Origin of the sequence: Paraburkholderia caballeronis, assembly GCF_900104845.1 — a bacterium.
Classification (GTDB): Bacteria; Pseudomonadota; Gammaproteobacteria; order Burkholderiales; family Burkholderiaceae; genus Paraburkholderia; species Paraburkholderia caballeronis.
Window position 1 is genome coordinate 1,031,627 of the sequence record NZ_FNSR01000003.1, and the last position, 57,152, is coordinate 1,088,778.

The 57,152-nt window shown below is 64.8% G+C and carries 43 protein-coding genes and 5 pseudogenes (1 of these 48 cut by a window edge); 27 read left to right on the forward strand and 21 right to left on the reverse strand.

Going from position 1 to position 57,152, the window contains the following annotated elements:
- The 9 genes from BLV92_RS31070 to tssB (BLV92_RS31100) form a co-directional block, all read right to left on the reverse strand.
- On the reverse strand, positions 1-2,089 hold the 5' portion of the coding sequence (locus BLV92_RS31070) for an ImcF-related family protein (RefSeq protein ID WP_110332666.1). 1,619 nt of this gene lie to the left of the window's left edge; 2,089 of the gene's 3,708 nt are visible here — the first part of the coding sequence; it begins with the start codon at positions 2,087-2,089; its stop codon lies beyond the left edge, outside the window.
- The gene (locus BLV92_RS31920) at positions 2,046-3,200 is read right to left on the reverse strand and encodes a hypothetical protein (protein ID WP_143040757.1); all 1,155 of its coding nucleotides are present in this window, start codon (positions 3,198-3,200) and stop codon (positions 2,046-2,048) included. The genes BLV92_RS31070 and BLV92_RS31920 overlap by 44 nt, the downstream gene beginning before the upstream one ends.
- Before the next feature lie 276 nt (positions 3,201-3,476).
- Entirely contained in the window at positions 3,477-3,746 is a 270-nt protein-coding gene (locus BLV92_RS31075; RefSeq protein ID WP_090553030.1) for a PAAR domain-containing protein, read from the reverse strand.
- A 200-nt stretch (positions 3,747-3,946) separates the two neighbouring features.
- On the reverse strand, positions 3,947-4,360 hold the full coding sequence (locus BLV92_RS31925) for a hypothetical protein (RefSeq protein WP_143040758.1): 414 nt from the start codon (positions 4,358-4,360) through the stop codon (positions 3,947-3,949).
- A 61-nt stretch (positions 4,361-4,421) separates the two neighbouring features.
- Entirely contained in the window at positions 4,422-5,303 is an 882-nt protein-coding gene (locus BLV92_RS31080) for a T6SS immunity protein Tli3 family protein (protein ID WP_143040759.1), read from the reverse strand.
- A 1-nt stretch (position 5,304) separates the two neighbouring features.
- Positions 5,305-7,392 (reverse strand): T6SS effector phospholipase Tle3 domain-containing protein, encoded by a 2,088-nt coding sequence (locus BLV92_RS31085; protein ID WP_090553033.1) that lies wholly within the window; start codon positions 7,390-7,392, stop codon positions 5,305-5,307.
- Positions 7,385-9,880 (reverse strand): type VI secretion system Vgr family protein, encoded by a 2,496-nt coding sequence (locus BLV92_RS31090; RefSeq protein WP_143040760.1) that lies wholly within the window; start codon positions 9,878-9,880, stop codon positions 7,385-7,387. The genes BLV92_RS31085 and BLV92_RS31090 overlap by 8 nt, the downstream gene beginning before the upstream one ends.
- 119 nt (positions 9,881-9,999) lie before the next feature.
- The gene (gene tssC, locus BLV92_RS31095; RefSeq protein ID WP_090553036.1) at positions 10,000-11,550 is read right to left on the reverse strand and encodes a type VI secretion system contractile sheath large subunit; all 1,551 of its coding nucleotides are present in this window, start codon (positions 11,548-11,550) and stop codon (positions 10,000-10,002) included.
- A 70-nt stretch (positions 11,551-11,620) separates the two neighbouring features.
- The gene (tssB, locus tag BLV92_RS31100) at positions 11,621-12,136 is read right to left on the reverse strand and encodes a type VI secretion system contractile sheath small subunit (RefSeq protein ID WP_090553038.1); all 516 of its coding nucleotides are present in this window, start codon (positions 12,134-12,136) and stop codon (positions 11,621-11,623) included.
- A 559-nt stretch (positions 12,137-12,695) separates the two neighbouring features.
- Here tssB (BLV92_RS31100) and tssK point away from each other — a divergent pair.
- The 4 genes from tssK to tssE are packed head-to-tail and all read left to right on the forward strand — an operon-like array spanning position 12,696 to position 17,349.
- Positions 12,696-14,057 (forward strand): type VI secretion system baseplate subunit TssK, encoded by a 1,362-nt coding sequence (gene tssK, locus BLV92_RS31105; protein WP_090553040.1) that lies wholly within the window; start codon positions 12,696-12,698, stop codon positions 14,055-14,057.
- Positions 14,054-14,719 carry a DotU family type IV/VI secretion system protein gene (locus tag BLV92_RS31110; protein WP_090553042.1) on the forward strand — a complete coding sequence of 222 codons (666 nt, stop codon included), beginning with the start codon at positions 14,054-14,056 and terminating at the stop codon, positions 14,717-14,719. The genes tssK and BLV92_RS31110 overlap by 4 nt, the downstream gene beginning before the upstream one ends.
- The gene (locus BLV92_RS31115) at positions 14,719-16,902 is read left to right on the forward strand and encodes an AAA family ATPase (RefSeq protein ID WP_244283989.1); all 2,184 of its coding nucleotides are present in this window, start codon (positions 14,719-14,721) and stop codon (positions 16,900-16,902) included. The genes BLV92_RS31110 and BLV92_RS31115 overlap by 1 nt, the downstream gene beginning before the upstream one ends.
- 15 nt (positions 16,903-16,917) lie before the next feature.
- Entirely contained in the window at positions 16,918-17,349 is a 432-nt protein-coding gene (tssE, locus tag BLV92_RS31120) for a type VI secretion system baseplate subunit TssE (protein ID WP_090553043.1), read from the forward strand.
- A gap of 97 nt (positions 17,350-17,446) precedes the next feature.
- Here tssE and BLV92_RS31125 read toward each other — a convergent pair.
- From BLV92_RS31125 to tssB (BLV92_RS31140), 4 genes and pseudogenes are all read right to left on the reverse strand, one after another.
- A pseudogene (locus BLV92_RS31125) lies at positions 17,447-18,022 on the reverse strand (IS3 family transposase); the annotation flags it as partial.
- A 58-nt stretch (positions 18,023-18,080) separates the two neighbouring features.
- The gene (tssA, locus tag BLV92_RS31130; RefSeq protein ID WP_090553046.1) at positions 18,081-19,661 is read right to left on the reverse strand and encodes a type VI secretion system protein TssA; all 1,581 of its coding nucleotides are present in this window, start codon (positions 19,659-19,661) and stop codon (positions 18,081-18,083) included.
- Between the two features lie 96 nt (positions 19,662-19,757).
- Positions 19,758-21,290 (reverse strand): type VI secretion system contractile sheath large subunit, encoded by a 1,533-nt coding sequence (tssC, locus tag BLV92_RS31135; protein WP_090553048.1) that lies wholly within the window; start codon positions 21,288-21,290, stop codon positions 19,758-19,760.
- Positions 21,291-21,362: 72 nt separating this feature from the next.
- Complete coding sequence (gene tssB / locus BLV92_RS31140) at positions 21,363-21,875, reverse strand: type VI secretion system contractile sheath small subunit (protein ID WP_090553049.1); 513 nt, start codon at positions 21,873-21,875, stop codon at positions 21,363-21,365.
- A gap of 708 nt (positions 21,876-22,583) precedes the next feature.
- On the opposite strand from tssB (BLV92_RS31140), the gene BLV92_RS31145 reads away from it, so the two are divergent.
- The 4 genes from BLV92_RS31145 (at position 22,584) to tssH (ending at position 28,495) form a co-directional block, all read left to right on the forward strand.
- Positions 22,584-23,234, forward strand: coding sequence for a DotU family type IV/VI secretion system protein (locus tag BLV92_RS31145; RefSeq protein WP_090553051.1), 651 nt, complete (start codon positions 22,584-22,586; stop codon positions 23,232-23,234).
- Positions 23,231-25,042 carry an OmpA family protein gene (locus tag BLV92_RS31150; protein WP_090553053.1) on the forward strand — a complete coding sequence of 604 codons (1,812 nt, stop codon included), beginning with the start codon at positions 23,231-23,233 and terminating at the stop codon, positions 25,040-25,042. The genes BLV92_RS31145 and BLV92_RS31150 overlap by 4 nt, the downstream gene beginning before the upstream one ends.
- Before the next feature lie 92 nt (positions 25,043-25,134).
- On the forward strand, positions 25,135-25,620 hold the full coding sequence (locus BLV92_RS31155; RefSeq protein WP_090553054.1) for an Hcp family type VI secretion system effector: 486 nt from the start codon (positions 25,135-25,137) through the stop codon (positions 25,618-25,620).
- A 142-nt stretch (positions 25,621-25,762) separates the two neighbouring features.
- Complete coding sequence (gene tssH / locus BLV92_RS31160; RefSeq protein WP_090553056.1) at positions 25,763-28,495, forward strand: type VI secretion system ATPase TssH; 2,733 nt, start codon at positions 25,763-25,765, stop codon at positions 28,493-28,495.
- A gap of 304 nt (positions 28,496-28,799) precedes the next feature.
- Here the strand turns inward: tssH and BLV92_RS31165 are convergent, their stop codons facing one another.
- On the reverse strand, positions 28,800-29,702 hold the full coding sequence (locus tag BLV92_RS31165; protein ID WP_090553057.1) for a LysR family transcriptional regulator: 903 nt from the start codon (positions 29,700-29,702) through the stop codon (positions 28,800-28,802).
- Positions 29,703-29,814: 112 nt separating this feature from the next.
- Here BLV92_RS31165 and BLV92_RS31170 point away from each other — a divergent pair, with 112 nt between their 5' ends.
- From BLV92_RS31170 to BLV92_RS31230, 13 genes are all read left to right on the forward strand, one after another.
- The gene (locus tag BLV92_RS31170; RefSeq protein WP_090553058.1) at positions 29,815-31,029 is read left to right on the forward strand and encodes an MFS transporter; all 1,215 of its coding nucleotides are present in this window, start codon (positions 29,815-29,817) and stop codon (positions 31,027-31,029) included.
- A gap of 65 nt (positions 31,030-31,094) precedes the next feature.
- On the forward strand, positions 31,095-31,901 hold the full coding sequence (gene dkgB / locus BLV92_RS31175) for a 2,5-didehydrogluconate reductase DkgB (protein WP_090553059.1): 807 nt from the start codon (positions 31,095-31,097) through the stop codon (positions 31,899-31,901).
- Positions 31,902-32,019: 118 nt separating this feature from the next.
- Entirely contained in the window at positions 32,020-32,424 is a 405-nt protein-coding gene (locus BLV92_RS31180) for an OsmC family protein (protein ID WP_090553061.1), read from the forward strand.
- A gap of 259 nt (positions 32,425-32,683) precedes the next feature.
- Positions 32,684-33,349: a FadR/GntR family transcriptional regulator gene (locus BLV92_RS31185; protein WP_090553062.1), complete on the forward strand. Its 666-nt coding sequence runs from the start codon at positions 32,684-32,686 to the stop codon at positions 33,347-33,349.
- Between the two features lie 114 nt (positions 33,350-33,463).
- The gene (locus BLV92_RS31190; RefSeq protein WP_090553064.1) at positions 33,464-35,116 is read left to right on the forward strand and encodes an ABC transporter substrate-binding protein; all 1,653 of its coding nucleotides are present in this window, start codon (positions 33,464-33,466) and stop codon (positions 35,114-35,116) included.
- 58 nt (positions 35,117-35,174) lie between these two features.
- Positions 35,175-36,128, forward strand: a complete 954-nt coding sequence (locus BLV92_RS31195; protein WP_090553065.1) for an ABC transporter permease — start codon at positions 35,175-35,177, stop codon at positions 36,126-36,128.
- A 20-nt stretch (positions 36,129-36,148) separates the two neighbouring features.
- Entirely contained in the window at positions 36,149-37,036 is an 888-nt protein-coding gene (locus tag BLV92_RS31200) for an ABC transporter permease (RefSeq protein WP_090553067.1), read from the forward strand.
- Positions 37,036-38,088, forward strand: a complete 1,053-nt coding sequence (locus BLV92_RS31205; RefSeq protein ID WP_090553068.1) for an ABC transporter ATP-binding protein — start codon at positions 37,036-37,038, stop codon at positions 38,086-38,088. The genes BLV92_RS31200 and BLV92_RS31205 overlap by 1 nt, the downstream gene beginning before the upstream one ends.
- The gene (locus BLV92_RS31210) at positions 38,085-39,104 is read left to right on the forward strand and encodes an ABC transporter ATP-binding protein (protein ID WP_090553070.1); all 1,020 of its coding nucleotides are present in this window, start codon (positions 38,085-38,087) and stop codon (positions 39,102-39,104) included. The genes BLV92_RS31205 and BLV92_RS31210 overlap by 4 nt, the downstream gene beginning before the upstream one ends.
- 6 nt (positions 39,105-39,110) lie before the next feature.
- The gene (locus tag BLV92_RS31215) at positions 39,111-40,310 is read left to right on the forward strand and encodes an amidase (RefSeq protein ID WP_090553071.1); all 1,200 of its coding nucleotides are present in this window, start codon (positions 39,111-39,113) and stop codon (positions 40,308-40,310) included.
- 19 nt (positions 40,311-40,329) lie between these two features.
- On the forward strand, positions 40,330-40,614 hold the full coding sequence (locus BLV92_RS31220) for a cupin domain-containing protein (RefSeq protein ID WP_090553073.1): 285 nt from the start codon (positions 40,330-40,332) through the stop codon (positions 40,612-40,614).
- A 37-nt stretch (positions 40,615-40,651) separates the two neighbouring features.
- Complete coding sequence (locus tag BLV92_RS31225; RefSeq protein WP_090553075.1) at positions 40,652-41,359, forward strand: Pr6Pr family membrane protein; 708 nt, start codon at positions 40,652-40,654, stop codon at positions 41,357-41,359.
- 37 nt (positions 41,360-41,396) lie between these two features.
- Positions 41,397-42,497 carry a purine-nucleoside phosphorylase gene (locus BLV92_RS31230; RefSeq protein WP_244283990.1) on the forward strand — a complete coding sequence of 367 codons (1,101 nt, stop codon included), beginning with the start codon at positions 41,397-41,399 and terminating at the stop codon, positions 42,495-42,497.
- Positions 42,498-42,552: 55 nt separating this feature from the next.
- Here the strand turns inward: BLV92_RS31230 and BLV92_RS31235 are convergent, their stop codons facing one another.
- Both BLV92_RS31235 and BLV92_RS31240 read right to left on the reverse strand, forming a co-directional pair.
- A complete protein-coding gene (locus BLV92_RS31235; RefSeq protein WP_090553078.1) occupies positions 42,553-43,032 on the reverse strand; it encodes a RidA family protein in 480 nt (159 codons plus the stop codon).
- 34 nt (positions 43,033-43,066) lie between these two features.
- The gene (locus BLV92_RS31240) at positions 43,067-43,918 is read right to left on the reverse strand and encodes an IclR family transcriptional regulator (protein ID WP_090553079.1); all 852 of its coding nucleotides are present in this window, start codon (positions 43,916-43,918) and stop codon (positions 43,067-43,069) included.
- Positions 43,919-44,043: 125 nt separating this feature from the next.
- Between BLV92_RS31240 and BLV92_RS31245 the strand changes: the two genes are divergently transcribed.
- Positions 44,044-45,252 carry an aminotransferase class V-fold PLP-dependent enzyme gene (locus tag BLV92_RS31245; protein WP_244283991.1) on the forward strand — a complete coding sequence of 403 codons (1,209 nt, stop codon included), beginning with the start codon at positions 44,044-44,046 and terminating at the stop codon, positions 45,250-45,252.
- 103 nt (positions 45,253-45,355) lie between these two features.
- On the opposite strand, the gene BLV92_RS31250 is transcribed toward BLV92_RS31245, so the two are convergent.
- From BLV92_RS31250 to BLV92_RS31930, 4 genes and pseudogenes are all read right to left on the reverse strand, one after another.
- Positions 45,356-46,471: a porin gene (locus BLV92_RS31250; RefSeq protein WP_090553081.1), complete on the reverse strand. Its 1,116-nt coding sequence runs from the start codon at positions 46,469-46,471 to the stop codon at positions 45,356-45,358.
- A gap of 86 nt (positions 46,472-46,557) precedes the next feature.
- A complete protein-coding gene (locus BLV92_RS31255; protein WP_090553082.1) occupies positions 46,558-48,021 on the reverse strand; it encodes a sodium:solute symporter family protein in 1,464 nt (487 codons plus the stop codon).
- A 921-nt stretch (positions 48,022-48,942) separates the two neighbouring features.
- A pseudogene (locus BLV92_RS31260) lies at positions 48,943-50,670 on the reverse strand (IlvD/Edd family dehydratase); the annotation flags it as partial.
- A 118-nt stretch (positions 50,671-50,788) separates the two neighbouring features.
- On the reverse strand, positions 50,789-51,247 hold the full coding sequence (locus BLV92_RS31930; RefSeq protein WP_143040736.1) for a hypothetical protein: 459 nt from the start codon (positions 51,245-51,247) through the stop codon (positions 50,789-50,791).
- A gap of 112 nt (positions 51,248-51,359) precedes the next feature.
- Here BLV92_RS31930 and BLV92_RS31265 point away from each other — a divergent pair, with 112 nt between their 5' ends.
- The 5 genes and pseudogenes from BLV92_RS31265 to BLV92_RS32430 all read left to right on the forward strand — a co-directional run bounded on the left by BLV92_RS31265 (position 51,360) and on the right by BLV92_RS32430 (position 56,144).
- Positions 51,360-52,961 carry a methyl-accepting chemotaxis protein gene (locus BLV92_RS31265; RefSeq protein WP_090551514.1) on the forward strand — a complete coding sequence of 534 codons (1,602 nt, stop codon included), beginning with the start codon at positions 51,360-51,362 and terminating at the stop codon, positions 52,959-52,961.
- Between the two features lie 64 nt (positions 52,962-53,025).
- Positions 53,026-53,538: a GAF domain-containing protein gene (locus BLV92_RS31270; protein WP_143040761.1), complete on the forward strand. Its 513-nt coding sequence runs from the start codon at positions 53,026-53,028 to the stop codon at positions 53,536-53,538.
- A pseudogene (locus tag BLV92_RS33155) lies at positions 53,535-53,651 on the forward strand (hypothetical protein); the annotation flags it as partial. The gene BLV92_RS31270 and the pseudogene BLV92_RS33155, both read left to right, overlap by 4 nt.
- Before the next feature lie 107 nt (positions 53,652-53,758).
- Positions 53,759-53,914, forward strand: a pseudogene (locus BLV92_RS33160) (hypothetical protein); the annotation flags it as partial.
- A gap of 256 nt (positions 53,915-54,170) precedes the next feature.
- The gene (locus BLV92_RS32430) at positions 54,171-56,144 is read left to right on the forward strand and encodes an EAL domain-containing protein (RefSeq protein ID WP_244283992.1); all 1,974 of its coding nucleotides are present in this window, start codon (positions 54,171-54,173) and stop codon (positions 56,142-56,144) included.
- 93 nt (positions 56,145-56,237) lie between these two features.
- Here the strand turns inward: BLV92_RS32430 and BLV92_RS31280 are convergent.
- Positions 56,238-57,112: pseudogene (locus tag BLV92_RS31280) on the reverse strand (methyl-accepting chemotaxis protein).
- Positions 57,113-57,152 lie beyond the last annotated feature (40 nt).

The window sequence follows — 57,152 nt, forward strand, 5'->3', positions numbered from 1 at the left end:
GCGCTGGCTGTGTACTTGCGGATGCGTTCAACACCCAGTCGGTCGTCACGTTCTGGCGTTGCGCAGCATCGTCGATGGCTTGCGAGATCTGGCCGTCCCACGCCTGCCTTGTATAGACACCCGGCACCGTGGCGCCCGTGCGGAACAGTCCGCGCGCATCGGTTCCGGCCAGCAGCGTGGCCAGCGTCTGATCGCCGTACTTGCCGGTCGCCGCGTCAATAATCGAGTGATAGATCGTGTCCGTCGAGTTGCTCGTGCCAATCAGCGCGAGCAGTACCTGTCGCGTGTTGTTCACGAGATCGGTTCGGGGCTGGATCGCCCATTCAGGGTGAGCCGGGAGATGCTGTGCAAAGAACGGGAAAAACTGGTGAGCCAGGTCCTGTCGTTCACCAACGCTCAGACCGGCGTTCGTGATCCAGTTCCACGTGAGCTCGGGCACCATTACCTTCGCATCGGCGCGCTTCGGTTCTGCCAGCATCAGGTAGGCGCGAAGTGTCTTGTGCCCGGCGAGCGCCTGCTTGCTGGTTGCATCGTCCGAAACATCCGTACGCATCGTGGCGACATTTCCTAACGACGATTCGAGTCCCTGCTGCGTCGGTGAGACGAGCAGACGCCGACTCGCTGGGGTATAGGCCTGCCAAAGGCCAGCAAGAATCGCCTTGTCGCGGTTCAGGCCGAAGCGTGAATACCACGGCGCGCCGGCCGAAGCACGATATTCGAAGCGCTCGATATCGTGCTGGACATCAAGTAGCGCGTGCAGACCTGAGCGACCATCAGAGGCCGACACTTGCTGTCGGGCTAACTGGTTTGCATAGACCAGTTCACGCGTGTTAGATCCGCCGGAGACGAACATGCCGGCAATCCAGATGCACGCGCATGCGCTGACTATCGACGCGCCGACGGTACTGGGGTGAAAGCCGACCCGGCGTCCTGTAGCTCGCCGACTGGATGCACCGACGTGTTGCCACAGTGCAGATGGGACATCATCGTAGGACGGTGCTGCTTTACGCACTGGATCCGCGGGTACAAACCACGTGCCTCTAACTTCGAGTGGCAGTCGATGTGTTGACGCGAGACCAGAGACGAACCGCGCGAGCGGCGCTGACCATGTCTCAAGGTTCCTGGAAAGGTCTGCGAAATACCTGTTCCGCTTGTTCTCGCTAAGGGCTTTCGTACCCGACACAGCGAGACGATCGCCAAGGACAGAGAGCGCATCAGCCGTCGTAGCATCATCCTCCCGCCGAGATAGAGAGCAACCGACAACAGCATCGGCATCGCGTCCCGTAGCGGCCAGGCCGGTGTCAGTCACGATATGCACGGGCGCGGACCAGTGAAGTCCCAGTGCGATTTGCGAAAGCACCGGTCTCCCAGCGAGCACGGCCCGCTGCGCAGTTAGCATGTCGCTCATGGCATCATTGAACAGTACAACACCATCGATCGGGCGGCGCCGCCTGAGCTTTGCGAGTTGCCGGAGCCAGTCGCTGTCCGGCTGGCCGCTCGCATTAACCGGGCAATGCAGCAGCACCGTGTCACCCTCGACGTGCCAGTCCTGCGTCGCAAGATTCGAAATATGTGCGGCAACAGACCGGGCCGGTCCGACGAGAAGCAGCCACGATTCCCGATACTTCCAGAAGAAGCCGTGCTTCAAACGCAATCGCTGTGTGAGATCGGCGAGCGTCATCGGTTGCTGTGTCAGCTCTCCTTCGTCCATTCGCGTTGCACTCGCGAGGTCTGGCGCCTCGCTCGACGTGGCGCCGTTCGTGTCAGCCGACAATCGATTCGCGATGAGATAGCCGACCACCGCGATCAACATGACGCAGAGAAAGCCCAGCTCTACGGTCAGCAACTGATTGTCACTCCAGCCGAGTTGCCTTCCAGCGATCCAGAAGATGCCGGCAGTACAGAGCAGAGCGACAAAGAACCACACCAACACTCGTAAAGATAGATTCTTACGTTGAGTCGTACTCATGGTGCCACCTGCCACGACGTCGCGGACGTCACATACATCGTGAAAATATTTTGCTTTCTTGAAATTGACATTGTCTTCATGCGTCGGTGGGCAGGCGACCGCCGGCGTCCTGAAGGTCACGCTCTGCTCTTGTCTGCACGATCAATGGGTGAATGAACATCAGCAAAATGGCAAGTAATCCCGCTGCGCCGATTCCGCCAAGAGTCCAGGCGAAGGCGTTCGCAGGACTGGCAATGGCTGCGAGCAGCGCAGCTACCCATGGCGACATGCACACGAGAACTGCGGCCGCACCGAGATTGCGGCTTACTTCGCCGGGGGCTTCCAGTGCCCCAGATCCTCCGGCTAGTGCCGCAACAGCGAGACGTACCGAGTTCGCTTCGCGGAGCGCTATCAGTTGCGCACCCTGCCCGTAACCTGTGAGTTCGGTGACAAGTGCCAGCGAGATCCACGGACTGATTGGCCCTACTGGTCCGATACAGTCGTCCAGATTAATCAGGCCGTTGGCCCCGCCCTTGAGCGCTAGTCCACTGTCAGTAATCGCCTGAGTGAGGGCATATTTTTCGGGCTTCCCCAAGCCACAGCTCCAGCCCATGCGCAGCTTCGCAAGTTCTACAGCGCCAGCATCGCCGAGCTGGCGCAGATCAGCCGCCATGGACTCAATCGCGGTCGGCATTGATCGGAAAAGACGTACCGGCGTGGCACCCGGGCGACGAGCCGACATAATGGGCTCAAAAAGAAGTCCGACGGCAGTTTCGGTAAACTGCTGCGCCTCTTCACTGGCGTCGTGAAGTTGTGTACAAAGCAGAAGCACTGCACGGCGTTGTTGCCGAACGTAACGTTCGACGTCAAGCCACGACACGTCCGGTACTACTTCTACCTGGGCATGAGGAAGAATCAAGCTCGAACGCCAGTGCCGGTTAACTGCATCTCCAAGACCCTCTGACTCGTCACTTCTCCCGCACCATACGACCACCCGCAGAACTTGGCGAGAGCCCATCTGATCGAGCGTCGGCTTGAGGTCATCGAGCAGCCGTGTGATCACGATTTCGGTACGACTCGCGTGCAAATCCGCATCGAACCCCTGGAGCGTTTTTACCTCTAATTTGTTCGATGGGGCATTGCCTGCAAGGCCAGCAATCCGCTCCGCTAGTTCCAGCTCCGGCGTGAGCGTTGTGAATGCCGTAATCGCCACGTTTGCCCTCGCCCAACGACGCCACGCGAGATCGATCACGAGGCTTCTCACACTCCAGAACGCCCAATAAAGTGCATCCATCAAATACCAATGAAAGATGACGGCCACCAAAACGACGACAGCTACCGTCGGTGCGCCAACAATACATGCCCAAAACCGCGGATTTCGGGCGGTTCCACTCGCAGACGGCCATAGAAGTAACGTCAGTACGGCACCGACAAGAAAACAAAAAACACAGAGCCCGATAATCAGCCACCCCGAGGGCGCCTTCGATTCACGGGCTGCTGGTATGCACGGAATTGGCCAACCCATCGGCTAGATCTCGAATTCGTCTGTACTGGCGAGCACCTCAGCGCCGCACGTGGTCTTGCAGCGGTGGACGATCAGGTAGCGTCCGTTCTCGACGTAGCCATCGTTGCCCCCTACCAGTTGGACCCTTCCGTGCTTCGGGCAGTCGACGAAATCGCCGTCAAGTGCCGCAGCAAGATTGTCGATGATGAGGGTTGACGAGGCAGTGACCACTCGCCCGGTGTCCTGCCCATTGTGGGTTGAAAAATCGTTGTATCTGATGGGTGCCTTCTTCATATTTAGAACTCTGGATAAACCCTGGTGTGAGCACGTCAATGAGGATTCTGTATCTCCGCTACCCGGAGATACAGAATCCGGCTTCGCGATTAGTGTCCGACAACAGCGAGAGCATCATGGATGCCCCATCATGAACTCTATCGACACCCGCCTTCGTTTGCCGCTGTGTATGGCTCGATTGTGATGTGTCGGATCCGTATTCAAATCGCTTTCGACCTCGGGTTGTCACGGTCGGCGTGATCGATTGTTAAGGCGGTTTGATTGTCGACAATGTTGACCGCGGTAACGACTCGTCCACGGTTTGTTCTGGAACGTCTGTTCGGAACCGAATGCGACACGACACAATCTTGATGGCCTTTGGTCTGGCTTAACTTTTCAGTTTTTCCCTGATCCGCGCGGCGCAGATAGAACGAAGAAGCACCTCCTCCAACGAGCCCTCCTGCGACACCACCGATAGCAAGCGGCTGTATGAATCCGCCAAGGATCCATGCAAGACCGCCAAAGGGCCCTGATTGATTAGCTTGAACGAGTGACATAACACCTGCTATCACTAGTCCGATTAAGCCGCCCACCGCCATTCCAGGGAGGTACTTCATATGTAATTTCGTGTTCATGGCGCGCTAGCCCTGTTGAGTGGTGACGCTGTCGTGCCTGTCTAGCAATACCGATTCACCACTAACCGTTCACGTCCGAGGCAGGTTTGTGGAGATGCTTATACGCTCGCCAGCCCCAAAAAACAGGCGCTCCGATAGAGTACGCTTCAACTGAATAAATTAGGCCGGGCACACCGGCGAGGCTGGTTTTCGGAGGCACAATACCTACGTTCGGGTCGCACTTCATGTGCGTCCAACCCGTGTAGCCCTTTACCTCGGGCGCCTTCGACTTCATATCCTGGAAACCGGGCTGATCGTAGAGCGTCATGGTCTCGTCGCTTGGCGCCCACGGATAGTCAATGTAGGCTAGCCCCCAATAGTCACCAATCGGCAGCGAGCTTTGCAGCACCCGTCCGTTCTTCGTTTCGATATAGCCACGATCATCGACAACCACAAACTGCTTTACGTCTTCGGGATGAGGACGTTCTTCGCCATACCGGTTCCTGAATCCAATGGCTATTTGCCCGAAGGCTGACTCAAACGTCCTACCACCGTCGCGCGAGATTAGGATGCCGCTCAAATCGTCCAGTGGGATAGCAATGTAGCGTTCCGATGGGTGGATATATGGGAAAAATACGATGCGGTAAAACTGTGGCGCCGCTTCCGTCCGGATACCCTGTTTCGCGTCCACATATGTCAGTGCGCCTTCGCACATCCAGCCCTTCAGTTCCAGCCACCTGTGATCGCCGAACCGGTAAACCACCTGGGTTGGCGGCTCATGAACACGCTGGGCCGCGAGGGCTGGGATCAGTGGAATCGCGGCAATCACTGCGAGCACCGTCAAAATCATTGCCCCACGCTTTTCCCGACCGCGGGTCCACAGTCTGATCGCAAGATATGCAATCAGTCCAGCGCTCCATAACGGAACGAGCCACCATACGACCGAAGAGAGAGGATGTTCCATATCATCCCCTCACATCAGGTTGCGGAAGCGGCCACAGCCCAGATCCGCCTGGCGGAGTCGTCACAGCATTCCACGCTTCAACCATTGCACTTCCCGGCAACGCGTGCAGAATGCTGCCAATGACATCACCGCTAGCGGTCACAACCTCGCTTATGACGTCTTTCGGGAGCTTCGGCGTGCTCATCTGCAATTTGATCAAACGCGGCAAGATCCCGCTGTTGTAATATGTTCTAGCATCCTGGTCCGGATTTCTTCGGTTACGCCAGTCAGCCTGTCGTATTAGGTCCCACCACAGACTTTGATTGTCAAAAGCTACACATAGCCCGATTGCCAGATCGTAGGCCATGCATTTTTCGATCGTTTCGGCATGCAATGTAATCGCCGAGTGCTGACTCCACGGCGCCGTACGCTTCCCAAGTCGTGCGGTCGCTTCATCCGGTGTCTCATATCGTTGAACCAGATATTGGGTTTGCTCCGACGTCGGAATTCCCATGAACCATGCTTTGAGCACCTGATTCTTGTAACCTGCAGCGGCAAGTTGGGCTTGTACCTGTTGAGTGCTTGCCTGCACACCTGACGGGTAGACAATTGAAGATATCGATTCCGCCCCCGTATGAGTATCCACTAGTCTCAATAGCTTTTTCGGGCCTTCCTGCGCAAGGGTGGTGCCTGCTAAATGCTCACCAACATGGTCTGCGTGCTGCGAATCATTCGACAGCGTGCGGAATATATACGGCTCCGGTAATTTAGGCCCGTCGATCGTTCGATTCCTGTCGCGGGACATGAACGTGCCAGCGATAGGGGCTTCTCCCTGACGGCCGAACTGGAACGTTTCCGTTCCTTTGCCAACCGTGTGCCCGTCTGAAAACACTCGTTGAAAAAAATTGGGAGCTTTTGCAGCAATCGCTTGCTTCCCCTCACTATCCACGCCCTGCCAGCCAATACCCTGGATGTTAGGCAGGGAAACGACCCCGTCTTGCGGGCAAAAATAATTGTAGACGTGCCCGAAATTGTCACGTGCGTAGTCTGGATTATCCCAAGCCTTTTTGTTTGCCACTCCTTTGAGCACTATCTGTTCAGCGGACACCTGATTTCTTTTTTCGTACATTAGTGTCGCGAAATTCGCTAGCGTCTTCACCCTCGCGTCGCGCGACTGATGCTTGCCTGGTAGGACGAGTTCAGCGGCAGCGGGATCAAGAGCGTACGGCGAGTTACACATAATCACGCAATCGACTGGCCGCTCGTCAGCCTCTTTTACGAGGAAGTTGGCGAGCATGGAAATTTCAGTCCCTTGACTATGTGCGACGATGTTGATCGTGTCCGGGCCTGCATCCTTTTCCCGACGAATCCGAAGGATCAGACCGGCCAGCCGTTGCGCAGCATGCACGTAATAGATACGGTGCGGATTGGGATACATCGGGCTCGACGTGTCGGTGAACTGTCGCTTCGCCCACGCGATCGCATCATATATGCCACCGTTTGCTGACGGTCCCCACATATCTACCAAATTCGTAGTCGCATTCGCAAATGGTCCCCCCTCCTTGGCCTGCGATTCATCCAGCCAGTTTCCAAGATTGTCCTTGTTTGCATATTTCCCCTGGTTCTCAAGGTAGTACGTGCTGTACGGAAGATCTGGGTTCGAATTGCGCGCGTCAAGTTGCTCCTTATAACGCACCTGGTCTCGATGATATTCTTGGGGGTTAACAGGATGGTAGCCCCAATGGAACGGGATGACCGGTGAGCGTCCTTCCTCCGCAATCCGTGTCAGGCAGTCGGACGAAGAAACAGAGGTGTCGGCATTATCAAGAGTAGGGAGTTTTCCTTCTGGAGTCCACTTTTCCCACTTATGGGGGAAAAGATCGTCGCGACCAAGGCGTTTGTTTAGCCCGTCACAGATATGCTGGTCCACAACTGGAAAGAATTGCCCATCATCGTTGACGCCATGAATGACGATCACAATGCATGGCATAGGAGGTTTAACTGGCACTTTGCAGGTCAGCATCGCGCCACTACCCGACGGCATCGGCATCGCTTCTTGCCCCTGCTTTGAATTTCTCAACGTATTGTTAGGTGTTTTTGTATCAGCCATGGCTTGCTCCCAAAACTTCAATCCGAAGATTTTCGATATCGGCGCGGTTAAACAGCGTGCTTGTGCCGTTAGCGTCAGTGAGCCCTTCCGTCGTTGAGCCGTCGGGCATGTGAAGACGGAAGCGCTGACCGGAGAGCGGTGTCTCCTGATCGCCTTCCGGGTGCAGGAAGAATTTACGTGCGAACGAGCTCTGCTGAAAACTGGGCATTGCGCTCGAAACACTCGCAGCACCAGCCTTCGAAATTGAAGGTGTTTTGACTGTCAAATTACTTGTCCCGCCGACCTCCGGCACACTACCAGCTACCTTGTAGTAGGCGCCACCGCCGCTCGACATCAAAACCTGATCCTGACCCGCGAGAATGACTCGTTTCCCCTTGATGATGACGTCACCACTAGCAGTCATCTCAATGGGGCCGTCTTGCGCCTGAATCTGAACTTTGCCCTTGATGGCAAACAGTAAAACGCCAAGCTTGTGCGCAATAATCGACACGACCTCACCGGCACCGACGATGAACTTCTTTGCGATGCTAAATTCGGCGTTGCCTCCGGCCGTCGACGTGAGATGGCGGCCGCTGGAGAACTGGATGTCCTCCGGTGTTGCGCCAACGATCCCGTGCGGGGCGGACAGCATGATGATTGACTGTTTCAGTTCTTTATAGGCGCTTTCGAGTCGTGTCTGCTGAGACTTGACGTCTACGAGTTCGGCCTGTGCCGCTTGGGCAATCGCGCGCAGTGTAGTCGCATCATCGAGTGCCGCCTGCAGTTGCTTGACGGCTTCCCAGGTATCCAGTTGCTGTCCGTTCGCCCGCGTCTGCTCGTCGCCCGAAATCAGTACGCCTTTGCCACCGCGCACGGCTACATGCTCATCACTGCGCAACTCAGCTCCGCTACCCCGCTTCTCGCGGCTAGCGTTGACCATGTTCCCGAGAGTCAACTGACTCTTGCCACCGCCCTCGGTTGCAATCTTGATATGCTCTTCCCCTTCAAAGTCTTCCATCTGAAGGGTATTATTCGACTGCGTGTGAATAACGTTGCGCGTCATCCAGCGATCGTCGCTTGTGATCACATCCGGATTCACGCTGTCGTGCATCACATGAGCGATATACGGAAAATCTGGATTGCCGTTCTCGAAACCGACTTCGACGCCCGAGCCGTCTAGTGCCGGGAAATGAGTTCCGGTGGTCTTGGGCCCAGCAAAGGACTTTGCGATGCGCATCCAGCAACTCGTCAACCCGCCCGTACGCTGTTCGCGGTCGAAGTCGAACGAGACCATATAGTGGCCGTCCTTGTTGACGTAGCTATATTTGTATCGGTTCGGAGATGTGATACGTCCGCTGATGGTGCCGTGGATTTTGGGCCACGTCTCCTCGAGCAGGGGCATACGGTAGATCAGGTGTGACGGGATCGCCGTATAAGTGTTGTGGTAGGCCTTGTCGCGCGATCCAACGTGTTCAACGCGCGTGATCAGCTGACCGTACTCGGCCTCAGGCAGCGTCCGGTTGGTGAAGCGGAAAACGCGGCCGGGCGCGACACACAAAACGTTACCTTCGCCCGTATAAACGATTTTTTCGCACAGCAGCGCTTCGTGCCGCAACTGGGCTTCCCATTCAGCCTGATCGTCGCTCAGGTGTCCCGCTGCCCAGACATCTGGTGTACCCCACGTGGTCTTGTCGTCCGGCGCGGCGTTGGCTTCCCCATCAATGGGCCGCGGCGCCTTACGGTGGTTGTAGTGGCGTACGGTGACCGCCTGGGCGATCGTCTTTGTGCGGGTCTCGAACTTCTCGACCGACTCGGCACCGGTGCTTTCGAGACCCGAGGCCGGCCTGAAGGGCGCGACGAATGTGTCGCTGCGCTCGTAGTGCGTGAAGTCATCGCCGAAGTGTGTCACTTCGCCGTATTCGCCCTGGCGAATCGCAAACCAGATACCGGAGCGTCGCGCGAGACGGGTAAAAAACTCGAGGTCAGTCTCGTTCCACTGCATCACGAAGTCGCGCTTTGGGTACTCACGACGAAGCGTGAATTCAAAGTCACTCGTGCCGGCGCCGAACCCCTGCTCGCGGAATATCTGCTCGATGATCTCGGGATCAGTCTGCCCCAGGAAGATGCGGCAGCGTTTGACGTTTCTCAGCAACGCGATACGCGATTCGAGTACGGCCTCGTAGGTCGTCTCGTCCTTGCTGCTGGAAAGCTGGTTAAACTCTGTAATGACACCCTGAAACTGCCGGCCGGGGCCCGCTGGCAACGTCACGCCAGCGAGGGTAGGCGGCAGGATTGAAAAGACCGCCGTCTTCGTCAGGATATCGTCTACAGGCAGATCAGCGACCCGGTGGGTCACCTTCATCCTGAAACGCGTGGGCGCACCCGCCTCCTCGACACCGGTAAAATCGACGACATCGAAACCCGGCGCGGACTTGCTGCCGGTGACATCAAGATGATAGGCCTGCAGGCCACCCCTCTTGAGGGATCCAATTGCTTCGTTGACACCCACCTTCGACACTCCCGGAAAGACCTGCTGCCGAATGCACGGGTTCGAACTGCAACCGGTGCGTGGCGGCTGGCAAATGACAAGTGGTTGCCGGCACGCTCATGCGCGCCGGCAACCGATCCTCAGTTCTTGGCTTTGGGCATCTGCGACACCAGCGACAGGCCGATGTCCATACCCTCGATCTGGAAGTGCGGGATGATGAAGAGCTTGACGCGGAAGAAGCCCGGGTTGTCCTCAATATCCTCGACCGAGACCCTGGCCTCGCGCAGCGGGTGCGAAGCCTGAAGCTCGTCACCGGGGTCCTTCATCTCGGTCACGAGCCCCTTGATCCAGTTGTTCAGCTCTAGCTCCAGCACACGCCGGTCCTTGGTCGTGCCGATGTTCTCGCGCTGGATCAGCTTCAGGTAATGCGCGATCCGCGACAGCAGGAAGATGTACGGCAAACGCGCGTTGATGCGGCTGTTGGCCGTCGCCTCCCTGGTCTCGTACAGTGCCGGCTTCTGCGCCGAGTTGGCCGAGAAGAAACACGCGTAGTCGTGGTTCTTGTAAAACGACAGCGGGATGAAACCGAGGTTGGCAAACTCAAATTCGCGCGTCTCCGGAATCAGCACTTCAGTCGGGATCTTCGGCTGAACACCAGTGCCAAGGTCGTAAAGATGAACCGGCAGGTCTTCGACCTTCCCGCCCGCCTGGGGGCCTCGCACCTGGACACACCAGCCGCTATCCATGAAGCTGCGCGCCATGTTCGCCGAGAAGGCGAACGAAGCGTTGACCCACAGGTACTTGTCGTTGTCCGGGCCCTTGACTTTTTCCTGATAGTTGAAGCTGCGCACGGGTGTCGTGTCGGGACCGTACGGCAGACGGCCGAGCACGCGCGGCATCGTCAGACCGATGTAGCGCGCGTCATCGGTATCGCGGAAGCTCTTCCACTTGATGTATTCGGCACGGTCTAAGTAGTTGCCGATATCCTGGATCGCGGCCACTTCTTCCATCGTCTGCTTGTCGAAGAATGCGGGGCCCACCGAACCGATGAACGGCATATGAGCTGCGGCCGCCACCTTCGAGATGTTGCGAAGGAGCGCGATATCCTGCGGCGAGTTCGTGAACTCGTAGTCGGCGATCATCGCGCTGATGGGCTGTCCACCCGGCGTGTCGTACTCTTCGATATAGGTGTGACGGTAGAGACCACTCTGGATAATTTCAGTGCAATCCTCGAAGTCACGCAGGAGGGCTTCCTTCGACAGGTCGAGCATTTCGACGCGTACGTTGCGCCGGAAATCGATGCGATCGATGTTGAACTTCACTCCGCGCCAGCGTGCCTCGACCGCCTGAAACTCGGGGTGATGCATGACTGCGTCGAGCTGTCGGCTGATCTGCTCGTCGAGCTGGCCGATATGGAAGTCGAGCAGCGACTTGTCCAGTCGCTCGACCGGCTTGTCGCCCTTGCCTACCAGTTCGAGGAATGCGCTCATGCCGCGCGCAATACGCTCGCTTGCCGACGATTCGGAAAGCAGGTCGATGTTCAGGAATGCCTCAAGCGGTCGCGCTTCGCGTACCGGCGCGAGATTGATCTTTTCGCACAGCGCCTGATAGACGCTGTTGCTGTCGGCTTCGGGAGCGTGCAGCACGACGCTTTCGCCTGCGCCCGTCTGCTGGGATTCGTTGTGTTCCATGTGATGTCCTGTCGACCGCTTTGCGGCCAGCGAGATTCGTGATGCGGTGAAAGCCTGTTTAGCCTTTGTCTCAGGCATGACCTTCGGGGCGCATTCCCGCCGTCGCGATCTGCGACAGTTCTTCGCGCAGTTGCGCCGTCAACGCCGAATCCTTCTGGATCTTCTCGAATTCACGGCGGAAGGTACCGTTGTCGAGCAGATTGGATTTGAGGTCGCGCAACAGATTACGCATCGCAAGCATGGCTTGCGGTTGTGGGATTTGACGTGCAACCTGTTCGGGCTCAAAATCCTTCATCGAACGGAAGCTCAGATTGACCGGCAACTCGGTACCATCGTCGGCCAGCGTTTTTTCCGCCGCGATCTTCAGTTCGGGATTGAAGTCAGCCAGGGCGCTGTCAAAATTATTCTTGTTGATCGAGACTTTCTTGCGTTCGGCGAGCGAGCCCGTCGCCTTGCCGGCACTGAAGTCCCCTCCCACAAGCAATTTCAGTGGCAGCTTGGTCCTCTTCTGCGCACCGCCTGTGTGCAGGTCGGCAGAAATATTAATTCTGCTTGACGGAATTTCTTTCTGGAAACTGTCAGCCATACCTTTTCCCATAAGTGGTCAATCAAACCACCGTAGCTGGTGCCGTCCGGCAGGCGCAGCAAGTGCCTACCATCCTTGGGCGTTCAGGTACCGCATGCCATCAGGATTCCTACGCACGCGCCCGCTAACTCTTTTCAAGCAGACGATCACGCTCACCAACCATATCCGGGTTGCATTAGAACTCTTATTATTCAATTCGTCAAAGGGGATTTTTCGTCACTGAATTTTTCAATTGTCATTCTTTGTTAATTTCAGATCTATCCGATTGACGCGGATAAATTATTTGCATTGGAAAACCGCGAAGTTGACGCAATGTCGCGCCCGGAAAATCATGGAAACGCCTACTGGATGAGGCTTTTCTAGCCAATACACATAATTCCCTATTAAATTGATATTTTTCAATATTTTAATTTCGAGATAAGTGCAAGAGAGACAACTTTCGAAAGATTATCTCCATGCATGTCGGGTATGCGTGTAACATTAATTGGTAGACGACACCTGACGGTGTGTGTTTAAAATCCGGCCTCACTGATGTTCAGTAAACCTCATTGATAAGAATATGCGGACATTCAAACCTCTCTGGCAAGAGGGCGCTGTACTCTCGCCGCATCACTTCCAGCAACAGGGCCTGTGGTGGCAATTTGCCCAGCAACAATTCGTCCCGCTCGCGGTCGCCGAGCCGTGGGGCGTACTGGACGTCCGTGTGGACGAGGAGCTGCTGCTCAACGGACGCGTAAAGCTCGCTGGGCTAAAGTTGCGCTTCGGAGATGGCACGCCCATCGACACGTCCATTGCAGATGTACTTCCACCGGCACGTGACCTCGCACGCGATGTTGGGTCGGACGTTCAGAGCGTGATTGTGTACGCTGGGCTCCCCCTGTTCGATGCAGTCGGCAACAACTGTCGCGTGGACGGAGAAACGGTTTCGCGCCCGCGACGCTACTTCCGTGAGTTCGTCGAGGTCCCGGATCTGCTCGGCACGATAGACGCAGAACTTGCTGTCGAGCGCCATGCGCTCCAGTTGCTGTTCGATTTCGAATCTCACGCGGACTACATCGTTTGCCCGATTGCGCGCCTTGTGCGTGGACAGCGCAGCGTATTCGAGTTGGACCACAACTGGGTGCCCCCGTGCCTTGCGCTCTCCGGTCATCCCCGGCACGAGGAACGGGTCTCCCGCATTGCCGACATTCTCCAGGCGAAAAGCATTGCGCTCGCTGCACGCCGCAGCGAGCGCATTGACGATGTCGCGGAATTCGGTGTTGCGGACGTCTCGCTCTTCTGGCTCCTTCACTGCCTGAACACGCACTGGCCAGAACTGCGCTTTCTCGCAAGCCACCCGTACCAGCCGCCCGAGCGGCTCTACCATGTACTCGCGCAACTCACTGGTGCGCTGATGACTTTCTCGACGCGAGTCAACCTCGCCGAGATTCCGGCATACGACCATGAACGTCAGGACGAGGTTTTCTCGAAACTGGAAGATCTCATCCGCGACCTGCTCAACGCCGTCATTCCGTCGCGTGTCGTGCCGATCGGACTGCTGAAGAAAGGTCCGACGTACTGGAATGGCCAGATTCACGACGATCGTCTGCTCGAGGGCGCGGACTGGTACCTGTCGGTCAGCGCGGCGAAGCCCGCGTTCGAACTGGTGGAACTGATTCCGCGCCTTTGCAAGATTGGCGCGCCGGACGATATTGCCCATATCGTCAATTCCGCACTTCCTGCCGTGCCGCTTCGCGCAGTGCAGCGGGTACCTGCGGCTATCCCTGTACGGCTTGAGAACCAGTATTTCGCGCTCGATTCGAAGGATCCCCTGTTTGCGGGCATGCTCGCCGCGCGCACCTGCCAGATCTACCTGCCAGCAAGCGTTCCCGAAGCATCGCTTGAGCTCTATGCCGTGCTGACATCGCAGGGAGACAAATGACAATCAACGGCCCGCTCCCGCTTTCCGCCCTGCTCCGCAATACGGCGCTCGAGATCTCGCAGTTCGCACAGGGCACCACGACAGACGATGTCGAGGATCTGCGCGCGCAGTGCCGCAAGCTGACCGAAGACTTTGCATCCGCGATGGAGGCGCGCAAGGTACCGGTTAATGTTGCGCGCGATGCACTCTACATGCAATGCGGCCTGCTCGATGAATCGGTTCTTGCCCATCTCCCGGCTCAGAGCCGCCCTCTCTGGGAAGCCACGCCGTTGCAGGTCGAGCGGTACGGCGAGCACGACGCCGGTGAACAGGTGTACAGCCGCCTCGCTGAGCGCATGCGTGAAGCACGGCCCAACGTGGAGCTGCTCGAGTGTTATGCGACGGTGCTTGGTCTTGGCTTCCAGGGAAAGTTTGCCCGCGAAGGTGCCTCCCAGCGTGCAGCGATCATCCGGTCGCTCAACGAGCGTCTGGAGAAACTGTCTCCGTCGTCTGATTCGGGGCTCGTCGTTGACGCAACACGTACGCATCGCTTCGACTGGTTCTACCGGCTCTCCCCGTGGGCGATCGCCGGGCTCGTGTGTGCCGCTGGCGCCATCGTCTTCGTACTGATCGGGCAAGGCCTGGATCTGCAGGTCTCCCATCTGCTGTCGGCGAAAACCTGATGTTTACGGGTTTCGACGCCTCATGGCAGATCTTTCACGGCGGCTATCCCCATCGGAGAGTGGTGGGGATAACCACCGTACTGGTCATCGCGTTTGCACTCGCGTGGTGGGTTGCGGCCGGATCGCTTCTTCTGGGGGCGGCATTCGTGCTGTTCCGGACATGGCGTCTTCATGAGCGTCAAGACGAGCAGCAGGCAGTCATGGCTGCACTGGGGGCTACGACGGCTGACCTTCCAGCAAGCATGCGTACGCGCATGGCTGAAGACACCGTGCCGAACGTCATCCGCGACGTGCGCATCCTCACCCTCGACATGGGCCTGCTGCAGGCAGGCGCCGGCGTCAAGGGCGAGTTCGAACAGCGACTGAAAAACGTGATCGACGAAGTGCAGGCATCCAGTGTGCCGATCCTGCTATTCATTGACGAAGCCCACACCCTGATTGGTGCGGGCAATTCGGCGGGGGACGCCGACGCCGCGAACCTGCTCAAGCCAGTGCTTGCGCGCGGCGAGCTGCGCACCATTGCCGCGACGACCTGGTCCAAGTGCAAGGAATATTTCGAGCGCGACGCCGCGCTCGAGCGTCGCTTCCAGATGATCAAGGTGGACGAGCCGGAGGACGACGCAGCCTGTCTGATGCTCCGTGGCCTGAAAGACCGCTATGCGAAGTACCACGACGTGCACATCCGCGATGAGGCGCTGGTGGCCGCGGTCAAGCTCTCGCGCCGGTACATCCCCGCGCGCCAGCTTCCGGACAAGGCCGTCAACCTGGTCGACACGGCGGCAGCACGCGTGCGCATGGGACTCGAATCGCCGCCGGCGGAAGTGCAGCGCGCGAAAGCTGCGGTCTCAGCCATCGAACTCGAACTCACCACGGTTGAAGACGATGCGCGTGCTGGCCTCGGCGATATACAAAAGCGCCGGGCCGTGCTCGCTACCGCACTCGCCGAAGCGCAAACCCGGATGGAGACGCTGCAACAGCGATACGGCCAGGAACTCGCCTTGGTGCAGTCACTGCTCCTGCAACGTGAAGCTGCGACTATGGTCGCGGCGGCCGATGCCGTAACACTGGCAGGGACACGTGAAGCACTCGCGCTTGCGCAGGGTAAGGCGCCCCTGATCTTCGCAAATGTGGACGCACAGGCGATCGCACGCGTGGTGGCCGAATGGACCGGCGTGCCTGTGGGCAATCTTCTCGAAGACGAGCTGAATGGACTGCTCACACTGGAAGCCGAACTCGCGAAGCGCGTCGTCGCGCAGGACGATGCCCTCGCTACGCTCGCGGAAAGCCTGCGCACCGCGAAGGCAGGCCTGAAGAACGAACAGGCGCCGCTCGGCGTCTTTCTGCTCGCGGGCCCATCCGGCGTTGGCAAGACCGAGACTGCGCTCGCGCTGGCCGACCTGCTCTTCGGCGGCGAGGCGGCGTTAACCACGATCAACATGTCGGAGTATCAGGAATCGCACACGGTGTCGCAGCTCAAGGGATCGCCCCCGGGCTACGTCGGTTACGGCCGCGGTGGCATCCCGACCGAGGCCGTGCGTCAGCGCCCATACAGCGTTGTGCTGCTCGATGAGGTCGAAAAGGCTCACCGCGACGTGCTCGACATCTTCTACCAGGTGTTCGACCGCGGCACGATGCGCGACGGTGAAGGACGTAAGATCAACTTCCGCAATTGCGTGATCCTGATGACGTCCAACCTCGGCAGTGCGATGATCGACGAGGTCACAACCGGCAGCCCGGATGTCGCACAGGCAGCGCTTCTCAAGGCCATCCATCCGCAACTGCTCGCCCATTTCCAGCCGGCCCTGCTCGCGCGCTTTCAGACACTGGCGTACCGGCCGCTCGACGCGGCGGCTCTCGCCAGCATCGTGCGTCTGAAGCTGGCGAAGGTCGCTGAACGCCTGCGCCGGCAGCATGACGTCGAACTGGTCTGTGACGATTCACTGGTCGCCGCAATGGCCGAGCGCTGCCTCACGCGGGAATCGGGTATGCGTAACGTCGATGCGTTCCTCAACCAGCGCATCCTGCCAGCAGTCTCGCGCGAACTGCTGACGCGCATGGCCAGCGGTAAGGCACCGGCGAAGATCAGCCTGTCCAGCTCGGCCGAAGGCGGTCTGACGATTGACTTCTTCGACCACGACACGCCGGCTGCCGCGCAAGCGGTGTCTGAATCGTCGTTCGCCTGAGAGGAGACCAGCACCATGCCCGCGGGACCGTCCCTGTACGACATGCTGCTTGGCCACATTGATGGCGAAGCACTTGAAGATCACGACGACAACACGCTCGAAATCCTGAGCGTCCAGGCGAACATCCGTCGCATCCTCAATACACGCGCTGGGGCACTAAAACACGTCCCGGACTACGGGCTGCCCGATCTCACCGAGGTGTACAAAAACCTGCCGGCGTCGGTCCACGATCTGCGCAACCAGATGGAAGGCACGCTATTGAAGTTCGAACCGCGCCTGCGTTCGGTAGGAATTGAGATCAATGACAATCTGGATCCCGGCCTGCTCGTGAGTTTCACGATGGTCTGCCATCTGAAAAAGGCGGGCCTCGTTCGCTTCGGAACCTATTTCGAGCCACCTGGACGCATGCGAGTTGAGCGAATCGTCAATCGCAGTCGCGACCGGTAGCGAATCTGGTTTGACCATATCGAAAAGATAGTGGTGAGAGATGGCGCCGCTTGTTCGGACAGGATCCCGAGATTTTTAAGTGGGACGTCCGGGGCGATCATGCTGCCGATTTGATCGCTGGCAGCGTCGCGAAGTGTGCCTCATCGGGCGTCTGATCCGCCAGGCTCGAATGAGGACGTTTGCGGTTGTACAGATCAATGTATTGGCCAATGGAACGCCGGGCGTGGTTGACCGACTCGTAGGCTCTCAAATAAATCTCTTCGTACTTGATGCTGCGCCACACGCGTTCGACGAACACGTTGTCGCGCCAGGCCCCTTTGCCGTCCATCGACAGCCGAATGCCTCGGCCCAGCACCACCTCGGTGAAGGCTCCCGCCGTGAACTGGCTGCCCTGATCGGTGTTCACGATGCCGGGGTTCCCATAGCGGGCGAACGCTTCTTCCAGCGCTTCAACCGCATGCACGGCCTCCAGCGTGATCGCCACGCGGTGCGCGAGGATCGTGCGGCTGGTCCAGTCCACCACCGCCGTCAGATACACGAATCCGCGCGCCATCGGGATATAGCTCGTATCCAGTGCCCAGACCTGGTTTGCCCGATTGATCGTCATGCCGCGCAGCAGATACGGCCAGATCTTGTGCTGCGCATTGCATCGGCTCGTGTTCGGCTTACAGTACCGGGTGATCGCGCGCTCGGCGTATTACGACGAGTGATCCGGAACGAAGGGCAAACCTTCACGGCAAACCGAGCGCCCGCGCCGGATCCAGCACCGCGAGTTCGGCCTGCAACTCGCCCATGCGGCGCACAAGCGCGGGCTTGTCCGCATCCTTGCGGCTGCTCGCCGCCTTCAGCGCGCGCACCAGTTGCAGCTTCACCTCGAACACCAGCGCCGGATCCCAGCGCACGAGCGGCAGCGTTCTCGCGGCCGCATCCAGTTCGAGCAACAGCGCCGTCGCGGTATCCGCACGCCCGGAAAGGTCGGCGAGACGCGCCATCACGAAACGTTGCAGATAACGATGCCGCTCCGTCTTCAGGCCCGGCAGCGCATCGAGCCACGCGAACGCCGCCTCGATGCCCTCCCGCGCGGCCATCTCCCTCGCCTGCGCCTCGATTTCCGGCCAGTCGCCCGTACCTCCTTCTTCGCCGTCGGCCGACACCGGCAAAGGCGCGACCGTTTCCCCGGCTTCCAGGTCGCGCACGACCGCATGCCGCGCAATCCATTCGAGCGTCGTATCGTCCGCGAACGGCGTGCCGTCGTTGAACGACAGTCGTTCGATACCGGGCAGGCGCTCCAGGAAAAGCGCAAAGTCCGCGCGCAGCAGTTCGCGCCATGCGTTATACGGCGCGCCCACGTGATCGAGCGCGACGTGCTGGAAATACTGCAGGTCGAACCACAGGTGATTGACGCCTTCCATGAACGCCCCCTCGGCGCGTTCGAGCAGTTCGTTCCACTGCTTCTGCAACACGAGACGTTTTAGCTGCTGACGCAGTTCCGGCCGCGGCGCGACAAGACGCGTATGCGACGCGGCGTTGGCCGGCGGCACCTCATGCAGCGTATCCCAGCGAATGCAGCGCACGAGCCGCACCGACGGCAGGTACCCCTGCTCCTGATCGCGCAGCCACGCAGCCATCGCTCGCGCCTGCTCAAGCAGATCGCGCGTCGAGGCGATCGTGCCCGCCGGCGTCCCTGCTGTCACGGGAGAAAATGACGCCTGCGGGATGTCGGCGGCGGCGTCAGCGGAGTCCCCTTTGCGCTCGAAGCGGGAAATGAGCGGCTGCAGATTCGGGCGCGCGGCTTCCGGCCAGGCGGCGGTCTGCGAGACGATCACGTCGAGCGCCGCGAGCGCGCGTTCGAGTTCGGACGAAACGAGCCCGCCGCGACTGTCGAACAACTCCATCATGCGCGGCGTGGCCAGCATTTCGAGCGCGCCCTTCTTCGCTTCCGCGCGCGCCGGCAGCACCGCATCCGCAAAACGCTCAAGCAGCGCCGCGGTCAGTTCCAGCCCGTCGGCGAACCCGGACGGACCGTCCTGCCGCAACCGCGCGCCGGCGTAGTAGCCGGCCAGACGCAGATCCTTGCCGGTCTCTTTTATCAACTGCTCGCATGCGAGCAGGATCAGCGGTTCATCGATGCCGGAAAGTTTCCCCGCCTCGTCCTTCAACTGGAAAAACGCGTCTTCATAACCGGGATCGCGCCCGACCCCGGTGTCGCCCGGCAGCGGCTGCACCCAGGCGCTCCAGGTATCAAGCCGCGAGCGCGTGAGCTGTTCTGCATCACGCGAAGGAAACAGAGCCTTGAGCAGCCCGGACAGCATCGGCGGATCTCCCGTTGCGCCCCGCCTTGCAGGGCTTCAGAAACAAAAACGCCGGGGCGAACCGATGCCCCGGCAGTTCACAGCAGCGACGTCGGATCAGCTCTTGGCCTTCGGCATCTGCGACACGAGCGACAGCCCGATGTCCATCCCCTCGACCTGGAAGTGCGGAATGATGAAGAGCTTGATGCGGAAGAAACCGGGGTTGTCCTCGATGTCCTCGACCGTCACCTTCGCCTCGCGCAACGGGTGCGACGCCTGCAATTCGTCGCCCGGATCCTTCATCTCGGTCACCAGACCCTTGATCCAGTTGTTGAGTTCCAGTTCGAGCAGGCGGCGGTCCTTGGTGGTGCCGATGTTTTCGCGCTGGATCAGCTTCAGGTAATGCGCGATGCGCGACAGCAGGAAGATGTACGGCAGGCGCGCGTTGATGCGGCTGTTCGCCGTCGCTTCCTTCGTTTCGTACAGCGAGGGCTTCTGCGTCGAGTTGGCCGAGAAGAAGCACGCGAAGTCGTGATTCTTGTAGAACGACAGCGGAATGAAGCCCAGATTCGCGAACTCGAACTCGCGCGTCTCGGGAATCAGCACTTCGGTCGGGATCTTGGCCTGCGCACCGGTACCGAGGTCATACAGGTGAACCGGCAGGTCCTCGACCTTGCCGCCGGCCTGCGGACCGCGAATCTGCACGCACCAGCCGTTGTTCACGAAGCTGCGGCTCATGTTGGCCGCGAACGCAAACGACGCGTTGACCCACAGGTACTTGTCGTGGTCCGGGCCTTTCACCGCTTCCTCGTAACCGAAGGCGCGCACCGGCACCGTGTCCTTGCCGTACGGCAGACGACCCAGCACGCGCGGCATCGTCAGGCCCACATAACGGGCGTCGTCGGTGTCGCGGAAGCTCTTCCACTTGATGTACTCGGCGCGATCGAAGTAGTTGCCGATATCCTGGATCGCGGCCACTTCCTCCATCGACGTCTTGCCGAAGAACGCCGCGCCCACCGAACCGATGAACGGCATGTGCGCCGCGGCCGCGACCTTCGAGATATTGCGCAGCAGCGCGATATCGATCGGCGAGTTCTCGAATTCGAAATCGCTGATCAGCGCGCTGATCGGCTGGCCGCCCGGCGTGTCGTATTCCTCGACGTACGTGAGGCGATACAGCCCGCTCTGGATCACTTCCGGCGTGTCCTCGAAGTCCCGCTGCAGCGCGTCCTTCGACACGTCGAGCACTTCGATCCGCGCGTTGCGGCGGAAGTCGGTGCGCGAAACCAGCATCTTCAGACCGCGCCAGCGCCCTTCGAGCGCCTGGAATTCCGGCGAGTGCATCACCGCATCGAGCTGGCGGCTGATCTGCCGGTCGATCTGGCCGATATGGAAGTCCAGCAGCGACTTGTCCAGCCGCTCGACCGGCTGGCTCGACTTCGCGACGAGATCGAGAAACGCGCTCATGCCGCGCGCGATCCGCTCGTCGGCGGACGCTTCGGAAAGCGTGTCGTTGTCACGGAAGGCTTCGAGCGGCCGCGCCTCGGTGACGGGTTTCAGGTTGATCTTGCTGCACAGCGATTCGTACACGCTGCCCTGTTCGAGCACGACGGTTTGTGTCGCGCCCTGTTGCGATTCATTCTGTTTCATTGACTGTCCTGTGCTGGTCTCTAACGCCACCTGACTGCGAAATGCGGTGAAAATCCGGGCGGCCTTTGGCGCTTAAGCGTGGCCTTCGGGCTGCGTGGCCGCGGTCGCCACCTGCGCGAGTTCGCTGCGCAGCTTTTCGGAAAGCCCCTTGTCCTTCAGGACTTTTTCGAGTTCGCGACGGAACGTGGCGTTATCGAGCAGGTTCGACTTCAGGTCGCGCAGCAGATTGCGCATCGCGAGCAGCGCACGCAGTTCCGGAACCTGGCGGGCGACCTGCTCCGGCTCGAAGTCCTTCATCGAACGGAACGACAGGTTGACCGGCAGTTCCGAGCCGTCGCCGACCAGCGTGTTTTCCGCCGCGTACTTCAGGTCCGGCGCATGGTCGGCGAGCACGGAGTCGAAGTTGTTCTTGTCGATATTGACTTTCTTGCGTTCGGCCAGCGGCGACTGCTCGCGGCCCGCGCTGAAGTCTCCCGCCACCAGCAACTTGAGCGGCAGTTCCATCTTTTTCTGCGCGCCGCCCGTATGCAGGTCGAGTGTTATCGAGACCCGGCTTTTAGGAATTTCCCGCTGGAAGCTGTCCATCTATTTTCCTTAACAATGAGGGAGGTTCACCATCTCCGCACGAATCAACCGCCACCACGCTGAAGCTCCGGCACGCGCAACGCGAATACCTTTTCTGACAGCGTGCATGCCGTGGTTTCATTCTTGCGACTCTCTTTACCGGGCGCCATTAAACATGTTTACCGGAATTACGTCAAAGCCCGCCAACGAGAATCCGAAATACATCAACCATCAAATACTCCCAGCCTCATCGGGGAAATTTTTTGCACAACCCCTTCAACCACGCCAGCCCCAGCCCATTCGACCCACGACCTTATTGGCCGCATAAAACCACAAAATATCATTCATAATCAATAAACTACAATAATTCAAATTGATTTTCATCAATAAACATCGGCATGCGATATGCGGGATATCTATCTCATTAATTTTATTTTTCAGAATTAACAATCCTGCAACCCTTTATTTACCCGACTCTTTAAAAATTCGCTATGCTTCGCGGAAATAAACCGCATCCACCTTAAGACCGACGATAACAATACACAGACCAAACTTTTCAGACCGGGCACCTGTTCGAACATTAAACGGCGACAAAGCCGCATACGGGAGCATCGAGTTAGCCGGGTCTGCATTTACCTATGTGCGTGCATGATGAGATTGCCCCTGGGCCGCAACCGGCGTACCCCTGTCACCCCCGCATCGGACATCGCGGCCTCGCGAGAAGCGGGGATGCGTGATCTGCTGCGCGATACCGCGCTGCTGGTGACGTCGCTCGCGAGCGGCGGCGCCGTGCCGGACGCCACTTCGTTTCGCCAGCGCTGCCGGCAGATCACGGGGCTGTTGGCCGAAGCCCTGGAGCGCCTCGGTTATCCCGAAGACGTGCGGCGCGAGGCGCTGGTCGCCCAATGCGGCGTGCTCGACGAGATGGCGTTGCGCTATCTGCCCGCCGCAGCCCGAATCGACTGGGAGCAACGGCCGATGCAGGTCGAACGCTTTTCGATCCATGACGCCGGCCGGCGCGTCATCGACTGCATCGAGACGCATCTGCAAAAAGCCTCGCCCGACGTCGATCTGCTCGAATGCTACGCGGCGATTCTCGGCATGGGATTCGTGGGCCGCTACGCCCGCGACGGGCAGGCAAAGCGCGCCGCGTTGATCGCGACGCTCAATGCCCGGTTGCAGGAGCTTCGCGCGCCGACGGACGAACCTTTCCTGACCGATCCGGCGGGGACGCAGCTTGCCACCGGCTTTTACCGGTCGGCGCCGTGGATCATCGGCGCGCTCGCGTGCATCGCGGCCATGGCCGTATGGATTGCCGCGAACCGAACCCTCGATACGCAGTTCGCGCACATGACGCCTGCCAAGGTCGGACAGCCATGAAGTCCGATCTGCCCGAACTCGCCGCGCGTTCCACCCCGTCACAGGCAACCGGCCATGCGGGCCTCGGTTATCCGCTGCGCCTGATGATCGCGTTGGCGATCGCGCTGGCGATCGCCGTGATCTGGCTGGTGGCCAAACCCGGCTCCGGTATCGCGTCGGCGATCACGGCTGCCGTCGTCATCGTGGGCCTCGCGCCGATACTCTGGCGCACCCGGCTGCTGGCCAGCGCGCGCAGCGACAACGATCACGTGCTGGCCGCACTGGGCGCGGCAACCGCCGACATTCCGCTGCGCCTGCGCACCCGTATGCCGCTCGTGCTGGTCACGGGCGACGACCTGCCCGCGCTGTTCGACCGGCACGACGGCAAGCGGTTTGCGCACGTCGGCGACGGCGCTGTCTGGCTGCGCGTCGACCGGCCTCAGGATCTGCCCGGCATGGCGGTCGCCGTCAGACAGTGGCGTGATGGGCGCGCGCCAGACGGTGTCGTGCTGTCCGTCGCGCCCGCCCGTTATCCGGACGCGGATCTGCTCACGCAGTCACTGCGCGTGGTGCGGCAGGCGGCGGCGGACGCCGCGCGCAGGCTCGGCTCGCGCCCGCTGCCTGGCTACGTCGCGGTCTATCAACGGCTCTCGGCTGCAAGTGTTCCCGGCGTTTCAACCGAACTGCGGCTGGAAACAGCATCGGCCGATCTGCTCACCCCGCAGTGGTACGGCGTCTCGTCCGCTGCGGGCAGCGTGGACCCGCAGCGTTTCGAAACCGTGATACGCGCAGCCGAAAACGACGCGTGGAACGACACGCAAACCGGTGTGCCGGCCACCCGGGCGGCGGCGCTCGCGTCGGTCATCGGCTGGACGCAGCGGACGGTCATTCACGCGCTCACCGATTCGCGGCAACCCGCGACGCCGTGGCTGCTCCACGGCGTGGGCTGGATCGACTGCGGACCGGCCTGCGGGCCGGGCCATCCGTGGGAGCGCGACGTGCAGATGCGAACCGAGGTAGCTCGCGCGCACGGCGCCGCGTCGCCGCTGCCGTGGCCCCTTCCGCAGCCGCTGATCCGCACGATGCCCCGGCGGTTCTGGATGTCGCCGCGCGTCGTCGCCGTCGCTCACGCGCTCGCGTTGCTCGCGTGCGCCGCCGCCGTCGCGTTCTTCTTTTCGATGCGGCACAACCAGGCGCTGCTTGCGCGCATCGATGCGGATCTCGGCCGTTATTCGATGATCCCGGCCGACCACGATGCCGCGAAACGCGATGCGCTGAAAGCGCTGGTGGCCGACCGGAACGAGCTACAGCGCTACGCCCGCTCGGGCGTTCCGTTGCCGCTGTCGTTCGGCATGTATCGCGGCGACCGGATGATCCCGCCGCTGAACAGCGCGATCGCGTCGTACCAGCCGCCGCCTCCGCCGCCGGAGATCGTGACGCTCGACAGCATGTCGCTCTTCGACAGCGGCAAGGCGCAGCTCAAGGACGGCTCGACCCGGGTGATGGTCAACGCGCTCGAAATGATCCGGGTGAATCCGGGCAAACGCGTGCTCGTCGCCGGTCATACGGACAACGTGGGCAATCCGGACCGCAATCTGAAGCTGTCGGCGGCGCGCGCCGAAGCCGTGCGCGACTGGCTAGTCGACGCGTCGGGCATGTCGTCCACGCAGTTCGCGATCCAGGGTTACGGCGATACGCGCCCGATTGCGGACAACGACAGCGAAGCCGGCCGGGCGAAAAACAGGCGCGTGGAAATCACGCTGGTGCCGGATGCGCAGCAGGCTCTCCCGCCGGGCGCCGCGCCGGCGGAAAAAGACCCCACGCGCTGATCGCTTTTTTTGGTCCCGAAGTCATCGCTTCGGGAATGGGTAGCCCGGTAGCTGATGCCGGGCGATTGTCGCAGTAGAAATGGAGTGAAGAAATGGCAATTCCGGCATACCTGTGGCTCAAGGACGATGGCGGCGCAGACATCAAGGGTTCCGTGACCGTCCAGGGGCGTGAAGGCAGCGTCGAGATCACCGCGTTCAAGCACGACCTGCATATTCCGACCGATGGCAACACCGGCAAGCTGACCGGCACGCGCGTTCACGCGCCGATCACGCTGACCAAGGAAACCGACGCGGCGACGCCGTATCTCTACAAGGCCGTCACGAGCGGGCAGACGTTGAAGTCGGCCGAGATCAAGTGGTACAGGATCGACGACGCCGGCAAGGAAAAGGAGTACTTCAACACGAAACTCGAAGACGTGAAGGTCGTCTCGGTCAAGCCGGTGATGCACGACATCAAGAACCCGGACTACGAGAAGCACAACCACCTCGAAGAAGTCGAGCTGCGCTACGAGAAGATCACGTGGTCGTACAAGGACGGCAACATCATCCACGCCGACACCTGGAACGAGCGTTCCTGATCGGCGCCACGATGTCCGGACGCCGCCGCACAAGGCGGCGTCCCCTGCCGGTTCGCCCCGCGCGAGCCGGTCTTTTCTCCTCCACGGGGGGCGCGTTCAACAGGCGCGCCCCGCTTCATTCCTGCGTGCCAGCAGCCAGAACATGATCCTGCACAACGACCGAAACCCCGCTTCCCGGGACGCCAGCCAGCTTCTGCAAAGGCTCAATCCTCATTGCGCGAAAACGCTTGAGGCCGCGGCAAGCCTGTGCCAGACGCGGTTCGCGGACGAGATTTCGGTCGAACACTGGCTGCTCAAGCTGATCGAGGCCGGAGATGGCGATATCCCGGCCATCATGAACCACTACGAGCTGAACGTCGATGCCGTATGGGATGCGCTGCTCAACGCGATCGAACACACGCCGCGCAACCTGCGCGGCCGCCCCAGCATTTCGCTGCAACTCGCGTCGGTGCTGCAGGATGCCTGGTCTCATGCGCTGTCCCGCGATGTCAGCGGCGAAGCGACCATCCGTTCCGGCCACGTCATGCAGGCGATCATCGAGGCGCCCTACGTGCTGCGCACGACCAACGCGTGGCAGTTGCTGTCGGTAAGCAGCGCGCAGATCGATCGCCTGCTGCCGCGCCTTGGCGCGCGAACCTGCGAGAGCCAGCCGGAGGAGCCGGACGAGGCAGCCGCTCCCGCGCATCTTGCGACGGCGACTGAAAACGCTGCCGTCATTCCCGCATCGGAACAGAAAGGCGGGCAAACGGCGAAGCGCAACGTGGAAGGCGACGCGCTCGGCCGCTTCGCGCTCGACCTGACCGAAAAAGCACGTCGCGGCGACATCGATCCCGTGTTCGGACGCGACCGCGAGATCCAGCAGATGGTCGACGTGCTCGCGCGCCGCCGCAAGAACAACCCTATTCTCGTGGGCGAGCCGGGTGTCGGTAAAACCGCGCTCGTCGAGGGCCTGGCGCTTCGCGTGGCCGAGGGCACGGTGCCGAACGCGATCCGCGACGTGCGCATCCTCACGCTCGATCTGGGCCTGTTGCAGGCAGGCGCGGGCGTCAAGGGCGAGTTCGAGCAGCGGCTGAAGAATGTGATCGACGAAGTGCAGGCCTCGCCCACGCCGATCCTGCTGTTCATCGACGAAGCCCACACGTTGATCGGCGCGGGCAACACCGCGGGCGGCTCGGATGCGGCCAACCTGCTCAAGCCCGCGCTCGCGCGCGGCGAACTGCGCACGATCGCCGCGACCACCTGGTCCGAATACAAGGAATACTTCGAGCGCGACGCCGCGCTCGAACGGCGCTTCCAGATGATCAAGGTCGACGAGCCTGATGATGCGGCCGCCTGCCTGATGCTGCGGGGCCTGAAGGAACGCTACGCGAAGTATCACGACGTGCACATCCGCGACGAGGCGCTGGTCGCCGCCGTGAAGCTGTCGCGCCGCTATATCCCGGCCCGGCAGTTGCCGGACAAGGCGGTCGACCTGATCGACACGGCCGCTGCGCGCGTGCGCATGGGGCTGGAATCGCCGCCGGCCGAATTGCAGCGCGCCCGCGCCACGGTCGCCGCGCTTGAGCTGGAACGCACCACGCTCGAAGACGACGAACGCGCCGGGATCGAAGGCGTGCAGGAACGTCGTGCGGAACTGGACGCGGCACTCGTCGACGCCAGGGCCGAACAGGAGAGCCTGAAGGATCGTTACGGCGAAGAACTTGGCCTCGTGCAGAGGCTGCTCGAACAGCGCGATGCCGCGGCGGCCGGCGGCCATGCCGCCCTGGCGCAGACGCAGAACGCGCTCGCGCGCGCACAGGGAAAATCGCCGCTGATCTTCGCGGACGTGGACGCCCAGGCGATTGCGCGGGTCGTCGCCGAATGGACCGGCGTGCCGGTCGGCAACCTCATGGAAGACGAACTCCAGGGACTCCTCGCGCTCGAAACCCAGCTTGCGACACGCGTCGTCGCGCAGGACGACGCGCTCGCCGCGCTCGCACAAAGCCTGCGCACCGCGAAGGCCGGCCTGAAAAACGAGCACTCGCCGCTCGGCGTGTTCCTGCTCTCGGGGCCGTCGGGTGTCGGCAAGACGGAGACCGCGCTGGCGCTCGCCGACCTGCTCTTCGGCGGCGAGGCCGCGCTCACGACGATCAACATGTCGGAGTATCAGGAATCGCATACCGTCTCGCAACTCAAGGGGTCGCCGCCGGGTTATGTGGGTTACGGGCGCGGCGGCATCCTGACCGAAGCCGTGCGCCAGCGACCCTACAGCGTGGTGCTGCTCGACGAGGTCGAAAAGGCGCATCGCGACGTGCTGGACATCTTCTACCAGGTGTTCGACCGCGGCACGATGCGCGACGGCGAGGGCCGCGAGATCGACTTCAGCAACTGCGTGATCCTGATGACGTCGAACCTCGGCAGCGCGGACATTCATGAACAGGTGGCAGCCGAACCCGCGATTGCTCAAGCCGCGCTCCTCGATGCGATCCATCCGCAGCTCGTCGCGCATTTCCAGCCCGCGCTGCTCGCGCGATTCCAGACACTGGTCTATCGCCCGCTCGACGTCGAGGCGCTGAAGGCCATCGTGCGCATGAAACTGGACAAGATTGGCGAACGCCTGCGCCGGCAGCACGACGTCGAACTGGTTTGCGAAGATTCGCTCATCGGCGCGATGGCCGAATTGAGCTTCGCGCGCGAGTCCGGCGCGCGCAACGTGGACGCGTTCCTGAACCAGCGCGTGCTGCCTGAAGTCTCGCGCGAACTGTTGACGCGTTTGGTCAGCGGTATCGCGCCGGCGAAGATCGCACTCTCCAGTTCGGCCGAAGGCAGCCTGACGATCGATTTCGTCGATCGCGGTGTCCAGGCCGCGCAGGTGTCGGAGATGCGGACGGCTTGAGGAGAGCAGCGCCGGGTTCACCGGCCTGCTGCTTGTCGTGCCGCACACAGGCCGGTCAGCGATGTTCCATTCTGCGGCAACGGGGGTGCTCGTCCCCCCCGCTCAATGTCAAAACCAACGCCCTCGTCTATCGGATATCAACGGGATGCTTGCGAGCGCCTCGGCGCCCCGTCCTGATCGCCCCCCAACCTGCAAAGCGAGTAAGCCACCGGACCGGACGACGTAGGCCGAAGCCTCGTTCATTGCTAGTGGTCGCCAGGTCGGCTTGACAGTTAGTTGCGATTCTAAAAGGCCGTCCACAGCCTCACCCCTGCATCTCCGTCCCCGCCACCGCCTTCGCCAGATAATCGACAAACGAAGCGATCCGCGACGAAATCGCCGTATTCCGGTAATACACCGCGTTGATCGGCTGCCGCACGTCCTGCGTCTGCTGCGCGAACAGCGGCACGAGCCGCCCGGTGTCGCGGTCCTCGCGCGTCATGAAATCCGACAGGCACACGATCCCCACGCCTTCCAGCGCAAGATGCCGCAGCGTCTCGCCGCTCGACGCCCAGATCGTCGGGACGACCCGGTAAGGCTCGTTGTCCGGCCCGAGCAGCGGCCACACGTTCAGCGACTCTGGCTGGTTGAAGCCGAGCCGCACGTGCCGTCCGAGTTCCTCGACGCGGCGCGGCTGCCCGTACCGGTCCAGGTACGCGGGGCTCGCGAGCACCCGCAGCCGGCTCACGCCGATCGGCCGGCTGTGCAGCGTCGAATCCTTCAGCGGCCCGATGCGGATCGCGACGTCGGTGCGCCGCTCCAGCAGGTCGATGATCCCTTCGTTGCTGTTCAGCTCCAGTTCCACCTGCGGATACCGCTCGCGATACCCGGCCACGAGCGGCGCGATCACGTGCAGCACGAACGGCGTCGCCGCATCGACGCGCAGCCGGCCGGACGGCCGCTCGCGGCGCGCGACCATCTGCTCCTCCGCGCCCTCGACGGCCTCGATGATCTCCCGCGCGCTGCCGAGGAACGCGCGCCCCTCCTCGGTCAGTTCCAGCCGGCGCGTGGTCCGGCGCAGCAGCGTCGTCTGCAGCTTCTCTTCGAGCCGCCCGAGCGTGCGGCTCGTGCCGGACACGGTCTGCCCAAGCTGCTGCGCGGCGGCGGTGATCGAACCGGCGTCGACGACCGTCGCGAAAGTCTGCAATTCGTCCAGCGTCACCTTCATTCTTGACTCCGAGTCAAAAGTATTTCCTTTATAGATCAGTTTTTCGGAAAAATTAAAGCGGGCAAACTTCGTCCGGTCAAGATCCGGACCGATTCAACCAGGAGATTCCCGCATGTCCTCATCCACCCGCCCCGCCGCGCCGCCGGCCGCCGCACCCGCCGGCGGCTCGACGCTGCCGCTGCTCGCGCTGGCCGTCGGCGCGTTCGGCATCGGCACCACCGAGTTCGCGCCGATGGGCCTGCTGCCGGTCATCGCGAACGGCGTCCACGTATCGATCCCCAGCGCGGGGATGCTCGTCAGCGCGTACGCGATCGGCGTGATGGTCGGCGCGCCGCTGATGACGCTCGCGCTCGCGCGCACGTCGCGCCGCACGGCGCTGGTGCTGCTGATGAGCATCTTCACGATCGGCAACCTGCTGTCCGCGCTCGCGCCGGACTACACGACGCTGCTGCTCGCACGGCTCGTCACGAGCCTGAACCACGGCGCGTTTTTCGGTCTCGGCTCGGTCGTCGCGGCGAGCGTCGTGCCGCGCCACCGCCAGGCAAGCGCGGTCGCGACGATGTTCATGGGCCTCACGATCGCGAACGTCGGCGGCGTGCCGGCGATGACGTGGCTCGGCCAGACGATCGGCTGGCGCATGTCGTTCGTGGCGACCGCCGCGCTCGGCGTCGTCGCAATGATCGGGCTGTGGTCGGCGCTGCCGAAGGGCGAATCGGGCCGCATGCCGGACGTGCGCGGCGAACTCGCGGTGCTCGGCCGCCCGGTCGTGCTGACCGCGCTCGCGACCACCGTGCTCGGCGCGGGCGCGATGTTCACGCTGTACACGTACGTGTCGCCGACGCTCGCGCAGCTCACCGGCGCGTCGCCCGGCTTCGTCACCGCGATGCTGGTGCTGATCGGCGTCGGCTTCTCGATCGGCAACGTCGCGGGCGGGCGGCTCGCGGACCGCTCGCTCGACGGCAGCCTGATCGGCTTCCTCACGCTGCTGATCGTCGTGATGCTCGCGTTCCCGCTGCTCGCGACGAGCCACGTCGGCGCGGCGATCGGCCTGCTCGTATGGGGCGTCGCGACGTTCGCGGTCGTGCCGCCGCTGCAGATGCGCGTGATGCGCGCCGCGCACGAAGCGCCGGGCCTCGCGTCGTCGGTCAACGTCGGCGCGTTCAACCTCGGCAACGCGCTCGGCGCGGCGGCCGGCGGCGCGGCGATCTCGGCCGGGCTCGGCTACAAGGCGGTGCCGATCGCCGGCGCGCTGATCGCGGCCGCGGGCCTCGCGCTGGTGCTGGTCCAGGCCGCTCGGCAGCGCCGCAGCAGCGCCGCACTGTGCTGAAACGGCGCGCCGCTCCTCATTTGCCGCTCATTTCATCGACTCATTCAATACGAGGCAATCACACCATGAACCGCGTTCCTCCATTCGGCGTCGGCACGTTCCGGTTGCAAGGCCAGGTAGTCGTCGACTCCGTGCGCAACGCCATCGAACTCGGCTATCGCGCGATCGACACCGCGCAGATCTACCGCAACGAAGCGGAAGTGGGCGAAGCGATCGCCGCATCGGGCATCGCACGCGACGAGCTGTTCGTCACGACGAAAATCTGGGTCGACAACTACGCGAAGTCGAAGCTGGTGCCGAGCCTGAAGGAAAGTCTCGCGAAGCTGCGCACCGACTACGTGGACCTGACGCTGATCCACTGGCCCGCGCCGGACAACGGCGTGCCGCTCGAAGAATTCGTCGCGGCGCTCGCGGACGCGAAGGCGCAAGGTCTCACGCACGAAATCGGCGTGTCGAACTTCAACATCGAGCAGACGCAACGCGCGATCGCGGTGGCCGGCCAGGGCGAGATCGCGACGAACCAGATCGAGCTGAGCCCGTACCTGCAGAACCGCAAGCTCGCGCGTTTCCTGCAGGACGAGGACATCGCGGTCACGTCGTACATGACGCTCGCGTACGGCAAGGTGCTCGCGGACCCGGTGATCGGCGAGATCGCGCGCCGGCACGACTCGACGCCCGCGCAGGTCGCGCTCGCGTGGGCGATGCAGCTCGGCTACTCGGTGATCCCGTCGTCGACGAAGCGCGAAAACCTCGCGAGCAACCTGCTGGCGCAACAGCTTCGGCTGACCGACGACGACATGGCGCAGATCGCGACGCTCGAACGCAACGGCCGCGAAGTGAGCCCCGCCGGACTCGCGCCGGTCTGGGACTGACGCCGCCCGCGCCGCGATGCTACGCTGACGGCAACCCGGCAGGACCGGCGACGGCGCGTCATGACGCCACCGCCGACGCCGCCGCCGGCCGCCGCTCCACCGCTCAGCGAGGACTCCGATGAACCTGGCCACCGCCCATGCCGTGCTGCGCGCCGACGCGCCGAACTACGTCGTCGATCTGAACGCCGGCAGCCATGCGCTGCAAGGCGACGAAGGCCCGCACGAGGGCGGCGCGAATCGCGGACCGACGCCGTTCGAATTCGTGCTCGCCGGGCTCGCGCAATGCACGGCCGCGACGCTGCGGATGTACATGCAGCGCAAGGCGTGGCCGGCCGGCACGGTATCGGTCGATGTCGAACTGCACGTCGAGCCGGACCGCACGCAGACGATCCGGCGCACGGTATCCGTCGATGCGGCGCTCGACGACAGCCAGTGGACGCGGCTCGCGGAAATCTGCGAAAAGACGCCGGTCACGCTGTTCGTGAAGCGCGGCACGCGGATCGACACGACGATGCGGCGCTAACGCAGCCGCGTGCGTCGCCGGCAACACGACACGCCGTTGTCCACACACGCGTCTCCGCCGTCCGGCGCGACGCCCTCCCTTTTCCCCGTTCGCGGTCCCCGTTGTTGTGCGCTGCACCAGCGCGTGCCGACCGTCCCGGTGCACGGGCGCGTCCGGGCATGCCGCCGTTCCCGCCAAACCCTTGTATTTAAAAGCCTGCTTCAGGCTGGCACGTTTCGCGCATAGGCCCCACCGGTCCTACCGGTAGGAGTGCGCGTCGATGAACACCCCGAATCTCGTCGCCCAGACGTTGCAGCAGCGAATCCTGTCCGGCGCGTATGCGCCCGGCGGCGCGCTGCCGGGTCAGCGCGAACTCGCGATCCAGCTCGGCGTGAGCCGAGGCGCGCTGCGCGAGGCGGTATCGGTGCTGACCGCGCTCGGGCTGCTGCGCTCGGTGCCGGGCAAAGGCATGTTCGTCGCGCCGCACGAAGGACACGCGCGCACGCATCCGCTCGCGAGCCGCGGCGCGGGACAGACGATGCAGTTGCGCTACATCGTCGAGCCGTCGTCGGCCGCGCTCGCCGCGCGCACCGCCGGCACCGGCATCGCGGCCGGCCTGCGCGACCTGCAACGGCACTTCCAGCGCGCATTGCTCGACAACGACCTCGTCGCCGCCGCGAGCAGCGATCTGGCGTTTCATCAGGCGATCGCGGCCGGCTCCGGCAACGACATCATCGTCGCGATCTCGCGCTCGTTCGAGGATCGCATCGGCCACAGCCAGCGTTATCCGCTCGCGAACACGCCGCGCCTGATCGAGGCGTTCGACGAGCACGAGGACATCGTCGCCGCGATCGTCGACGGCGACCCGGCCGCCGCGTGCGCGGCGATGCAGCGCCATCTGCGCCGCGCCGCCGAACGCGCGGGCGTCGCGTTCACGATCCCCTGATCCGCGGCGAACGCGCCCCCGTCGCCCTGATCGGCCCTGATCGGCCCTGATTGCCCCTGATTGCCCCTGATTGCCCCCGTTACGACCACCCACTCGCAGAGGATCCCTACCGGTATGAACTTCACGACCAAAAGCCTGCTCACGCTAAGCGGCGCGCTGATGTTCGGCGCGCTCGCCACTCCGGCTGCATACGCCCAGGAAAAGGTGCTGCGCATCGCGATGACCGCAGGCGACATCCCGCGCACGCTCGGCCAGCCCGACCAGGGTTACGAAGGCAACCGCTTCACCGGCATCACGATGTACGACGGACTCACGCAGTGGGACCTGAGCCACGCGGACAAACCGAGCGAACTGATTCCGGACCTCGCCGTGTCGTGGCAGGTCGATCCGAAGGACCACACGAAATGGGTGTTCAAGCTGCGCCCGAACGTGAAGTTCCATGACGGCTCGCCGTTCAACGCGGACGCGGTCGTCTGGAACGTGAACAAGGTGCTCGACAAGAACGCGCCGAACTACGACCCGAGCCAGGTCGGCGTGACGGCGTCGCGGATGCCGACGCTGCGCTCCGCGCGCAAGATCGACGACCTGACGGTCGAACTGACGACGTCCGAGCCCGATTCGTTCCTGCCGATCAACCTGGCGAACCTGTACATGGCATCGCCGGCGCAATGGCAGAAGAAGCTTGCGGCGGTGCCCGCGTCCGTCACCGATCCGGCCGAGCGCGACAAGCAGGCGTGGATCGCGTTCGCGGCCGACGCGTCCGGCACGGGGCCGTTCAGGATGGCGCGCTTCGTGCCGCGCGAGCGGCTGGAGATGGTGAAGAACACCGACTACTGGGACCCGGCGCGCCGCCCGAAGATCGACCGGGTGGTGCTGCTGCCGCTGCCGGAGGCGAACTCGCGCACGGCCGCGCTGCTGTCGGGCCAGGTGGACTGGATCGAGGCGCCCGCGCCCGACGCGATGCAGACGATAGAGGCGCGCGGCTTCAAGATCTATTCGAACCCGCAGCCGCACGTGTGGCCGTGGCAGGTGTCGTTCCTGCCGGGCTCGCCGTGGCTCGACAAGCGCGTGCGCTACGCGGCGAACCTGTGCGTGAACCGCTCCGCGCTGAAGCAGCTGCTCGGCGGCATGATGAGCGAGGCGACCGGCACGTTCGAGCCGGGCGACCCGTGGCGCGGCAACCCGACGTTCCAGATCAAGTACGACCCGGACGCCGCGCGCAAGCTGATGACGGAAGCCGGCTACTCGGCCGCGAAGCCGCTGAAGGTCAAGGTGCAGATTTCCGCATCGGGCTCGGGCCAGATGCAGCCGCTGCCGATGAACGAGTTCATCCAGCAGAACCTGAAGGCGTGCTACATCGACGTGACGTTCGACGTGGTCGAATGGAACACGCTGTACACGAACTGGCGGCTCGGCGCGAAGGACCCGTCCGCGCACGGCGCGAACGCGACGAACGTGAGCTTCGCGTCGATGGACCCGTTCTTCGCGATGGTCCGCTTCGTCAGCACGGAGGCGTTCCCGCCGGTGTCGAACAACTGGGGCTATTACAGCAACCCGAAGATCGACGCGATGATCAAGGAGGCCCGCACGACGTTCGACCCGAAGCAGCGCGACGTGCTGCTCGCGCAACTGCACGCGGCGATCGTCGACGACGCGCCGTTCGTGTGGATCGCGCACGACACCGGCCCGCGCGCGATCGCGTCGAAGGTGCACGGCGTCGTGCAGCCGAAGAGCTGGTTCATCGACATCGCGACCATGTCGATGTGACCTTCGTTGCAGCAGCGCCGCCCGTGCAGCGCGCGGGCGGCGCGCCCCGGACGACATCATGACCTTCTATCTCCTGCGCCGCGTCGTCTATGCCCTGCCGATCATGCTGGGCGTCGCGTTCCTGTGCTTCATGCTGGTCCACATCGCGCCCGGCGATCCGCTCGTCTCGATCCTGCCGCCCGACGCGTCGGCGGAACTGCAACGGCAGTTGATGGAGCTGTACGGCTTCAACCGGCCGCTGCCGGTGCAGTTCGCAAGCTGGGTGTGGCGCGCGCTGCACGGCGACCTCGGCACGTCGATCGCGACCGGCCGTCCGGTCGCGGGCGAAGTGTTCAAGGCCGTGGGCAACACCGTGCTGATCGCCGCGCTCGCGACGCTGATCGGCTTCGCGATCGGCTCGCTGCTCGGCTTCGTCGCCGGCTACCGCCGCGATACGTGGATCGACCGCATCGCGTCGCTCGTGTCGGTGACCGGCGTGAGCGTGCCGCACTACTGGCTCGGCATGGTGCTGGTGATCGTGTTTTCCGCGCAGCTCGCGTGGCTGCCGGCGACCGGCGCGGGACCGGACGGCTCCAGCGACTGGCATTGGGACTGGGCGCACGTGCAGTACCTGATCCTGCCGGCGGTCACGATGTCGTTCATTCCGATGGGGATCATCGCGCGCACGGTCCGCGCGCTCGTCGCGGAAACGCTGTCGCAGGAATTCATGACCGGGCTGCGCGCGCGCGGCCTCGGCGAAACGTCGCTGCTGCGGCACGTCGTGAAGAACTGCGCGCCGACCGCGCTCGCGGTGATGGGCCTGCAGCTCGGTTATCTGCTCGGCGGCTCGATCCTGATCGAGACGGTGTTCTCGTGGCCCGGCACCGGCTTCCTGCTGAACGCGGCGATCTTCCAGCGCGACCTGCCGCTGTTGCAGGGGACCATCCTGATCCTCGCCTTGTTCTTCGTCGTGCTGAACCTGCTGGTCGACATCCTGCAAACCGTGTTCGATCCGCGCATCGAACGAAGCTGATTCCACCCGGGAGCCGATCCATGACCTCGACCGCCACCGTCTCCACGAACCCCGGCGCAGCGCCGGTCCGCTCGCGCGGCCACCTCGCGAACGTGCTGCGGCGCGTGCTGCGCAACCCGCAGGCGATGCTCGGCGCCGCCGTGATCCTGCTGCTCGTGTTCGTCGCGCTCGCCGCGCCGCTGCTGACGCCGGCCGATCCGTTCGCCGCGTCGATGTTCGACCGGCTCAAGCCGGTCGGCACGCCGGGCCATCTGCTCGGCACCGACGAACTCGGCCGCGACATGCTGTCGAGGCTGATCCTCGGCGCGCGGCTGTCGCTGTTCATGGGCGTGACGCCGGTGCTGCTCGCGTTCGCGATCGGCGGCGCGATCGGCATCGCGGCCGGTTATGCGGGCGGCGTCGTGAACGCGGCGGTGATGCGCACGATCGACGTGTTCTACGCGTTCCCGTCGGTGCTGCTCGCGATCGCGCTGTCCGGCGCGCTCGGCACCGGCATCGGCAACGCGCTGGTGTCGCTGACCGTGGTGTTCGTGCCGCAGATCGCGCGGATCGCGGAAAGCGTGACGACCCAGGTGCGGCGCAGCGACTACGTGGACGCCGCGCGCGCGTCCGGCGCGGGGGCGTTCACGATCGTCCGCGCGCACGTGCTCGGCAACGTGATCGGCCCGATCTTCGTGTTCTCGACGAGCCTCATCTCGGTGTCGATGATCCTCGCGTCCGGGCTGTCGTTCCTCGGCCTCGGCGTCACGCCGCCGAACCCCGAGTGGGGCTTGATGCTGAACACGCTGCGCACCGCGATCTACATCCAGCCGATGCTCGCCGCGCTGCCCGGCCTCTTCATCTTCGCGACGTCGATCGCGTTCAACGTGCTGTCCGACGGCCTGCGCGCCGCGATGGAGATCCGCTGATGACCCGCCTGTTCCAGACGATTCCCGATGTCGGCGGCCCCGCGCAGCCGCTGTTGAGCGTGCGCCGGCTCGTCAAGCACTTCCCGCTCGGCCAGCGCGGGCTGCCGTTCGTCGGCCGCGCGCGGCACGCGGTGCACGCGGTCGACGGCGTGTCGTTCGACATCCAGAAGGGCGAGACGCTCGGCGTGGTCGGCGAGTCCGGCTGCGGCAAGTCGACGACCGCGCGCCTGCTGATGCAACTGCTCGCGCAGGACAGCGGCGAGCTGGTATTCGACGGCCAGACGGTCGGCTCGCGCGAGCTGCCGCTGCGCGAATTCCGCCGCCAGGTGCAGATGGTGTTCCAGGACAGCTTCTCGTCGCTGAACCCGCGGATGACGATCGAGGATTCGATCGCGTTCGGCGCGACCGTGCACGGCGTGCCGGCGAAACAGGCGATCGCGCGCGGCCGCGACCTGCTCGCGCGCGTCGGCCTCGATCCCGTGCGTTTCGCGGGCCGTTATCCGCACGAACTGTCGGGCGGCCAGCGGCAGCGCGTGAACATCGCGCGCGCGCTCGCGCTGGAGCCGCGCCTCGTGATCCTCGACGAAGCGGTATCCGCGCTCGACAAGTCCGTCGAGGCGCAGGTGCTGAACCTGCTCGCGGACCTGAAGGCCGATTTCGGCCTCACCTACGTGTTCATCTCGCACGACCTGAACGTCGTGCGCTACATGTCGGATCGCGTCGTCGTGATGTATCTCGGCGAAGTCGTCGAGGTCGGCAGCGCGGAGTCGGTGTTCGACGCGCCGCGCCATCCGTACACGCGCGCGCTGCTGCAATCGATGCCGAGCGTCGATCCGCTGCATCGCACGACGGTCGCGCCGCTGTCCGGCGATCCGCCGAATCCGGTCGATCCGCCCACCGGCTGCCGCTTCCACACGCGTTGCCCGCAGGCGCGCGAGGTCTGCGGCAAGCGCGCGCCGCTCAGCACGAAGGTAAACGGCGGAACGGTCCGCTGCCTCGCGTGGGAACACGCGAGCGGTTATGCGCCCGAGGCGGAGGAGACCACGGCATGAGCGGCAACGAAACACGTGCGGTCAGCCTGCGCAACCTGACCGTCCGCTTCGAGCGCAACGGGCGCACCGTGCATGCGGTGAACGGCGTCGATCTCGACGTCGCGCGCGGCGAAGTGGTCGCGCTGCTCGGCGAATCCGGCTCCGGCAAAAGCGTGACGCTGCGCTCGATCATGCGGCTGCATCCACCGAAGACGACGCGCATCGACGGCGCGATCGACATCGACGGCCGCGACGTGCTCGCGATGAACGACGCGGCGCTTGCCGCGCTGCGCGGCAAGGTCGTGTCGATGGTGTTCCAGGAACCGCTGCTCGCGCTCGATCCGGTCTATACGCTCGGCGCGCAGATCGTCGAGATGATCCGCCGCCATCTGCGCGTGCCGAAGGCCGAAGCGCGCCGGCGCGCGCTCGCGCTGTTCGAGACGGTGCGCATTCCGAGCCCCGAGCGGCGGCTCGACGCGTATCCGCACGAGATGTCCGGCGGCATGCGCCAGCGCGCGATGATCGCGCTCGCGCTGTCGTGCGACCCGCAGGTGCTGCTCGCGGACGAGCCGACCACCGCGCTCGACGCGACCGTGCAGATCCAGATCCTGCTGTTGCTGCGCGAACTGCAACAGGAACTGAAGCTGTCGATCGTGTTCGTCACGCACGACATCGGCGCGGCGACCGAAGTCGCGGACCGCATCGCGGTGATGTACGCGGGCCGCATCGTCGAACAGGGGCCGGCCGCGGCACTGCTGACGCGGCCGCGCCATCCGTACACGATCGCGCTGCTCGCCGGCCGCGCGCACGGCGCGATGCGCAAGGGCGAACGGCTCGCGACGATCCCCGGCGCGCCGCCGGACCTCGCCGCGCTGCCGCCCGGCTGCGCGTTCGCGCCGCGCTGCCCGCACGCGGCCGAACGCTGCCTCGACACCCAGCCCGACGCGCGCGTCGTCGGCGCGGACCACACCGCACGCTGCCTGCGCGTCGACGAAATCGGCGCGCCCGTCCCCATCGAACCCGCCTCCACTCACTGACCGCCCATGAATGCTCCGCTCCCCGCGCCGCTGCCCCGCTCCGCTTGTCGCGCGTTCGTCCCGTATCCGGACGCGGCCGTGCCGAACGCCCCGCAAGGCCCGCTCGCCGGGCTTACGTTCGGCGTGAAGGACATCTTCGACGTGGCCGGTTATCCGACCGGCTGCGGCAACCCGCACATGCTCGCGCTGTCCGGCATCAAGACAGCGCACGCGCCGGTCGTCGCCGCGCTGCTCGCCGCGGGCGCGGTCTTCGCCGGCAAGACGTACACCGAGGAACTCGCGTTTTCGATGACCGGCAAGAACGCGCATTTCGGCACGCCGGTCAACGGCGCGGCGCCGGACCGCGTGTGCGGCGGATCGAGTTCGGGCTCGGCGTCGGCGGTATCGAACGGGCTGTGCGACTTCGCGCTCGGCACCGATACCGGCGGCTCGGTGCGCGCGCCCGCGAGCCACTGCGGGCTGCTCGGGCTGCGGCCGACTCACGCGCGGATCAGCCTCGACGGCTGCATGCCGCTGTCGCCCGGCTTCGACACGTGCGGCTGGTTCGCGCGCGACATCGACACGTTCGCGCGCGTCGGCGACGTGCTGCTCGGCCCCGACACGACGACGCTCGCCGCGAAACCCGACGTGATCCTGCCCGCCGAAGTGTTCGCGGAACTGGAGCCGCCGGTCGCCGCCGCGTTCGCCGCGACGCTCGACCGGGTGGCGGCCCGCTTCGGCACGGTCACGCAACAGCCCGTGATGACGCCGTCCACCGACGCGCTTTACTGGGCGTTCCGCCATCTGCAGGGCTACCAGGCATGGCAAAGCCTCGGCGCGATCATCGACGAGCACGATCTTCAGTTGGGACCGGGCGTGAAGGAGCGTTTCGCGTGGTCGCGCCACGTCACCGAAGAACAGAACGAGACCGACGAACGCGTACGCGCGGCATTTCGCCACGAACTGCTGACCCGGCTCGGCACCAACGGCATCATTGCGATGCCGACGATGCCGGGCGTCGCGCCGCGCGTGTCCGACACCGACGACGCGCTCGACGCATATCGCAACCGCGCGATCCGGATGCTGTGCATCGCCGGGCTGTCCGGCTGCCCGCAGTTGTCGCTGCCGCTGATGCGCATCGACGGCGTGCCGCTCGGCTTCTCGCTCGTCGGGCCGCCGGGCAGCGACCGCGCGCTGCTCGACCTCGGGCGCGCATTGATGGATTGAACGTTTTCGGAGAGCAATCATGAACCGCAAACAGGCCGTGCCGACCTTGCAACTGGACAACGACCGCACGGTCGTCACCGAATGGCGCTTCGAGCCGGGAGCGGAAACCGGCTGGCACGTGCACGGGCACGACTATGTGATCGTGCCGATGACCGACGGCGAACTGTCGATCGAGACCAGCAGCGGCACCCGCACGTCGCGCCTGACGGCCGGCAGGAGCTACTCGGGCTCGAAAGGCGTCGAGCACAACGTCGTGAACGCGGGCGGCGAGCCGGTCGTGTTCGTCGAGATCGAAATCCTGTAGGCCGGCGGCGGGCGCGGCGCGCGTATAGAATCGCCGCATGAGCCCGCGCCCCGACGACCCGCCCGCTGTCGACACCGAACTGCCGCTGCGCACGCCGAGCGTCGCGTCGCGCTCGATGGCCGCCGCGATCGCGGTGGTCGCGTGGATCGCGTTCGGCGCGCAGACGAACGTGACGGTCCACCGGCTGCTGATGCGCGGCTTCGGCGTCGTCGAGGGCGTCGAGCGGCTGACCAGCTACCTGACCAACCTGACCGTGCTCGCGGTGGCGATCGGCTTCACCTGCATCGCGATGCGCGCGCGCTCGCGGCCCGGCCGCTTCTTCCGCCATCCGCCGGTCGTCACCGCGATCGTCGTGTACATCGTGTTCGTCGGCATCGCGTACAACGCGCTGCTGCGTTATCTGTGGACGCCGTCCGGCCTGCGCGCGCTGCTGAACGAGACGCTGCACACGGTCCTGCCGCTGCTGTGCACGCTGTACTGGCTGCTGTTCGTGCCGCGCTTCCGGCTCGTGCTGCGCGACTGCCTGCTGTGGCTCGTTTATCCGCTGTGTTATCTGTTCGTCACGCTGTGGCGCGGCAGTACCACCGACTTCTATCCGTATCCGTTCATCGACGTCGACCGGCTCGGTTATGCGCACGTGCTCGTCAATGCGCTGTTGCTGCTGCTCGGCTTCGTCGTGCTGATGTCGATCTTCGTGGCGATCAACGCGCGGCGGCCGCAGCCGCCCGCCGGCGAAGAGGCCTGAGCCGACGCCATATCACTTCCAACCGGGAACCCCCTCCATGCCGATTCGCATGAGCGGCCTGTGCGCCGCGCTGCTGCTTGCCGCGTTCGCTTCCGCCTGCACCTCCTCATCCACGCCGCCGGCACCGCGCGCGGAGACGAACGCGCCCGCGCCGGCCGGCTTCGCGCAGACCGCCGATGCCGCGCACGGACGGCCGGTGAAGGTGATGATCGTGTCGATGTTCGCGCCGGAAGCGAAGGTGTGGCTCGACCGCCTCGGGCCATGGGACGAGATCCGCGTGGCCGGCCTGCCACCCGACTATCCGGTCGTGCATTGCAACCGCGACGACGTCTGCGTGATGACGACCGGCATGGGCCACGCGAACGCCGCTGCTTCGACCATGGCGGTCGCGTTCGCGCCGCAGTTCGATCTGCGGCGCACGTACTTCGTGATCGCGGGCATTGCGGGAGTGAATCCGCGCGTCGGCACGCTCGGTTCGGCCGCGTGGTCGAAGTACCTGGTGGACTTCGGCATCCAGTGGGAAATCGACGCACGCGAGAAGCCGCGCGGCTGGCGCTCCGGTTATCTCGGCATCAACACGAAAGGCCCGGCGGACAAGCCGCCGCTCGACTATCGGACCGAGGTGTTCACACTGAACGCAACGCTTGCCGGCGCCGCGTATGCGCTGTCACGCGACGCGGCGCTCGCGGACAGCGCCGAGGCAAAAACCGCGCGCGCGAAGTACCGCTACGCGCCGGCGAACCAGCCGCCCGCGGTGCTCGAATGCGATTCGGTCGCGAGCGACACGTGGTGGTCGGGCACCGCGCTCGGCGAACGCGCGGCCGAATGGACGCAGCAACTGACCGACGGCCACGGCGTGTACTGCATGACGCAGCAGGAGGACAACGCGACGTACGAGGCGCTGACACGCGCGGCGAATGCGCAGCGCGTCGATCTCGCGCGCGTCGCGGTATTGCGCACCGGCTCGGACTTCGACCGGCCGTATCGCGGGCAGCCGGCGGCGGACAATCTGCTGCATTACGCGGATCAGGGCGGTTTTGCGCCGGCCGTCGAGAATCTGTATCGCGCGGGCGATCCGCTCGTGCGGGACGTCGTCGCGCACTGGAGCGAGTGGCAGGCGGGCGTGCCGCAGCGTTAGGACTTGCGGCGACGCGCGCGGCGCACCGATGCGCGCCGATACGCCCATCGCCGCGCTACGAATGCACCGCGATCACCGCCTCGATCTCGACGGTGATGTTCCCCGGCAGCGAGCCAACGCCGACCGCGGAGCGCGCATGACGCCCGGCGTCGCCGAGAATGTCGACGAACAGGTCGGAGCAGCCGTTGATCACCTGCGAATGCGCGGTGAAGTCGTGCACCGCGTTGACCATGCCGAACAGCTTCACGACCCGCTTCACGCGGGACAGGTCGCCGAGTTCGTGATGCAGCACGGACAGCAGGTTCAGGCCGACGCATTGCGCGTGCCGGTACGCCTCTTCGGTCGACACGGTGCCGCCGACCTTGCCCTTCAGCAACTGGCCGCGCTCGTCGAGCGGCCCCTGGCCCGACAGGAACACGAGACTGCCCTCGCGCACGCAATGCTGGAAGTTGCCGATCGCGGTCGGCACCGGCTGGAGGATCAGCCCGCGCGCGCGCAGGCGTTCATAACAACGGGTGGAATTCGGGAACGTCATGTCGATGAGAAGCGAACGGATTCGGACGTGTCGTTCATGCGCCGGCGCGCCAGCCGAGCCGGTCTTCGATGCGCGCCGCCGCGTCGCGCACCGCTGCGGAATAGCGGTCGATGCCCTGCTTCGCCTTGTTTTCCGGCATCACGATCGAGATGGTGATGACGCATTCGCCACCCACGTTGCACACCGGCGACGCGAGACACGCAACCGATGCTTCAGACTCGCCGATCTGCAGCGCGAAGCGCGCCGCGAACGACTCCTGCGCGATGCGCGACAGCACGTCCGGCCGCGTTTCGGCGAGGCCGGTCGGCGACGGCTGGCCGTAGCGGCGAAAGAAGTCCTCGCGCTCGCCGTCGTCGAGATGGCCGACCAGCAGCCGGCCCGACGCGGCCCAGTTGATCGGCACGCGCGAGCCGACGCGCGACGTCACGCGAAAATGCCCCGGCCCTTCGGCCATCTGCAGCACGATCATCATGCCGTCCTCGCGGCCGCAGATCTGCACGGTCTCCTCGACGTCGGCGGACAGCCGCTGCATTTCCTCGGCCGCGATCGCGAGATAGTCGAGCGAGTGCGCATACGTGAGGCCGTACCGGTACAGGCGCGGGCCGAACCAGATCGTGCCGTCGGCGGCGCGGGTCAGCAGCGACTTGTCGACGAGATCGTTGATGATCGTGTACATCGTCGAGGCCGGCGCACCCGCCGTCTGCGCGATTTCATAGGCGGTCATCGGCCGGTTCGCGTGCTGGAGTCCGTCGAGAATCTGCAGCACGCGGTCGATCGCGCCGGTGCGCGAGCGCGGCGCGTTCGCCGCCTCGTCCTTCGGCGGCGCGGCCGGTTGCGTTTGGTGATCGGTGTTGCCGGGCGTTCCGGTGTTCCTGCTACGAGCCATCCTTTCCCCAACATTGCCGGCAGCCGGCTTTTTGAGCGTTTGACGTCCCTGCATTATATGCCTATATTATTCCGCTATGAAGTATTTTATTCCTTTATTGCGGAATCCTTAGCAGGGAAAGCGACATGGCGACGATGGACATCCGGTCTCGATACGCACTGCGCCCCGTCATCAACGTGTCGGGAACGATGACCAGCCTCGGCGCATCGATGGCGGTCGCGCCGGCCGTCGATGCGGTGGCCGAAATCCTGCCGCAGTTCGTCGAGATCGACGACCTGCAGCGCCGCGCATCGGCCGCGATTGCCGCCGCGTGCGGCAGCGAGGCGGGTTACGTGACCGCGTCATGCTCCGCGGCGATCACGCTGACGATCGCCGCGACGATGACGGGCGACGACCTCGGCCTGATCGAACGGCTGCCCGACACGCGCGGGCTGAAGAACGAAGTCGTCGTGCAGACCGGCCACCTCGTCAACTACGGCGCGCCGCTCGACCAGGCCATCCGCCTGTCCGGCGCGAAAGTCGTGCCGGTCGGCGCGGCCACCGAGGCGCACGGCTACCAGCTCGCCGCCGCGATCAACGACGCGACGGCCGCCGCGCTGTTCGTCGTGTCGCATCACACGCAGCAGTATGGCATGGTCCCGTTCGAGGAATTCGTCGCGGTCGCGCACGACAAGGGCGTGCCGGTGATCGTCGATGCGGCGTCCGAATACGATCTCACCAGCTTCATCCGGCGCGGCGCGGACATCGTGCTCTATTCCGCGCACAAGTTCCTCGGCGGCCCGACCGCGGGCATCGTCGCCGGGCGCAAGCCGCTGGTGCGCGCCGCGTGGCTGCAGAACGGCGGCATCGGCCGCGGCTTCAAGGTCGGCAAGGAAGGCATCGCCGGCGCGATCGCCGCGCTGCACGCCTGGGCGACCCGCGACCACGCCGCGGTGCGCGCGCGCGAACGCGGTTATCTCGATCTGTGGCTCGCGACGCTGAACACGTTCAACGGCATTCGCGCGTCGATCGACCCGGACCCGACCGGCAATCCGCTCGACCGGCTGAAGGTGCACGTCGATGCGGGCGCCGCGCGCATCACCGCATGGGATCTGGTCGATGCGCTCGCGAATCCGCGCAACGGCGAACGCCCGGTGATCGCGCGCGACCACGAAGTCGAACAGCACTTCTTTTTCCTCGATCCGTGCAACCTCAAGCCGGGCGAAGAAGCGGTCGTGATGGAACGGCTCGTCGCCGAACTGACCGACGCGCGCCACGCGGATACGCCCCGCGTGACGCCGTTCGCGACGCGCGACGCGCGCCGCACCGCTTCGCGCCTGCGCTGGCCCGACTGAAGCGCGCCGGCCGCTCGCACCGCCCGCCGCTCCGTTCGAGACCCGCGCAGGGCCGTTCGCGGATGCGCCGCCGGTTCGATGACGCATCCGCTTCATGCCGCGCTCAGAACTTGTGACGCAGACCGGCGACCGCCGCGAACTGCCCCGCGTTGCTCGACGCCTGGCCGATCCCTTCGATCCACGCGTTCGCACCCGACGCGCGCTGATAGATGCCGTTCAGGTAGAGGTCGGTGGTCTTCGACAGGAAGTATTCGCCGCCGACCGCGAGCTGGTTGTAGTGCGCGTTCGTCGCGGCCGCTTCGGAGCTGCGCTGGGTCGTGTAGATGTAGCCGACCGTCAGCAGCGTCGCCGGCGTCAGCTGGTAACGCACGCTCGCTTCGTAGTTCGCGAAGCGCAGGCTGCCGCCCGCGATGATGTCGAACGTCGAGTTCGTGTACAGCAGCGCGAGCGTCGCCGGCCCGATCGCATACGTGCCGCCGAGGCCCCAGACCTGGTTGCGCGACACGTTGCTGATGATCGACGACGACAGCGAATAATAGTTATCCGAAGGAGCCGCGCCGGTGGTGTTCGTCGCCGGGCTGTTCACGAGCGAGTACGCCGCGTCGAGGCGCAGCGGGCCGTTCGCGTAGTCCGCGCCGACGCTCCATGCGCGGTTGTTCGCGAATTCGCCGGCCGTGTTCGAGAACGCGTACATCGCGTTCGCGGTGAAGCCCGAGATCGTCGGTGTCGTGTACTTGAGGCCGTTGTTCGTGCGATAGGTGTTGTTCAGGTCGTCGTTGTCGAACACCGCGTTCGCGTATTGCGACAGCGCGCCGACGCCGTTCGTCTGCTCCTGCCACAGGAAGTCCTGCACGCTGTTGTACTGGCGGCCGAGCGTCACCGTCCCCCAGCGGTTGTTGCCGAGCGCGACCCACGCGCTGCGGCCGAACATCCGGCCCGCCTGGCCCGCCGCGCCCGATTCGAGCGAGAAGCCGTTTTCGAGCCGGAAGGTGGCCTTCGTGCCGCCGCCGAGGTCCTCGGTGCCGAGCAGGCCCCAGCGCGAGCCCTGCACGTTGCCCTGGGTCGCCTGGTACGCGGAGTTGCCTTTCTGGTTGTTCGTGTAGGTGAAGCCGGCGTCGACGACGCCGTACAGCGTGACGTTGCTCTGCGCGTGAGCGGCGCCAGCGCAAACCCCTGCGACCGCGGCGGACATGATGCTGCGGACGATGTGCTTGTTCATTGTGGTTTCCTTGAGTCCGGATCGATGTGGAACGAGTGGAACGCCGGCAAACGCGAACGGCTGCCGGCAGGCCGGAAGGCGCGACGTCAGTGAACCAGCTGCGCGCCTTCCATTTGCTTGCGCTCCTGTGCGAGAAGTGCGAGCGCTTCTTCGGACGTGACCCGCACGGGCGGCGTCACGAGACTGACGACTACGCCGGCCGCGAACGCGGCGACGACCGAAGGAATGCAGGGATTGCCCCAGAAGCTGCTCCACGACGGCACCGCCATCACCGCGAGCGACGTGCCGGACGCGCTGACGAGCGTCGCGAGCGCGCCCTGCCACGTGAAGCGCGGCCAGAAGCGGCCGAGCACGCCGCATGCGAAGAGGCCCGACAGCACGGTCGCGATCATCTTCGTGATGTAGCTGATGATGTCGCTCGACGGCAGCGCGAGCAGCAACGCGACGCCGATCACCGCGACGAGCGCGATCCGCGAATGCGCGACGGCCTTGCGCGGGTCCGGCTGGCGGCGGGTCAGCATCGAGCGGATGTCGACGAGCAGGATCGACACGGCGGCCACCGAATCGGCGCTCGACGTGGACAGCGTGGACGACATGCCGGCCGTCAGCACGATCAGGCCGAGCCACACCGGCAGCACCTGCGACGCGAGGAACGGGAACGCGAAGTCGGCGTTCGGCAGCTTCGGATCGAGCGCGTGCGCGGCCATGCCGATCACTGCGGGCAGCAGCGAGAAGAACAGGTACAGCACGCCGGAGATCAGGAACGAGCGGCGCACCGTGCCCGCGTCGCGGCCCGCGTAGATCCGCTGGCGATACGACGGCGTCGCGAGCACGCCGACCGCGACGACGACGGACAGCGACAGCGCGTGCAGCGGCCCGATCTTGTCGAGCGCGAGGAACGTCACGGCGGCCGGGTCCATCTGCGCCTGGATGTGGCCGAGACCGCCCGCGAGCGTGACCGAGAAGAACGCGATCAGCACGAAGCCGATGAACAGCACGATCGCCTGCAGCGTGTCGGTCCACACCATCGCGGTATAGCCGCCGATCACGACGTACGCGGCGAAACCCGCGGCGATCAGCACCTTCGCGAGCGTCAGGTCGATGTGCGCGATCCACGCGAGATAGAGGCCGCCGCCGAGAATGTGCGAGCCGAGCCAGCCGAGCGACGCGATCAGCATCAGCACCGCGGACACGTTCTTCACGATGCGATTCGCGCCGACGTAATACGACAGTTCCTCGCTCATCGTCATGAACTGGAACTTGCGGATCGGCGCGAACATCCACGCGAGCAGCAGGATGCCGACCGCGCCGCCGAGCCCGTAGAGCACGCCGGCCCAGCCGTTTTTGTACGCGAAGCCGACCGCGCCGATGCTCGAACCGGTGCCGACCATGGTCGCGACGGTGCTGCCGAGCGTGAGGAACAGCGGAAATGAGCGGCCGCCCAGCAGGAACTCGACGCCGGACTTCTGCCGGCGGCTGAGAATCGCGCTGATGACGACCATCAGTACGACGTAAGAAATGAATCCTGTCAGGAAGATTTCGTTTTTCATGGTCACTCTGATAGCAGGACTAAAGGGACGCCTTGCTCCCGTCGCAAGCGGTCGGCGATGGCGCGTGGTTTTCGGATCGGGGAAACGGACGGCCCGCGGACAACGTGCATCCGGCAGGCGTGCGCCGACACGGGCCGCATTGCGCCCGCCTGCGCTCTCTTCGCCACCCCGTATTACTTAATTACGTATCAAATAACTTAATTATGAATTAGTCTAGGGACGGTCAGATGGGGCGTCAAGGGCGTCAAAATTAATCGGCGGCCCCCGCAGAAGGCTTGGCGTGCGGGTGTGCGCGCATCGAAAGCGAAGGGAAAAAACGACGTGAAAACGCCGCGCGCCTGTTCAGGCGCGGCGCACGGCGAGATGGACGAAGGGGAGAGAAGGAATCCGGAGCGCGCGGGCTAAACGACGCCGCATACGCCGTATAGGCGGGTAAACGTTAATGAACGACTGTTGCGCGCAGCGCGAATTCGCAACAGAGGGGCTTGCGCCGGGTCACTGCGCCGGCGGCTGCGGACTGTTGGCCGGATTCGTGTCGAATTTCGTGACGGCCGTGATGCCTTCGGGCTCGACCAGTTTGCGCAACTCCGCTTCGAGCGCGTCGGCGACATCGCGCGGATAGACCTGCTCGCCGCCGACATACACCGTGAACGACCGCAGATAACGCGCCTGCTTGTCCGGGTTCCCGATCGTCGCGCGCGTCCACCGGTAAAGCGGATAACCGTCCGGCCCGTTTTGTTCCGCTTCGCGCACGTAACCGGCGAACGCATCGAGCTGGCAGACCAGCGTCGCGCGAAACCGGCGCAGCACGTCGCCGAGCGGCGGATGAACGCTGGCCGCGTGGTCGCCGCGCAGCGCGCCCGCGAGCGCCTCCGATACGGTGAGCCGCAACTGGTACCGCCAAGCTTCGTCCTCCGGTTCGCGAGGCACGGTTGCGACCACGCGCGGCGCCTTCAGGAAATCGAAATCGCAGCCCTCGTCGGCCTGCGTGATCGTCGCGAGAAACAGCTTGCGATAACCGCGCGCATCGGGGTCCTCGACACGCGGCGGCAGCGCGGCCACGCGCGCCGCGATCTCGTCCGCGCCGACCAGCAGGTCGAGCGAGCGCCGCGCGACGCTCAAGCGAATCCGGTCGCCGTCGCGCACGATCGCGAGCGGCCCGCCGATCGCCGCCTCCGGCGTCACGTGCAGCACGATCGTGCCGGCCGCGGTGCCGCTCATGCGGCCGTCCGAGATCCGCACCATGTCCTTCACCCCCTGCCGCGCGAGCTTGCGCGGAACCGGAATGTAGCCCGCCTCCGGCATCCCCGGCGCGCCGACCGGGCCGATCCGCTTCAACACCAGCACGTCGTCCGCGCGCACGTCGAGGTCGGGGTCGTCGATCCGGCGCGCGAGATCCTCCGCGTCCTCGAACACGACCGCGCGCCCCTCGTGCTCCATCAGCGCCGCGCTCGCGGCCGACTGCTTGACGATCGCGCCGCCCGGCGCGAGATTGCCGCGCAGCACTGCGAGCCCGCCCTGCGGATAGATCGGCCGCGCGAGCGGCCGCACGACGTCCTGCCCGAACGGCGCCGGCGCGGCGTCCAGTTCCTCGCCGAGCGTGCGGCCGGTGACGGTCAACGCATCCAGATGCAGCAGCGGCTTCAGCTCGCGCATCACGACCGCGAGACCGCCCGCGCGATGCAGGTCCTCCATGTAGTGCTGGCCCGACGGCTTCAGATCGACGAGCACCGGCGTGTCGCGCGCGATCCGGTCCAGCGCGTCGAGGTCGATGCGGATGCCGAGCCGCCCCGCGATCGCGGTCAGATGGATGAGCCCGTTGGTCGAGCCGCCGATCGCGAGCAGCACGCGCAGCGCGTTTTCGATCGCGTGCGGCGTGAGGATCCTGGCGGGCGTCAGTTGCGCGCCGATCATCGCGACCGCCTGCGCGCCGGTGCGCTCCGCGATACGGATGCGATCCGCGCTGACCGCCGGCGGCGACGCGCCGCCCGGCAGCATGATGCCCAGCGCCTCCGCGATGCACGCCATCGTGCTCGCGGTTCCCATCACCGAGCAGGTGCCGACCGTCGGCACGAGCCGGTCGTTCACGGCGTCGATCTCCTCGGCGTCGATCTGGTCGCCGCGAAAACTCGCCCAGAAGCGCCGGCAATCGGTGCACGCGCCGACCCGCTCGCCGCGATGCGAGCCGGTCAGCATCGCGCCGGTCACGAGCTGGATCGCCGGCACGCCGGCCGCGGCCGCGCCCATCAGTTGCGCGGGCACCGTCTTGTCGCAGCCGCCGATCAGCACGACTGCGTCCATCGGCTGCGCGCGGATCATCTCCTCGGTATCCATCGACATCAGGTTGCGCAGGTACATGCTGGTCGGGTGCGAGAAACTCTCCGCGATCGAGATCGTCGGGAACTCGACCGGCAGGCCGCCCGCGAGCATCACGCCGCGCCGGATCGCGTCGATCAGTTGCGGCGCGTTGCCATGGCACGGGTTGTACGCGCTGCCCGTATTCGCGATCGCGACGATCGGGCGCGACAGCGCGTCGTCGGTGTAACCCGCGCCCTTGATGAACGCCTTGCGCAGAAACAGCGAGAAGCCTTCGTCGCCGTAATTCGTCAGCCCCTGGCGCAGGCCCGTGCGGTTCGAACCGTTCGGCATCGGGTGCCTCCTGATCGGTCGTCGGTGGGTGGTCCGGAAATTCTAACCGTTGCGGCGAACGGCGTTTTCCGGCGCGTTCGCGTTTCAGCGGGACGCAAACGTTTTGTCGTTCGACGCTTTATCGTTTGCGCAGTCCGCATTTAATTCGCGCATTCGAATGACGTTGCAACGAACCTTGATATCCGGTTACGGATGCGCGATTAACACCGTTCGCAAATGCCGTTTTAAATGCCGCGCGCCGCAATGCAACGAAATTGCGTATTGTCAATCTCCGTCGAAAAACGAGATAAGCGGCGAATCGCAAATGCGAATCGTGAAGGTAGAGTAACGCCTGCTTTGGATAGCGCGTCGCCGTCACATATCGTTCGCGCGGATCGAACCGGATGCGCAGGACGTTGCGCCGACGCCGTTCGACGAACCGCCAGCCGCAGCCGTACGCAACGCAGCACCGCCAGAAAAGCACCGACCAGAAATGTGGGCCGGGCTCGCGTGAATGCACGATGGACGCGAGCCGCGTATCGCCCGTTAAACGTATCCACTGAGAGCCGACGGCGCCGCACGCGCGGCGTCGGGCCATCGTGCCATCCGTAGTCGCCGGACCTCACTGCGCGTTCCGCTTTCGCGCTGCGCCCGCCGCCACCACGCGGCGGCCATGTCGCGAATCCAACGCCAGCCCGAACCTTCGAACCATGCGCAACAACGTGCCTGTTACCCAGCGCGAGTATCCGATCGCCGACGACACGACGCTGATGTCCGTCACCGACGTCAATGGCCGGATCGTCTACGCGAACGCCGCGTTCATCAAGACGAGCGGCTTCGACAAGAGCGAACTCATCGGCGCGCCGCACAACGTCGTGCGCCATCCCGACATGCCCGCCGAGGCGTTCGCCGACATGTGGGCGACGTTGCGCGCGGGCATTTCGTGGTCCGCCGTCGTGAAGAACCGGCGCAAGAACGGCGATCACTACTGGGTGCGCGCGAACGCGACGCCCATCGTGCGCGACGGCGTGCCGGTCGGTTATCTGTCGGTGCGCACGCGGCCGGGCCGCGACGAGATCGACGCGGCCGCGCAGCTCTATCGGCGTTTCGTGGACGGACGCGCGACCGGCTTGCGCTTCCATCATGGCCTCGTCGTGCGCGGCGGACTGCTCGGCTGGACCGCCGTGTTCCGGACGATGCCGGTGCGCACCCGCATCCGTTACGCGCTCGCGGCAGTCGCCGCGTGCTGCATCGCGGCCGCGTATGCAGCCGGTCTGCGCGGCGCGCCGCTCGGCGCGTTCGCGGCGGCGGCCGCGCTGCTCGGCGGCGCGACGGCGAGCGTGCTCGAACGGCAGATCGCGCGGCCGCTCGAACAGATGCTGACCGCCGCGCTCGGCGTCGCGGCCGGCGAGCGCGGCGGCGAACTGCGGCTCGGCCGGGTCGACGAGATCGGCATGCTCGCGCGCGCGATCCAGCAGTCGGGGCTGAACCTGCACTCGCTCGTCGACGACGTCAGCGAGCAGATCGGCGGCCTGCAGACGACGAACGACGAGATGGTGCGCGACAACGTCGACCTGAGCCGGCGCAGCGAGGAAGCCGCGTCGAGCCTCGAACAGACCGCCGCGTCGATGCAGCAGATGACGTCGATCGTCGATCGCAACGCGCAGGCCGCGAATCGCGCGGGCGCGCTCGCCGGCTCGTCGAGCGACGCCGCCGCGCAGGGCCGCGCGTGCGTCGAACGGGTGGTCGGCATGATGAGCGGCATCACCGAGGCGAGCCGGCGGATCAACGAGATCATCGGCGTGATCGACTCGATTGCGTTTCAGACCAACATCCTCGCGCTCAACGCGGCCGTCGAGGCGGCCCGCGCGGGCAGCACCGGGCGCGGTTTCGCGGTGGTCGCGGGCGAGGTCCGCACGCTCGCGCAGAAGAGCGCGACGGCGGCGAGCGAGATCCGCCGGTTGATCGGCGACAGCGTGTGCCGCATCGACGACGGCAGCGAAGTGGTCGGCGCGGCCGGCCATGCGATGAATTCGATCGTGTCCGAAGTCGAGCGGGTCGGCGCGCTGATCGCGGAGATCGGCAGCGCGACGAAGGAGCAGGCGGATGGCATCGGCCAGATCAACACGGCCGTCGGCCAGCTCGACCAGATGACGCAGAAGAACGCCGCGCTCGTCGGGCAGTCGGCCGCGACGGCCGAGTCGCTGCGCGAGCGCACCGCGCATCTGCTGCACGCGGTCGCCGTGTTCGGGCGGCATGACACGCTCCGGTCCGCGGTTCAACCGTCATCGACGCCGCGCTCGCCGACATGAGCCCGCACACGGACACGCTCGCCCGCAGCGTGCTGGCGCTCGACCAGCGGGTGCTGCGCGCGGAATGCTTCGACGCGCTGGCCGACGCGCTCGTGCACTGGGCGATGGAGGCGGGCGCGGACGGCGCGTATGTCGGCAGGCCGACGCCGAAGGGCGGTTGCTGCCGGGACCGGCCGGCGACGAACGGACGCGTGCGTATGCACAGCGGCACCGCGTTTCGATCCGGCAAACGGAACCCGAAGGACAGGGGCCGGCCGGCGACGCGTGGCGCACCCGGCAGGTGCGGATCGCCGCGCTGTCCGTCGAACAGGACAACGACGCGGACGACGGCACGCCCGACGCAACCCGCTGGCGCACCTGCGCGGCCGTGCCGTTGACATACGACGGCCACGACGGCGGTCTGCTGTGCCTGTTCGCGCGCGAGACCGACCGTTTCGCGTCGCCCGACTGGACGCTCGCGCTCGACCACGTCGCGCTGATCGCCGGCGTCGCGCTCGACCGGCTGCGCCTCGGCGCCGAACAGAACCGTCTGCGCGAACTGGCGCTGCACGATCCGCTGACCGCCTGCCGAACATGACGGCGCTCGCGCATCACGTCGAGCATGCGTCGGCGCGCAGCGCGCGCTCGAACGTGCCGCTCGTGATCGGCGTGCTCGACCTCGACCGCTTCAAGCCGGTCAACGACCTGTTCGGCCACGACGCGGGCGACCACGTGCTGCGCGAGGTCGCCGTGCGGTTGCAGGCGGATTGCGCGCGAGCGACTTCGTCGCGCGCCTCGCCGGCGACGAGTTCGTGCTGGTGCTCGAAGGCGCGCGCGATCCGGTGCAGGCGTTGCGGCCGCTGTTCGACCGGCTGTACGAGCGGCTCACGCAGCCGTTCGACATCGGGCACACCGCGTGGCAATGCGGCGCGACGCTCGGGCTCGCGCTGTGGCCGAACGCGCCGGAGACGACGCTCGCGGACGTGCTGTCCGAAGCGGACCGCGCGCTGCGCGAAAGCAAGGCGCAGCGGGACCAGCGCGAGCACTGGTGGCGCTGGGCGTTGCAGGCGCCCGCGCCGCTGCCCGCGCTCGCGCGCGACGCCGATCCGTCGGGGTTGTACAGCCCTCACCTGCCGCAACTGGCGTCGCTGTCCGCCGCGTTGCAGCGCGACGCCGGAAGCATCGTCAACGAGTTTCTACGAGCGCCTGACGCGGCTGCCGAAGTCGTCCGTGATCCTCGAATCGCTGACCGACTTCGAGCTTCAGCACCTGAAGGCGCAGCAGATCCAGAACCTGTTCGTGCTCGCGGACCCGGGCCTGGCCGAAGCCGATCATCGCGCGATGGCGATGCGCGTCGGCCGCATTCACGCGATGGTCGGGCTGGAGCGCGAGGAACTGGTGCGCAGCCGTGGCCTGCTCGCGGCCGCCGTCTACGCGCGGCTCGGCGGCGAGCGCGACAGCGGCGCGCTCCAGGTGCTGAGCCGCCGCCTGAACCGTGATCTCGCGTGGCAGACCGAAGCGTACGAACGGCTGCAGGACGAGCGCCAGCAGGTGCTGTTGAGCATCGCGCGGCTCGCGGGCACGACCGAGAACTACCCGGACCTGATCAACCGCGTCGTCGAGATTCTCGGCACCTGCGACGAGGTCGCCGGCTGCTCGATCGGCCGTCCCGACCGCGACGGCCTGTTCCGCGTCGAGGCCGCGTCGGGCCGCATTCTGGAGAAGCATCCGCGCCAGCCCGGCCCCGGCGCGGCCGGCGCGCACGACGGCATCCGGGTCGCGGACCTCGCGTGGCGGAGCGGCGCGAGCGAACGCTGCATCAACATCGGCACCGATCCGCGCATGACGTCATGGCAGGCGGTCGCGAAACGCGAAGGACTGTGCTCCAGCGTCGCGATTCCGGTCTGCCAGCCCGGCCACCCGCCGCTCGCGATCCTGACGCTGCACAGCGCATTTCCGGGCGGTTATTCGTCGGCCGAGCAGATCGCGTTCACCGACCTGCTGCAAACGCTGCTCGCGTTCGCGATGGGGCGCATCGCGAACCTTCAGGGGCCGACGCACACGATCCCGCAGGCGACGCGGCAACGCTGGGCCGCGCTGCTCCGCTCCGACGCATTGCAGATGCACTGCCAGCCGATCATGGACCTGCGGACCGGCAACGTGACGAAGGTCGAGATGCTCGCGCGCCTGTTCGACGGCTCGCGCCTCCTGATGCCGAACGAGTTCCTGCCCGCGCTGACGTCCGACGACTTTTTCGAACTGTACGTGCGCGGGCTCGGCCAGGCGCTCGTGTACCGGAGGCAGTGGCTGGACAGCGGCGTCGCGCTGAACGTGTCGCTGAACCTGCCGTCGAGCGCGCTCGGCGACATTCGCTACTTCGACGCGACCCGGCGCGGGCTCGCGACACACGACTGTCCGCCCGCTGCGCTGACGCTCGAAATCCTCGAAACCGACGCGCTGCCGCCCGACGTCGACGTGCCGGCGGAACTGGCGCGGTTTCGCGCGCTCGGCGTCGTGCTCGCGGAGGACGATCTCGGCGCGGGGCACAGCAGCCTCGCGCGGCTGCGCGAGCTGCCGTTCGACTGGATCAAGATCGATCGCAGCATCGTGAATCTCGCCGGCCGCAACCGGTCGAGCGTGCTGAACTTCATCTATCAGTTGACGCGGCTCGGCCATTCGCTCGGCAAGTCGGTGATCGTCGAGGGCGTCGAGGACGATGCGCTGCTCGAAGCGATCGCGATCCTGAAGGCCGATGCGGTGCAGGGCTACCGGATCGCGCGGCCGATGCCCGCGCGCCAGTTGCTCGACTGGCTCGCGAAACGTCCCGCGCCGCCCGACCCGGGCGCGCAGCCGCAAAGCGCGCTCGGCAAGCTCGCGCGGCTGCTGATCTGGGAAGAGCGGATCAACCTCGTGCTGAACGATGCGGGCGCGTTCGAGCGGCTCGCGGCGATCGTCCGGACCTCGGCCGCGACGCCGCCGGATGCCGAACCGGCGGCCGTGCCGCCGCCGTCGTTGTGCCATGCGTGTCCGCTGACGAAGTTCTTCGCGGACATCGAGGCCGCGCTACAGGACGACGAATCCGATTCGCTCGCGCAGCGCGCGCTGCTCGACGCGGCGCTGATCCACCGGCCGGGCAGCGCGGCTTACTGCCTGGCGCGGCAATGTCTGATCGCGACGCTCGGCGTCGGGGCCGACGCCGCGTAGCGGATCGATCCGTGGGAATGTCCTGGCGAGGCGGCGAGGCCGCCGGTCCGTTCTCCGGCAACCTCGCCCCGCCATTTCAGCGGGTCCGCCCGATCACGCCGGCACGGCTTGCCATGCGTTCGCGGTCCGCGCGGGCGCGCTGGCTTCGCGCCGGCGCGTCGCCGCCGGGTCCGCGAGCTTGAAGAGGCCGACCGTCGACAGCAGCGCGTCGGCCTGCTCCTGCAACGACGCCGCGGCCGCGCCCGACTGCTCGACGAGCGCGACGTTCTGCTGGGTCGCGCGTTCCAGATGGTCGATCATGTCGCGCACCTCGCCGATCTGCCGCGTCTGCGCGCGGCATGCGTCGTTGATCTCGCCCATGATCGACATCACGTTGCCGGACGACGTGACCACTTCCGCGATCGTGTCGCCAGCCGAATCGACTTCGCGCGTCCCTTCGTTCACGCGCGTCACGCTCTCGCCGACGAGCGCCTTCACCTCGCCCGCCGCCTCGGCGCTATGCTGCGCGAGCTTGCGCACCTCGCTCGCGACCACCGCGAAACCGCGTCCGTGCGTGCCGGCGCGCGCCGCTCGACGGCCGCGTTCAGCGCGAGGATGTTGGTCTGGAATGCGATCGAATTGATCACCGCGATGATCTCGCCGATCCGGTCCGACGACGCGCGGATGCCGCGCATCGATTCGGTCACGCGCCCGACCGCCGCGCCGCCGTCGCCCGCCGTCGTCGACGCGCGCTTCGACAGCGAGTCCGCGTGCATCGCGTTGCTCGCGTTCGCGGCGACGCTCGCGTCGAATTCGCCGAGCGCGCTGGTCGCCTGTTCGAGCGCGCTCGCCTGACGCCCGGTGCGCTCGCCGAGATCCGCGTTGCCCTGCGCGATCTCGCGGCTCGCCATGCTCACGCCCTCGGCCGCAAGCCGCACCTGGGTGACGATGTCCGCGAGCGTGTCGCGCATCCGCGCCACCGTCGCCATCACGCTCGACGTATCGCCGGCGTGCAGCGCGACGCTGCGC

What these genes read in the sequence shown, in the direction of transcription:
- dkgB (WP_090553059.1), top strand. Translation starts at nt 31,095, where the DNA reads ATGAACCGCGTTCCTCCATTCGGCGTCGGCACGTTCCGGTTGCAAGGC.
- BLV92_RS31180 (WP_090553061.1), top strand. Translation starts at nt 32,020, where the DNA reads ATGAACCTGGCCACCGCCCATGCCGTGCTGCGCGCCGACGCGCCGAAC.
- BLV92_RS31110 (WP_090553042.1), top strand. Translation starts at nt 14,054, where the DNA reads ATGACAATCAACGGCCCGCTCCCGCTTTCCGCCCTGCTCCGCAATACG.
- tssK (WP_090553040.1), top strand. Translation starts at nt 12,696, where the DNA reads ATGCGGACATTCAAACCTCTCTGGCAAGAGGGCGCTGTACTCTCGCCG.
- BLV92_RS31195 (WP_090553065.1), top strand. Translation starts at nt 35,175, where the DNA reads ATGACCTTCTATCTCCTGCGCCGCGTCGTCTATGCCCTGCCGATCATG.
- BLV92_RS31190 (WP_090553064.1), top strand. Translation starts at nt 33,464, where the DNA reads ATGAACTTCACGACCAAAAGCCTGCTCACGCTAAGCGGCGCGCTGATG.
- BLV92_RS31185 (WP_090553062.1), top strand. Translation starts at nt 32,684, where the DNA reads ATGAACACCCCGAATCTCGTCGCCCAGACGTTGCAGCAGCGAATCCTG.
- BLV92_RS31080 (WP_143040759.1), bottom strand. Translation starts at nt 5,303, where the DNA reads ATGGAACATCCTCTCTCTTCGGTCGTATGGTGGCTCGTTCCGTTATGG.
- BLV92_RS31250 (WP_090553081.1), bottom strand. Translation starts at nt 46,471, where the DNA reads ATGAACAAGCACATCGTCCGCAGCATCATGTCCGCCGCGGTCGCAGGG.
- BLV92_RS31200 (WP_090553067.1), top strand. Translation starts at nt 36,149, where the DNA reads ATGACCTCGACCGCCACCGTCTCCACGAACCCCGGCGCAGCGCCGGTC.
- BLV92_RS31270 (WP_143040761.1), top strand. Translation starts at nt 53,026, where the DNA reads ATGCTTCGACGCGCTGGCCGACGCGCTCGTGCACTGGGCGATGGAGGC.
- BLV92_RS31145 (WP_090553051.1), top strand. Translation starts at nt 22,584, where the DNA reads ATGCGTGATCTGCTGCGCGATACCGCGCTGCTGGTGACGTCGCTCGCG.
- BLV92_RS31215 (WP_090553071.1), top strand. Translation starts at nt 39,111, where the DNA reads ATGAATGCTCCGCTCCCCGCGCCGCTGCCCCGCTCCGCTTGTCGCGCG.
- tssC (WP_090553036.1), bottom strand. Translation starts at nt 11,550, where the DNA reads ATGGAACACAACGAATCCCAGCAGACGGGCGCAGGCGAAAGCGTCGTG.
- tssB (WP_090553038.1), bottom strand. Translation starts at nt 12,136, where the DNA reads ATGGCTGACAGTTTCCAGAAAGAAATTCCGTCAAGCAGAATTAATATT.
- BLV92_RS31225 (WP_090553075.1), top strand. Translation starts at nt 40,652, where the DNA reads ATGAGCCCGCGCCCCGACGACCCGCCCGCTGTCGACACCGAACTGCCG.
- tssC (WP_090553048.1), bottom strand. Translation starts at nt 21,290, where the DNA reads ATGAAACAGAATGAATCGCAACAGGGCGCGACACAAACCGTCGTGCTC.
- BLV92_RS31265 (WP_090551514.1), top strand. Translation starts at nt 51,360, where the DNA reads ATGCGCAACAACGTGCCTGTTACCCAGCGCGAGTATCCGATCGCCGAC.
- BLV92_RS31150 (WP_090553053.1), top strand. Translation starts at nt 23,231, where the DNA reads ATGAAGTCCGATCTGCCCGAACTCGCCGCGCGTTCCACCCCGTCACAG.
- BLV92_RS31210 (WP_090553070.1), top strand. Translation starts at nt 38,085, where the DNA reads ATGAGCGGCAACGAAACACGTGCGGTCAGCCTGCGCAACCTGACCGTC.
- BLV92_RS31925 (WP_143040758.1), bottom strand. Translation starts at nt 4,360, where the DNA reads ATGAACACGAAATTACATATGAAGTACCTCCCTGGAATGGCGGTGGGC.
- tssE (WP_090553043.1), top strand. Translation starts at nt 16,918, where the DNA reads ATGCCCGCGGGACCGTCCCTGTACGACATGCTGCTTGGCCACATTGAT.
- BLV92_RS31085 (WP_090553033.1), bottom strand. Translation starts at nt 7,392, where the DNA reads ATGGCTGATACAAAAACACCTAACAATACGTTGAGAAATTCAAAGCAG.
- BLV92_RS31205 (WP_090553068.1), top strand. Translation starts at nt 37,036, where the DNA reads ATGACCCGCCTGTTCCAGACGATTCCCGATGTCGGCGGCCCCGCGCAG.
- BLV92_RS31075 (WP_090553030.1), bottom strand. Translation starts at nt 3,746, where the DNA reads ATGAAGAAGGCACCCATCAGATACAACGATTTTTCAACCCACAATGGG.
- BLV92_RS31240 (WP_090553079.1), bottom strand. Translation starts at nt 43,918, where the DNA reads ATGGCTCGTAGCAGGAACACCGGAACGCCCGGCAACACCGATCACCAA.
- BLV92_RS31220 (WP_090553073.1), top strand. Translation starts at nt 40,330, where the DNA reads ATGAACCGCAAACAGGCCGTGCCGACCTTGCAACTGGACAACGACCGC.
- BLV92_RS31230 (WP_244283990.1), top strand. Translation starts at nt 41,397, where the DNA reads ATGCCGATTCGCATGAGCGGCCTGTGCGCCGCGCTGCTGCTTGCCGCG.
- tssB (WP_090553049.1), bottom strand. Translation starts at nt 21,875, where the DNA reads ATGGACAGCTTCCAGCGGGAAATTCCTAAAAGCCGGGTCTCGATAACA.
- BLV92_RS31115 (WP_244283989.1), top strand. Translation starts at nt 14,719, where the DNA reads ATGTTTACGGGTTTCGACGCCTCATGGCAGATCTTTCACGGCGGCTAT.
- BLV92_RS31930 (WP_143040736.1), bottom strand. Translation starts at nt 51,247, where the DNA reads ATGGCCCGACGCCGCGCGTGCGGCGCCGTCGGCTCTCAGTGGATACGT.
- tssH (WP_090553056.1), top strand. Translation starts at nt 25,763, where the DNA reads ATGATCCTGCACAACGACCGAAACCCCGCTTCCCGGGACGCCAGCCAG.
- BLV92_RS31155 (WP_090553054.1), top strand. Translation starts at nt 25,135, where the DNA reads ATGGCAATTCCGGCATACCTGTGGCTCAAGGACGATGGCGGCGCAGAC.
- BLV92_RS31245 (WP_244283991.1), top strand. Translation starts at nt 44,044, where the DNA reads ATGGCGACGATGGACATCCGGTCTCGATACGCACTGCGCCCCGTCATC.
- BLV92_RS31165 (WP_090553057.1), bottom strand. Translation starts at nt 29,702, where the DNA reads ATGAAGGTGACGCTGGACGAATTGCAGACTTTCGCGACGGTCGTCGAC.
- BLV92_RS31255 (WP_090553082.1), bottom strand. Translation starts at nt 48,021, where the DNA reads ATGAAAAACGAAATCTTCCTGACAGGATTCATTTCTTACGTCGTACTG.
- tssA (WP_090553046.1), bottom strand. Translation starts at nt 19,661, where the DNA reads ATGCTGTCCGGGCTGCTCAAGGCTCTGTTTCCTTCGCGTGATGCAGAA.
- BLV92_RS31170 (WP_090553058.1), top strand. Translation starts at nt 29,815, where the DNA reads ATGTCCTCATCCACCCGCCCCGCCGCGCCGCCGGCCGCCGCACCCGCC.
- BLV92_RS31235 (WP_090553078.1), bottom strand. Translation starts at nt 43,032, where the DNA reads ATGACGTTCCCGAATTCCACCCGTTGTTATGAACGCCTGCGCGCGCGC.